This window comes from Belliella aquatica, assembly GCF_014637795.1.
GTDB classification, from domain to species: Bacteria; Bacteroidota; Bacteroidia; order Cytophagales; family Cyclobacteriaceae; genus Belliella; species Belliella aquatica.
Genome location: NZ_BMFD01000018.1, coordinates 1 through 57671 on the forward strand (window position 1 = coordinate 1; position 57671 = coordinate 57671).

Genomic DNA, 57671 nt, shown 5'->3' on the forward strand with positions numbered 1-57671 from the left:
ACACCCGGGAGAGTAGGTCGCCGCCACATTATTCAGACCCTTTGGTTCAAGCCAAAGGGTCTTTTTGCGTTTAATACCTTTGAAAATAATAGATAAAAGACTTGAGACAAGAGATAGGAGACAAAAGATACAAGACTTGGCTTCTCTGTGAATGATGCTTTTACTCTTAAAACCTATTAAACTAAACACCCAATCACTCAATCACTTAATTAACGCTTAACCTTTAAACTTTACAATTTTCCAACTTCCCAACAACTAGACTCTTTTTAAGCCAACTTTAAATCCTTTTCCTTTATTCCAATTCAATTCTTTTTATATTTGCATCCAAACTTAGACCATGCATAAAAAACTCATTCTTGATCAAAAACAGATTGAAATCATTCTTAAAAGATTTTGTCATCAATTGATTGAAAATCATGATGTTTTTGAAAATACAGTTTTGTTGGGACTGCAGCCTAGAGGTCCGCTTGTTTTAGATAAGTTAGCCTTGCTTTTAGAAGAGATATCAGGTGTGAAAGTTCCTTATGGTTACTTAGACGCCACTTTTCATAGAGATGACTTTAGAAGGCGCGATTTGCCTTTAAAAGCAAATGAAACAAAAATCAATTTTTTGATTGAAGGTAAAAATGTAATCCTTGTCGATGATGTGCTTTACAAAGGTAGGTCTGTGAGAGCAGCTATGGACGCTATGATCGCATTTGGGAGGCCAGCCAAAGTAGAGTTGATGGTTCTAGTAGATAGGAAATTTACCAGAGATTATCCGATTATGCCTGACTATTGTGGTTTGAAAGTAAATACACTTGAAAGCCAATACGTGATGGTAGAATGGGCTGATAATGGCTTTGAAAATGATGCGATTTGGATAACTGAAAAAGCTTGAAATAAGATATGTCACAACTGAGTACGAAGCATCTTTTAGGAATTAAGGATATCAATTCAGAAGATATTCAATTGATCTTTGAAACAGCAGATAATTTTAAGGAAGTCCTTAATCGTCCCATAAAGAAAGTGCCTTCACTTCGTGATATCACGATTGCCAATATATTTTTTGAAAACTCCACGAGAACCAAATTGTCTTTTGAATTAGCTGAAAAAAGATTATCAGCTGATGTAGTTAATTTTTCTTCAAGTAACAGTTCTGTTAAAAAGGGAGAAACACTAATCGATACGGTTAATAATATCCTATCAATGAAAGTAGATATGGTGGTGATGCGACACAGTAGTCCAGGTGCACCTCATTTTTTATCAAGGAATATCAAAGCAAATATCGTCAACGCTGGAGATGGAACACATGAACATCCGACTCAAGCTCTTCTTGATGCATTTTCTATAAGAGAAAAGTTGGGAGATGTCGCTGGGAAAAAAGTAGCTATTATTGGAGATATATTGCACTCTAGGGTCGCACTTTCTAATATTTTTTGTTTACAAAAACTAGGAGCGGAAGTGATGGTTTGTGGTCCAATTACATTAATTCCAAAACATATAGCAAGTCTCGGAGTAAAGGTGGAATATGATGTACAAAAGGCTTTAGCATGGTGTGATGTGGCCAATGTGCTTAGGATACAATTAGAGAGGCAACAAATCAAATATTTCCCTTCTTTGAGAGAATATTCGCTTTACTATGGTGTAAACAAAAAGATGCTTGATAGATTGGATAAGGAAATTGTAATTATGCATCCAGGACCAATTAATAGAGGGGTGGAGTTAAATTCTGACGTTGCAGATAGCGAACACTCAATTATTCTCAATCAGGTAGAAAATGGTGTGGCGATCAGAATGGCGGTACTTTACCTTTTAGCAGGAGCAAGGTAGTTTGTATTAGCTATTTGAATTTATCTTTATCCGCTTTCACACCAGTAGCCAAATAAAGTGGTGTGTTTTAAAGCAATTGATGCACTGATAACTAATCGACGATTAACTGATAACCTTTGTCCGCATCATTATTCTGAATTGACTGGGGATCATCATATCAGATTTCACTCTATCTCAGCAAACCAAAATTTCTTCTCTATCTCCATACCTTCTTCATCTTTAAAATGATAAGATTTGCTGACGGTCTGTTTTTTGCTGACATTGATCGGTTTTTGGAAGATAGGACCATCATAACAAAAAGTATGGAACTCACCGTTTTCACCACAAGGGTCTATTGTGTTAGGTAAGTTTTTTAAAAAGTCCAAATTAAAAATACTCCCAACCCATTTTTGTTCTATCAAATCAGCATCCGCAGCACAGATCATTGTTTGGAAACCTGCTGCTATAAAGTTTCTGGCATTTTCCGCGGTGTCTATTTTCCAAAGTGGAAAAATAGCTTTAAAATCTAATTTTGAAAGTTGCTGCTCTCTATACATTTTGAGATCCTCTAAAAAAATATCTCCATAGGCAATCGTCTCTATATCTTCTTTTTTGAGTGTGTCCAAGTATGTTTTCATAGCTTTTTCATACTCCTCGTTATTGCCGCTAGATGGATAATAGATTTTGTCAAGTGGCAATCCAATCGATTCGGCTTGCTTTTCTATAAATATTTCATGAATTCCATGCATTCCTACTCTTCGGCTTTCTTTCCCGAAGGTGGTATGCAATCTAGTTACTTCATATCGGGGATCATTCATAAGTTTCCAGAGGGCAAAAGCACTGTCTTTGCCCCCTGACCAACTGATGGAAATTTTGATTTTTTTCATTTACCTTTTAAATAGAAAACCTGATGGTCCTACCCCGGTTGCGATAGTTTTGACTTCAGTTCCACTTTGATTGATGACTATGGCTGTTCCAGAACCTTGGAAACCATTGTTCTCAGAAACGTAGATATTTTTATCAAAATCATCAAATCCAATTCCATAAAAACCATTCCCTTCATATAGGGAAGCATTTAAGACTTGACCTGATGTGATTGAGATTTTGGCTACAGCATCATTATAGTCAGGCCATCCTGTAGAGGTAATGACATAGGCCTCTCCATTTTCACCCAATGTCAACTTCGAAGTTGGGTTTGGAATGTTTATTTCTGTTGTATTCGTGATGCTGTAATCAGTTTTATTGATTTCATGAAAAAAAACAGCACTTGAATTTCTAGCAAATAAGAACAGTTTACCACCATTTTCTAAAAATCTAACAGGTGTGCCAGTGACTTCAATACTTCTACCAACTGTATCCACGCCAATTCTCATTACATCTATTGTCCGTGCTGCTGAACATGCAATCAGTAAATCATTGTTGATTTGATGAAAGCTTTCTGGACGGCTGGAAGTTTTTGCCTTTTTTGCAATCTCTCCGCCTAAGGTGTTATTGACGATGGCGATGAACGAATTAGGACTAGCGAAGTTAGCATCATAAGGACCCCAATCTGAGATGTAGATTTTGCTATTTGCTATGGTAGCCGATCTTGGAATATTCAATTCATCACCTTCGACTGACCCTAAACTTTGGAAAGTATTTTTGTTGACAATTTCTACTTTACCTGTGTTTGAGACAATGTAGAATTTATCTTCATTTTCAATAAGGCTTTGAACTAATCCTGCGAAAGGCCTATTGTTTACCTTTTCAAAGATATTCTGTTGAACATCTCCCGTATTGAAATTGTAATGGCTAATGTCCCCATCACGAGAAGAAAAATTTCCTTCATTGATGATCAGTAATCCTTTTTCATATTCACCTAAAGGAGCTTCGTTACTATTGCTGTCACAAGAGTAAATGAATAATGAAAGGGCCAACAAATAGCCTAATAATCTTAAATTTTTCATAGTGTTAAATTGATATTAATTAGATAATTTCTTCCGGGCATTGCTCTCAACCTGAGAACTTGATAATCATTGTTTGTAATGTTGTTTACTTGAAATCCTATTGAAGCTTTTATTTTTGGGATGAATTCTAATCTTTTACTAAACCCTAAATCCAAAAGTCCATAAGGGGCGACTGAAGAAATGTTGTCAGTGTTGATATATCTCTCTCCAATCCAATGTCCATTTACAAAAGCAGAATTTGATTTGTATGTGAAGCGTAAATTTCCCTGAGCCTTATGTTTGGGTGTATAAGGAAGTTGATTTCCCTGAGAACGGTCATTTTCAGATAAATTATTTAGAATCGTCGCTAGGGTGTAATTGTAACTTCCATTGAATTCCAGCTGCGTTTGATTCAATGATTTTTTAATCGTTACAAAGTATTCTAAACCTTGATTTCGGACTTCACGGATATTTTCTGGACTCCAAAAACTCCCTCTTGGCAGCCAAATGATCCAATTGTCAACCCACATGCTGTAAAGATTGAACTGATTGCTGATCATGAAATCATTACTTTCGAAAACATGGATCAAACCAATTTCGGCACTGATACTTTTTTCAGATTCTAGGTCTGGATTTCCACCGGGAACCCAAAATCGATCATTGAGTGTGGGGATTTTAAAACTCTTTGAAATAGAAGTGTGTGTGCTGAATTTGTTCTTGTCATTTGTAAAAAATGTCCATTCCGATCCAATGCTCGGTGTGAATGGAGCAAAATCTCCATTGAAAATCATTTGTCTTAAGTTCACAGAAAATGCGAGGTTGGAAACTGGAAGGTAATTGATGGATTGATAGAGTTCTATTCTATCCTCTGTTGCTTCATAGCTGCTGAGATTCCCAATTACATGATTGAATCGTGCTCCTGTTTTTGACTTCAACTTTTCGGAAATAGTCCAGTCAATGTCTGATGATAGGAGAAATTGTGAAGTTTTATTGACACTTTGATTGAAATTCAATTCATCTAAAACTATCCCCGCTTTAATATTCCAAATCGCTGCAGCGGTGAATTTATTATAATCAACTACTGCTCGGAAGTTATAATCCTTTTGTACATCGGAATCATTTGATCCCATCACAGGCTGAATTTGTCGGTCTGTTTGATTCCACCAAATTGATGTGCTGAATTGCTGATTTGAACCAAGATTCCAAGCCAAATCTTGCATGGTTCCAAACTGTTCAACTTCCGCATTTCTCTGTCTTTCCTCAGGACTGCCAGCACTTGCTAAATTGTTGAACTTGAAATTATTTTTGGAGAAATTTCTGTACACGCGACTTCTGCTCGAGAAATTTTGATTTGAATATCCATATTCTACTTGCTGATTCCATCTGCCAAAACTCCCAAAAGTGCTCAGGATTTTGGTTTGATGACCTTTGTTGAAAGTATTTTTATTGTTGAGGTGGATAGCTCCTCCTATAGCGTCAGAGCCATAAAGTGCACCGCTGCTGCCATAATGAATCGTTGCTTCATCAAAACCTCCAACCGGTAAAATCGAAAAGTCTGCTTGTCCAAGCGAAGGACTATTGATTGGGATTCCATTCCAAAAAACAGCATTGTGACCAGCGGATGTTCCGCGCATGGTGAGAGAAGCCAACATCCCCGGGCCATATTGCCTTAGAAACAGTCCACTTCGCTGTTGAAGTAATTCTGCGAGTGACTGTCCATGAAAATCATTCAGGTTTCTTGCATCAACTTTCTGAAGCGTCTGCCCATAGCTGTATTTTTCAAGTGGAGCTGAATAAACTTCGACCAACTTCAGTTCCACGGTATCTTGTGGAATTAGCAAAGTTTTATCAACTTCATTTGAAAATGAAGTGAGAAATAAGAAACTAAGAATCAACAATGCCTTTCGAATTAAATAATGTAAAATCGATTATTTAATTCAAAGTCATCCGTGGAATAAAATTGAGAGAAGGGAACAATGATGATAGAACGAAGCATCTTCAAAAAGATATTTAAGAAGAGTGAATATAATCGTTCTGAAACATTTCCTTTTCATCTCAGCCTTTCACCCGAAAGCTTTGAATTTGATAAGAATAGGCAGGTCTCCTGGCTTCCTTGAATTTACCGGCCTTCTCGTGCGCCGCGGCGTACAATGGCAATGCAGGTGGTAAATTACTGTTCTAAATAGTTTTAGAACGAGGTTACAGTTGCGGGGACAGCTTCGGTATTTAACCGAATTCCCTTTTAATCTCGACGGCCTGATAAAGGATCGAGAACCAAATCTTGATGCAAACATAAGCAATCCTCTTGCAGAAACTCAAATTTTCTTTGGAATATTTATTTGCTGCCATGAATCAGAGTAGGATTGAGAAGTTTTATTTAATATCACAGCTTTTTATTTCAAATTGATTAAAAACAAATCTCATTTGTATCTTTGAGGCGTTTAAAAAATATTTGATCAATTTTATGAAGCGCTTTTCCCAAATTTTATATAGTGTTCTTTTTTTATATTTTATTCTATCCTGTGGTAGTAAAATTCAAGAAAATGAAATTTCAGACTCTGTTTTGCAAAATTCATACGCATCAGGTTTTCAAATATTTAAAGGCAATGGGTATTGGGTTTTGGAAGTTTCTCAAGCTTTTCCGGGAGAGCACCAACCTTACAGATATTTGGTATTAGAAAGTCCTGATGAACCAATTCCTGATGGGACATTTGATGCAACAATTACATTGCCTGTAGAAAAAGTGGTCCTTACTTCCACAACCCATATTCCACATTTGGATTTGTTGGATTGTACAGATAGGTTGGTTGGATTCCCAAATTTAGATTTAATTTCTTCCGCACCAACTAGAGAAAGGATAAACAAAAACTTGGTAAAAGACCTTGGTGCTGGAGCTCAATCCAACATTGAATTAATGATAGATTTAGAGGCTGATTGGGTGATGATTTCGACTTTGGGAGAAGATCTGAAAAATTTAGATTTACTCAAAAGTGCGGGAATTGCTGCTGTAATCAACGGAGAATATGTAGAGCAGCACCCACTTGGCAGAGCAGAATGGATCAAGTTTACAGGGGTCTTGTTAGGCAAATACGAGGAGGCAAAAGCTGAATTTGAGACGATCGAAGCAAATTATTCAGAAGCTTTGCGTTTGGTTTCCAATGTTTCTACGGAGCAAAAGCCTACAGTGATGGCTGGAGTGATGTATAAAGATGTGTGGTACGTGCCAGGCAGTGATTCTTGGGGTGCCCAACTCTTAAATGCTGCTGGAGGAGCGTATATTTTCGAGGAGCAAAAAGGAATAGGTAGCGCTCAACTTGATTATGAATATGTCCTCGATAAAGCTCAGAATGCTGATTTTTGGCTTGGAGCATCTGATTTTGTTACATTGGAAGCTATGAAAAGAGCCGATAGGAGATATGCGGATTTTGAAGCTTTTCAAAGGGGAAATGTATATTCCTACACATCAAAAAAAGGAGAAACAGGAGGAATTGAATATTTCGAATTGGGTTATATGCGACCTGATTTGATATTAAAAGACATTGTTAAAATTCTCCATCCAGCATTACTACCCGAGTATTCTCTATACTTTTACTCAAAACTGAATGAAAAATAATCCTAGACATCTTATTCTTTTCATCTTTGGAGGAGTCCTTTGTGTCTTATTTTTCCTGATTAACCTGAGTGTTGGGTCGGTGAATATTCCCGTGTCTGAAATCGCTGGAAGTTTTTTTGGTGAAGCGTTTAGCAAGAAGTCATGGGAGATTATTGTGAGTGGTTATCGCATCCCAAAGGCATTTACAGCGATTTTAGCTGGTTTAGCTTTATCAATTAGTGGCCTAGAAATGCAAACCTTTTTTAGAAATCCGCTAGCAGGACCTTTTGTACTTGGAATAAGTTCTGGAGCTGGTTTGGGTGTTGCTTTGCTGGTTATGGCAGGTTCAGCTTTTGGATTGAGCTTCTTTTCTGGTGGATTTGGAATGTGGGCTGTTGTGTTTGCTGCATCTTCAGGGGCTATTCTGGTGCTTTTACTTATGAGCTTGACCGCATGGAGAGTGAAGGATAGCATGACGCTTCTGATTGTGGGATTAATGTTTGGAAGTTTGGCAGGAGCTGTTATTTCAGTCTTGGCTTATTTTAGCGATGCGGAGCAATTGAAGGTTTTTACAGTTTGGTCTATGGGTAGCCTTGGGGGGACTCAAGCCGGACAGTTAGAATTATTTTTCCTAGCTTGTGTTTTGGGCATTATTCCAGTTTTGATTTTCATCAAGTCTTACAATGCCATGCTTTTAGGTGAAGCCTACGCAAAAAGTATGGGAGTGAATATCCATCGCTTGCGTTGGGCGATGATCATTAGTACTGGAATCTTAGCAGGTTCTGCCACTGCTTTTTGTGGTCCAATTGCTTTTATAGGAATTACCGTTCCTCACATGGCAAGACTGGTTTTCAAAAGTGGAGATCATAAAATTCTTTTTCCAGCAGCAGCTTTAATTGGTGCCATTGTACTTCTCTTTTGCGATGCAATTAGTCAGCTTCCCGGATCAGCACAGACTCTTCCAATCAATGCAGTCACTTCCTTGATAGGTGCTCCGATAGTAATTTGGTTAATTTTAAGAAGAAATTTCAGTAAAGAATTTTAATCAGAAGAGCATGGAAACAAAGGTGATTTTGAAAGGAGAAGGTTTAGCGCTGGGTTATAAAAAGCAAGGCAAAGAATCAATCATTGCCGAAGAGATTTCATTTAGTCTTGAAAAAGGCAAATTAACCTGTTTGTTAGGTCCTAATGGAGTGGGGAAGTCCACCTTGATCAAAACCATCATGGGACAAATCCCAGTTTTAAAAGGGGAAATCATTTTGTCAGGAAAAGCCATTTCAGATTATAATTCAAAACTATTGGCGAAAAAGATAGCTGTTGTTTTAACTGACAAAGTAGCACTGGGGAATTTGACAGTTTATCAATTGGTTTCGTTGGGCAGAATTCCACACACCTCTTGGCTTGGAAATCTCTCGATTCAAGATCATGAAGTGGTAGAAAGGGCACTTGCGGCAACAAACACGAATTATTTGAAAGACAAACTATTATCAGAGCTCAGTGATGGACAATTGCAAAAAGTGATGATTGCCAGAGCGCTTGTTCAAGATGGTGAAGTCTTGATTTTGGATGAACCTACGGCTCATTTAGACTTGATCAATCGATTTGAAATCATGCATTTGCTTAGGAGGATTGCTCAAGATGAGGGAAAGGCGGTGTTGGTAGTGACCCATGATTTGGATATTGCAATTGAAACTGCGGATGAATTTTGGTTGATGCAGTGTGGCTTGCCTTTGATTTGTGGTAGTCCTGAAGACCTGATTGTGAATAAAAAGATTGACCTACTACTTCCAAATGATAGTTTGAAGTTTGATATTTCAACAGGGAAGGTTCAGGAATCAAAAGAATATACTTACCCTAAGATTCTTGGGGAGGATAAATTGACTCGTTGGCTTAAGCTTTTCATCAGAAAGAATAAGTTGGAATTGCCCGCTGATTTGATTTCCCTAGGTATTACTGAAACGCCTTTTTTAATTTCCTTGAACTCCGAAAATGAGGATTTTGAATTCACTTCTTTTAATTCATTTTTAAATTATTTTTCAAAATCCTAATTTCAATTTTGGATCATATTTTACCAGTTTTACGTTTTTTCACACTTCTTTCACAAATTATGCAGGTTGCTCCCAATCTTATTAGCTAGGATTTGATTTCTGTTTACATTCATTTATAATTTTTGAACAATCAAAATCAGATAAATGATGAAAAAAGGATTGAAAAATTTAGCATATTTTGTAACTGGGCTCGTTATTTTGATTTTAGTCGCGGTAGTTTATGTCAGTATTGCATTGCCAAATGTTGGAGATCCGCCGGCTGATTTCAAAGTAGAGAATACCGATGAGAAAGTAGCGCATGGGAAGTATCTTGCAAATCATGTGATGGTTTGTGTAGATTGTCATTCTATGAGAGATTTTACTCTTTTCTCAGGACCTATCGTCCCGGGGACCGAAAGTACAGGAGGTGAGGTTTTTGATCAAAAAATGGGTTTCCCTGGAACATTTATCTCAGCCAATATCACTCCAGCAGGAATAGGTGATTGGACTGATGGAGAGCTTTTGAGATTAATTTCGACGGGTGTAAGAAAAGATGGTTCGGCAATATTTCCAATCATGCCTTACAAAAACTACGGGCAACTGGATATCGAAGACTTGGAAGCTATCATTGCCTATATCAGGACGCTTGACCCAGTAAAAACAGATCACCCAAAATCAAAAGCCGATTTTCCTTTTAGTTTGATTTTGAGAACTATGCCTAAAAAAGCAAATTTCACTAAAAAGCCTGATCCTAATGATCAAATTGCTTACGGAGGCTATTTGGTCAAAGCTGCAGCGTGTGCTGATTGCCACACCAAGTTTGAAAACGGGAGTTATATTGGTGAGAAATTAGCTGGTGGTCGTGAAATGGAAATGCCTGGTGGGATTTTGGTTACATCAAACCTAACACCACATGAAAGTGGTCTTAAAAATTGGACTGAAGATATGTTTATTCAACGGTTCAAAAGGTATAGTTCAGAAAGTTACATTCCGGAGAAATTAGCTCCTGAGGATTTTCAAACAATCATGCCTTGGGTCATGTACTCAGGGATGGAAGAGTCTGATCTGAAAGCGATCTACAGTTATTTACAATCTCTAGATCCAGTTGAGAATTATATTGAGAAATTCAAACCAAATAGTTAAGTAAGAGCCCTCTGATTTGGAGGTTTTTTTTAATAAAAAGCATCTTCAAATTGTCTAAAATTAACATTCCCATTCTTATCTTGATATACTCCAACGATATCAAATCGAATATCCTTATGCCAATCATTTTCATGAATATAGTGGTCTGCTGCTTTGATGATTAGCCTCCTTTTGGTGTAGTCAACAAATTCTTCTGCAAAACCAAAACCAACACCACTTCTGAACTTTACTTCTACAAAAACAAGAATCCCTCTGTATTCGAAGATCAAATCAATTTCCGAATGACTATATCGGTAATTTGCTTCTTTGAAATCATAGCCCTTACCCGTCAGCCAATCCTTGGCCAACTCTTCTGCACGCTTTCCTTTTTCATTATGCTCTGCCATCACAATATTTGTTTAATTTTGAAAAATCAATTTAAAATCATTGACTCTGCCAAGTAATTGTCAGAACTGAAATTTAACTATTGGCGTTTGTCAAAGAAATTAACAATAACTGTGAATCAAATTATAAATAAAAAAGTAAAATTTCTAGATCTTGGCCGAAAGGATTATAAGGAGACCTGGGATTTTCAGGAAGAAATTTTCGCAAAAACTGTTGCTTTGAAGATTGAAAACCGAAAGGTAGGAGATGGAGAGCAGCAAATAACAGAGAATCATCTTTTTTTTGTGGAACATCCTCACGTTTATACCTTGGGTAAAAGTGGAGAATTGACTCATCTATTATTAGATGAAAAAGGGCTTCAGGAAAAAGAGGCTACATTTTATAAGATCAATCGGGGTGGAGATATCACTTATCATGGTCCTGGTCAACTTGTTGGTTATCCAATTTTGGATTTGGATAATTTTTTCACAGATATTCATAAGTATTTGAGACTTTTGGAGGAGGCGATTATCCTTACGCTCAAGGAATATGGAATTGAAGCGGGTAGGATAGAAGGGCTGACGGGTGTATGGCTCGATCACATCAAACAGGAGAATCCGAGAAAAATATGTGCCCTTGGTGTAAAGTCTAGTCGCTGGGTGACTATGCATGGATTCGCTTTCAATGTCAATGCAGACTTAGATTATTTCAAAAATATTGTTCCCTGTGGAATTGCTGATAAAGCTGTCACATCTATGCATTTGGAATTGGGAAGACCTGTTGATGAAAATGAAGTAAAGCATAAAGTAAAAGCGCATATTGGCCATTTATTCGAAATGGAATTTGTTGAGGATTAAGGATATTGAGATAAAAATTAGGATGAAAAAAGATATTGATTTTCACCCAGTTACGGGCGTAAAATTGGCCATTGCAAAAGAAATGGTTAATAGAAATGAGGAGTGGTCAGTGTATATTATCAATTTAAACTTGATAGAGTTACATACAGTAATGATCACTTCTAAAGGCTATGGGAATATAAATGGAGAGGAAAAGAAGACTTCTGTCCTTAGGCATATGATCCAAGAATTGGGCGCTGAGTCAGTCGCTAAAGTAGAACCCATTGATCCTGCTGTATTTGTAATGAACAATGAATTTTGGGTTAGTTATTATATTTTGGATCAGATTTTCGATAAAAAGTTTATCTTTACTGAAGGTAGCATGGACCCTTCGAATGTACGTATGATTCCCGAGCTTGGTCTCGAAGGTGTTTTGCATAGATAAAAACAAAATGACTGATTTTTTTAGTGAATTGAGTGATATCCTGTTTTTGGATATTGAGACAGCTTCTGTCGAATCGAGCTTTGATGCACTTCCGGAGAGGCTTCAGGATGAGTGGATCAAAAAAGAAAAACTAATTAACAAATCTGAGGAAGAATATAAAGCAGGAAGTCTTTTCTTCGAAAAAGCTGGTATTTATGCAGAGTTTGGTAAAGTAATCTGTGTAGGTGTTGGTTATTTTAAATTTGATAAAGAGACTAAGACTTTACGATTCCGAACCAAGAGCTATGCGGCGGAATCTGAATATGATTCGCTATTGGATTTTGCGGAATTGTTACAGAAGAAAGCTTGGATTTTGTGCGCCCACAACGGGAAAGAGTTTGATTTCCCTTACCTCGCTAGAAGAATTTTGATTAATAGAATTCCTTTGCCAGAGCCACTTCAGATGGCTGGAAAGAAGCCTTGGGAAATTGGGCACCTAGATACTTTGGAGCTATGGAAATTTGGCGATTATAAGCATTACACACGTTTGGAGCTATTGGCAGCTGTTTTTGACATCCCAACTTCCAAAGAAGGAATTGATGGCTCTCAGGTGAATGACGCCTATTATAATCAAAATGATTTGCAAGCTATTCGCGAATATTGTTTGAGAGATGTGTTGGTGACTGCACAGATTTATTTGGCTTTTCAAGGCTTGCCACCTGAGATTGAGTTTGAGATTATCAATTTGGATCTTGAGCAGGAGTAATTTGATATTTATTTTTTCATCACTCTGTCTTCAAATAAGATCCATGATATTTCAAAATAGATATCATGTTATTTCAAAATTTATTCTGTGTTATTTCAAAATTGATGTTGTGCTATTTCAAAATTTAATCTGTTAAATCTCAAAGTTTGGAGTCTATTAATGTGATAATGCTCCCCAGGATTTTTTAAGATTGAGGATAGTCAATTTTGGGCCATACGAGGTGTGTATTCAAAATTGTTGTTCTGTAATCACAAGATTTAAGCTATGTTAATTCAAAATAAATAGCATGTAAATTCAAAATTGAAGTAATGTAATTTCAAAATTGTACTTGTGTTATTTCAAAATAGGTGTTAATTTTGAAATAAAAAATAATGCTGATTAACAGGAGGATATATGATGCAGTAAAGGCAATGATACCAAAGTATCCTATCATTGCTTTGACTGGTCCAAGGCAGTCGGGCAAGACCACTTTATTGAAAGATTTGTTTCAAGGGTATCGGTATATAAGTCTAGAGAATCCTGACTATAGAAATTTTGCTGAGAAAGATCCAAATGGGTTTTTGGAAGAATACGATCATCAGGTGATTTTTGATGAAGTTCAAAGAGTGCCTGCGCTCTTTTCCTATCTACAAACCAAAGTGGACGAGCATCCTGACAGGATGGGATCATATGTGTTGTCGGGTTCCCAGAATTTCCATCTGATGCAAAATATTACGCAGAGTTTGGCAGGGAGAGTTGCTATTTTTAAGCTTTTCCCTTTAGATCATCTAGAGCTAAGTTCAGCTGGTTTGTTGCAAGATGAATTCTTGGATAATTTGGTCAAAGGCTACTATCCAGCTATTTATCATAGAGACATTCCGACAAAGATATTTTATTCGAACTACATACAAACCTACATCAATCGGGATGTGAGTGAATTGATTGCGATCAGGGAAATGCGGTTGTTTCAGAATTTTCTGTCGCTTTGTGCAGCTCGTGCAGGACAGTTACTGAATTTGAATGCTTTGGCAAATGAATGTGGGATAACTCAGCCTACTGCCAAAGCCTGGCTTTCCGCACTGGAACAAAGTTTCATTACTTTTCAGATCTATCCATATTATAAGAATTTTAGCAAGAGAGTTTTGAAAACCCCGAAGCTGTATTTTTATGACACAGGATTGCTTTGCCATTTGCTAAAAATTTCTTCTGCTGAAAAACTGTTGATTCATCCTTTTAAAGGAGCCTTATTTGAAAATATGATGATTGCGGAATATGTAAAGCAAATGCATCATGCAAATAATGTAGAAGATATATGGTTTTGGAGAGATTCTGGAGGCAATGAAGTTGATCTGCTTGTGGACAAGGGACTAGATTATAGCATTGTGGAATTCAAGGCCTCTAAAACCGTCACAACCGACATGTTTGATGGTCTTAATAAATTTGAGCAGATTTCAAAAATTGAAGGACTTCAAAAAATCTTGGTTTATGGAGGGAATGAAAACCAAAAGCGATCTGCAGGTGATCTTGTATCATGGAGGGATTTCCCGAAGTTTTAATCTTAAGATCAAGTCATCTAATCAAATTGACGACTTGTTCTTTTGTTTTTCTTCCTTTTGAACCTTTTTAGCAATAATCTTATTCTTATCTTTGGGTATCGTAAGTGAAAAAGTTTTGAATAGCCGCCCGAAAGTTAAAAGTTTTTACCCTTACTTTTCAAGTGGAAGCTTCTTGAAGCCCTCCAAGAAATCAAAATCACTCCTTTTTCAAATCAATTGTATACTTTGTTCGGAAATACTTAATTCCGAGCTGTATAATCATTAAATTAAGAAAAATATTAAAAACTCATTTTTATGGGAAGAAAATCAAATAATCAAGCCGGTAAAGGCAAAGCTAAAGGCGGGAAAGTAATGGATGCCGCTCAGTTAGCAAGAAAAGTATTGAACTTTTTAGATAATCATTTTGGAGAAGAATTTAACTCCAAGCAAATTGTTAAAAAATTAGAAATCCGAGATTCAGTTGTGAAAGGTGGTGTAGAGCCTATTCTTCATAAGCTAGCTGCTGGTGGTTCGATTTCAAAATCACCTCGGAATTATTTTTCATCAAATAAGGAACCTGAATTTATTGAAGGTGTAGTAGATTTTGTGAATCCCCGATTCGCATATATCGTTGCGGATGCTAAACATAACATTGAAGAGGATATCTTGATCAAAGAAGCGGATTTAAAGAATGCGCTTGATGGAGACCGAGTAAGAGTGATGGTTTACCCTTTGAAGGGTAATACTGGAAGAATGGAAGGAAAAGTACTCGAACTTTTAGAAAGAAGTCGAGACGAGTTTGTTGGGAGAGTTGAGATTTCTCCTCGCTTTGCCTTTGTAGTTCCTGATTTTAAGAAAATGCATCATGACATCTTTGTCCACAAGGGTGATCTTGGTGGTGCGGAGCACAATCAGAAGGTGGTCGTCAAGATGACTGAATGGAGAGAAGGAGACAAAAACCCAACAGGTAAAGTGACTCGAGTTTTGGGAAAAGCTGGAGAACATGAAGTGGAGATACATTCCATCATGGCTGAGTTTGGGTTGCCATTCGAATACCCTGAAGATGTCACAAAAGAAGCAGAAGCGATTTCTGATGAGATTTCCCAAAAAGAAATTAGCAATAGAAAGGACTTTAGAGGAATTACTACATTCACTATTGACCCAGCAGATGCGAAGGATTTCGACGATGCTATTTCTTATAGGGTATTGGACAATGGCAATTTTGAAATAGGTGTTCATATCGCAGATGTGACCCATTATGTGAAGCCAAAAACAGGTCTTGAAAAAGAAGCTTATGACAGAGCGACATCTGTTTATCTGGTAGATAGAACTATTCCGATGCTTCCAGAGCGGTTAAGTAATGGACTTTGTTCCTTGCGTCCCAATGAAGATAAACTTACATTTTCATGTGTCTTCGAGATGGATGAAAATGCAGATGTAGTGAAGCATTGGATAGGCAGAACCGTTATTCATTCCGATAGGAGATTTGCTTACGAGCAAGCTCAGGAAAACATCGATAATCAAAGTGGTGATTTCTTTGAAGAGTTGACTTTTTTAAATGAAATGGCTAAGAAACTTCGTAGAAGAAGATTTGAGAAAGGAGCTGTGAACTTTGAGACGGTGGAAGTGAAATTCCAACTGGATGAAAAGGGAACTCCCCTTGGGTTATTTGTAAAGGAGCGGAAGGATATTCACAAAATGATTGAAGAATTCATGCTTTTGGCGAATAGGACAGTGGCAGAATTTATCTTTGATAAAAACAAAGGTGCGGATACTTTTGTATATAGAGTTCACGATCATCCTGATTTGGAGCGTTTGGAAACATTTTCAAATTTTGCAAAGAAGTTTGGACACGAAATAAAAGTGGGTGAGGGAAATAGAATTTCAAAAGCATTGAATCAATTGATGGATGAAATTCAAGGGAAGCCCGAGCAAAATGTATTGGAGCAACTTGCTATTAGAAGTATGGCGAAAGCGATCTACACAATAGAGCCGCGGGGTCACTTTGGATTGGCATTTAAGCACTATACGCATTTCACATCACCCATCAGAAGGTATCCTGATATGATGGTTCACAGGTTGTTGCAGCATTATCTGGATGGAGGAAAATCTCCAGAATCAGAGACTTGGGAAGACAAGTGCTTGCACTCCTCAGACAGAGAGAAGCGAGCATCAAATGCAGAGCGTGCCTCTATCAAGTACAAGCAAGTGGAATTTATGGCACTTGCAGAAGATAAGGATTATGATGGGATTGTTGTTGGAGTCACAGAGTGGGGAGTTTTTGTGGAAATCACAGAAACCAAGTGTGAGGGAATGATCAGAGTTCAAGATATGAATGACGATTATTATGAGTTCGACGAAAAAAACATGCGCTTGATTGGAACAAAAAACAAAAAAATGATCACTTTAGGTGATAAAGTGAGTGTCAGAGTAGTCGCTACTGACATAGATAGAAGAACTATAGATTTGGAATTTGCAGGTAATGAATCAAACAACAACTCCCGTAAGCGTAAGTAAGCTTTTACAAGATTTAGAAAATCATATCCAAGGATTCCAATATGGGAATTCTCCGGTTGAATTGTATGAACCGATAAGTTACATTATGAGTCTTGGAGGAAAGAGAATTCGCCCTTTGATGACGCTAATGGCTTATTCACTTTACAAAAAGGATTATGAATCTATTTTGACTCCCGCCTCGGCAGTGGAGGTGTTTCATAATTTTACCTTGATGCATGATGATATCATGGACGATGCGCCGCTAAGAAGAGGAAAAGCTACCGTTCACGAGAAATGGAATGCGAACACAGCTATACTTTCAGGAGATGTGATGTTGGTGAAGGCTTATGAAATGTTGGTCAATGTGTCTCCGGAAAAGCTTCCCGAAGCACTTCGGTTATTCAATCAAACAGCTGCTGAAGTTTGCGAAGGACAGCAGCATGATATGAATTTTGAAACAATAGCAACGGTCGAAGAGGAAGATTATATCGATATGATCAGACAAAAGACAGCTGTCCTATTGGGTTTTGCTTTGCAATTTGGAGCGCTTTTGGCAGATGCCCCTCAAGAAGAGGCGGAGAAGTTGTATGATTTTGGAGTCAATATTGGCATTGGATTCCAACTTAAGGATGATTTGCTGGATGTCTATGCGGATCAAGCAAAGTTCGGAAAACAAGTAGGTGGAGATATTATTGCGAACAAGAAGACGTTTTTACTGATCAAAGCTAAAGAGCTTGCTGAAGGTGAGCTGAAATCCCAATTAGAAGACTGGCTAGCAAAAGTCGATTTTGATAAGCAAGAAAAGGTGAAGGCAGTAACCACAATTTACGACCAAATCGGAATCAAAGCATTAACAGAAGCTAAAATGCATGATTATTTCCAAAAAGGATTTGATCAGTTTAATTCACTTGATGTGCCGATGAAGTCAAGCTTTAGCGCATTACTCGAATTAACCGAAGAGTTGGTTCACAGAGAAAAATAAATAGAATTACATGATAGAATTATCAACGACGGTGGTCCTTATAGTGATCACCGTTTTGGCTTCATATTGGGGTTTCAAAAACCCATCGATACTCAATAGGTGGATGTTTACCCCTTACTTGATCAAAAATAAGAATCAATATGATAGATTCGTACTTTCTGGATTTATCCACAAGGACAGCATGCACTTGCTTTTCAATATGTTCACCTTTTATTTCTTTGGTGGTGCGGTAGAGCAGTTTTTATTGTACCGCTTAGGTTTCATTCCAGGTACGATTGTATTTGTATTATTCTATGTAGCTGCAATTGTGATCGCTGATATTCCAACATTCCTGAAGCATCAAAATCATAGTTTCTACAGAGCATTGGGAGCAAGTGGAGGAGTGGCTGCAACAGTTTTTGCTAGTATCATTTTGATGCCGCTTTCGGATATTTGTCTGTTTGGTATTATTTGCTTACCTGGCTTTGCATTAGGAATACTATTTTTGATTTATTCTGTGGTACAAGCCAAAAAAGGAGATGATGGAGTAAATCATGATGCGCATCTATATGGTGCATTGATCGGGATTGTGTTTATATTAATAATTAGCCCAAGCAGTGCATTCAATTTTATCAATGAAATAAAAAGCTTCAGGTTATTTTAACCTGAAGCTTTAATTTTTAGCGGAAATAATTCCAATTATTTATTTTTCTGAATCTGTCTGATGTTCTTATCAGTCACAGATTTCAGCATTCCAACCCAATTTTCTCCTTTTTCTTCTGCAAATACATCCGGACCAGGGATTCCTACACGCATTCCAACTGTCGTGGTGGCAGTTCCCCCTTGACCTTCTGATTTGAAATAGACATCAAGCGCGTTGATGTCATTGGTGAATTTTGCGAGTTTATTGATACAGTTTCTTATTTCTGATTGAATTTCTTGACTGACGTCTAAGTTTGGAGATTGAACATCAATCTTCACACCTTTATAATTTTCTGTGTAGTTCATGGTTTTGCTTGTTTTAATTTCTATACGAATTTATAGAATATTATACGGAAATAAGGTGCGACTAGTCACAAAAAAGCCACTCAATTTGAGTGGCTTTTTGATTTATTTTTTATTGAGTTCTGTCTTCATTTCTTCAATGTTGAGAATCTTCGAAATTTGATTGCTTTCGATATCTCTGAATTTAGTCAATTGAATATTGATCTGTCTCGTAATCTCAGCTCTAACTTCCTCAGCACCATCTGTTGGTTTGTAAGAACCTGTTCCGGCGATTACATTCAAATGGGCTAGTTTGTTGTTGAGTCGGATTGGATAGTTCAAAGGATCTTGACCACTTTTGTTTTGAGTTTGATACAGTTCTTTTTCTATATCAGAAATTTGTTGAATGATAGGGTCGATTCTTCTTTTTTGCTTTCCATCCTTTTCTACGATGCTATTCAATTCATCGCGATATTTTCTGATCATGATGATAGTTTCGTGAGTTTCTGTAAGCTTATCTCTTACTGCTAACAAGAAGTCAAATTGCTCTTGGAGATCAGCTTGAGTAGAAGGATACCTCTTGTCTGCAAGTACTTTAAAGTCTTGATCTTGAGCTTGTCCATCTACAATCATTCTCACTGTATAATCTCCAGGGACAATTTTAGGGCCAGTAAGCGGCCCTGACCACATGATCATCCCATCAAAGCCTCTTGCATTAGGGATTCTTAAATTCCAATTGAATTCATTAGAACCTAATTTATATCTTAAAGTGTCCTTTTCAATTCCTTTTGAAGAAAATTCGCGAATAAGGTTTTTTTGTTTGTCATAGAATTCAATTCTTAATTCCTCTTTAGGCTCTTCTTTCAAATGATAATAAACCAACACTCCTCCAGGTCTATTTGTCCCAGCTGTCAAAGAAGGTCTTCTTGTTCCGTCTAGGGAATAAGAATCTTGTGGCTTAAATAGATGGAAAGGTTTGTTAGCAATGTCATTTGACATTTGATGAAGAACAGTCAAATCATCAATAATCCAAAAGCTTCTACCTTGAGTGGCAGCAATCAGGTTATTTTCCTTTATAGTTAAATCAGTGATTGGAACTATTGGCAAATTGAGTTGAAGTGGCTGCCAATTGGCACCGTCATTAAATGAAATATACATTCCAGTTTCTGTACCTGCGTAGAGAATTCCTTTTTTAACAGGATCTGCTCTTACCACTCTAGTGAAATGTTCTGAATCTATTCCATTGACAATTTTTATCCATGTCTTTCCATAATCTGTTGTTTTGTACAGATAAGGGGCAAAGTCTCCATTTTTGTAAGAAGTAGCGGCAAAATATACGCCTCCAGCTTCAAAGGGATGACCTTCCATTGAATTGATTTGGGTCCATTCTGGTAAATTTGGTGGAGTTACATTCTCCCAAGTTTTCCCATCATCTTTAGAAACATGTACTAAGCCATCATCTGATCCAGTCCAAATCACACCTTTTTGAAGTGGATTTTCTGCAGCTGAGAAAATAGTACTGTAATATTCTACCGAGGTATTGTCTTTTGTAATCGGTCCACCTGATGGTCCAAGTTTCTCTTTTGCGTTTCTTGTTAGATCACCACTGATTGTTTCCCAAGATTGGCCGCCATTTGTAGAACGATGGAGTTGATTTGATCCTGTATAAAGAATATTCGAATCATGAATCGAGAAGAAAATAGGAAAATTCCATTGGAATCTATATTTCATTCCTTCAGCACCATGCCCCATTGGGTTGTCAGGGTATACATTTACGTTTCTTCTAGCTTGAGAACTGTGATCCAGACGCTGAAGCAATCCGCCATAATTTCCACCAAATACCACATCAGGATTGTTTGGATCTACGGCAAGCCATCCACTCTCGGAGCCTGCACTTACTTCCCAATCTGATTCTGAAATCGATGATCCTTCATTTCTATGGGCAATGCGCATGGTGCTGTTGTCTTGCTGTGCACCATAGATTCTGTAAGGAAAGTGATTGTCAGTCGTCACCCTATAAAATTGGGCTGTCGGTTGATTCATATAAGTAGACCAATTTGATCCTCCATCATGAGACACCTGAGCTCCTCCATCATCTGCGATGACCATTCTCTGATTATTGCTTGGGTCAATCCACAAATCATGATGATCGCCATGCGGTGCTCTACCACTTTTGAAGGTTTTGCCTCCATCTGTTGATTTATGATAATTTACGTTGACTACATACACGATGTCTTCATCCTGCGTATCGGCATAAATCCTGGTGTAATACCAAGCTCTTTGTCTTAAGTTTCTGTCTTCGTTTGTTTTTTCCCAAGTAGCGCCACCATCATCTGATCTGAATACACCACCTTCAAGATTTTCAACAATTGCCCAAACTCGATTTGAATTTTTAGGAGATACGGTGACCCCCATGATTCCCAACAGTCCTTCTGGCAATCCAGGGTTTCTTGAAATTTCAGTCCAGTTTTTACCTCCATCGGTAGTCTTAAACATTTTGGAACCTGGGCCTCCGCTTTCAAGGCTGTAAGGAGTTCGCTTCATTTCCCATGTTGTAGCATAGAGTGTCTCAGGATCATTTGGATCAATGATCAAATCTATTGCACCTGAAACCTCATTGACATAAAGAATTTTCTCCCAATTGTATCCTCCATCTGTAGATTTATAAACGCCTCTATCTGGAGTTGGCTTAAAAATATCTCCTAAAACTGCCGCGTAAATCACATCTGCATTTTTAGGGTGAATTCTAATTCTTGGGATAAATCTTGAATCTTTTAATCCTGTTTGTTCCCAAGATTTCCCTGAGTCTTTACTTTTCCAGACTCCATAACCATAGGAGACGTTCCCTCGAACGGTTTTTTCTCCACCACCAACATATACTACACTCGTATCACTTGGAGCTACTGCTACTGCCCCTATAGACCCGCCAAAGTAGCCATCAGAAACCGATTTCCAAGATTTTCCTGAATCGTCAGTTCTCCATACTCCACCTCCTGTGGCTCCGAAATAGTAGGTGTCTGGCGCACCAGCAATTCCTTCTACGGCCGCGGATCGACCTCCTCTGTGAGGCCCAACGAGTCTCCACTGTACAGCCTCATATATTTTTTCATCATAAGTTTGTGCTGAGATTTCCTGACTGGGGAGTAAGATTAGCCAAAGGAAAACACCTAACATAGAAATATAAATTTTTCTCATAGAATAAAGGGTTTTAATAATAGCTTAATATAAGATATTACCAAATATCATCTTATTGAAAAATGATTAATGGTGTTTTATTGATATGAAAAAGCCAGTCAAACATAATTTTTGACTGGCTTTGTTATTTCAATGATAAAATCTTTTAATCTGCTTTATTATACTGTTTTTTCAAATGAGGGACTCCTTCTTCCATCCATTCTGGCGCTGCCTTTCCCATTAGATGGTGATCAAAATATTTCTTCATTCTTCTCTGAAAATCTTTCTGATTTGCTTCATTTGCTAGGTGATGTCCTTCATTTGGGTACGAGAGGAAAATCACCTCTTTGCCCAATCTTCTTGCTGCATTGAAAAGCTCTAAGCCTTGTGACCAATCCACAGCTCCATCAGCAGTTCCATGCAAAATCATGAATGGCGTTTTGATATTTGGTACATGGTACATGGGATTTTCTCTCTGATAGATTTCTCTGTGCGTCCATGGAGTGACACCATTGCCCATTCTAACTTGTCCTATTTCCATGATTCCGTGATGCACCGTTCCAGAGCTTCCGTAAATATTATTATAGAAACTCTCCAAGTTAGTAGGCGGTGCACCGGTGACAACGCACTTGAACATGTCGGTTTGAGTTAAGATAAATGAAGTTTGATAACCACCCCAGCTATGCCCTTGCAATCCAATATTGTCCTTATCAGCATATCCAAGGTTGATAAGTTCCTTTGCAGCAGAAGTGATGACATCTAAAGAGCTTGTACCAGGTTTTCCTTCTTCGAAAATAATATCAGGCATAAAAATCAAATAACCATTACTAGCATAGGTAGAGAAATGTGGTCGATCATCATACACAGGCATGGAGTATTGATGATGTCTATCTGACATTTTTTCATAGAAATAGAAAATTGTTGGGTAGGCTTTTCCCTCTTCATAATCAGCGGGGAATGTCAATGTTCCTTGGAGTTTATTTCCTCGGCTATCTGTAAAGTCAACCAATTTTCTTTTTCCCCATGCATACTCACTTTGTTGTGGGTTAGCAGTGGTGATTTTCTTTTGATTTGTAAACTTAAGGTCAGCGAGGTAATAATCCGGAAAATCAACAAAAGTCTGCTTTGTGAAGAATGTTTTGTTTGCATTCTTGGCTTTCATAGGCCTACCATAACTTACGTCATCATAAACGAGCAACTTTGGCTGAGAACCTATCATCAGTTCGTAAAACCCTTCTTTTTTGGTCCACTCTCCGTAAGCTGTCAGGAGTAAAGGCTTTTTGGTGTCTATCCAATCTTCTTCAGGATCCATGCTAATATGTCGGAATCTGATTTCTTGATCATCACCAATTTTTGTGATGTTCTCAGCTTTAGAACCATCTAATGCCAACATCCACAAATCGTACTTATGATTGATGATTACATTCTTACCATCTTTCGTCCAACCTGCCACGCCGAAAGGTGGGTTTTCATGAGGATAAGGATGTTCCATATCCATGAAAATAACAGATGCTTTTTGTGAAACATTGGTTCGCGTATCCGTATCTACATTGTATAAGATAAGAGCGGTATCTTTTTGATATAAATAATACTTTCCGTCCGGTGAATCTCCCAAAGTTCTGGTTACAAGATCTTCAAACTTCTTTCTTTCTCCCGTGGTAATGTCCACTCGGTACATATCAGCTGGAGAGATTCCCCAGTTTACATCACTGATATATGGACTATCATCTCTGCCAATTCTATATTTTGGATGTCTAGAATCACCTACATATTTCAGTTCATCATCTGCTAACCTTACAAATTTCCCAGAATTGATATGGTATACAGCGCTATAAGTAAAATTCTTGTCTCTATTGGCTCTTACGATCTGAACTGACTGAATGTAATCATCTTTCCAATGCCAAACGTCCACGTTTGCAATGGTGTCCTTGCTCAATTTCTCTTTAATCTCTTGTTCTTTGATTCCGAGAGATACAGCTAGGCCGTCATGACTGAAAGCTATTCTGCTTTTATCGCTGATCACAAAATCTGATGGAAATCCCGCAGTACCATTGGTAAGGATCTGCTTCTTTGCCGTTTTATTCAAGTCTGAGAAAACGATCAGTGAATTATCTTGCTGAAGGAGCGAGTCTACTTTATTGCCTTTGAAAACAGCAATTTGATTTCCTTTATTTGGCCAATCTACTTTTTTGGCTTGGCTGTCATCCCAAGTTAAGCTTTGATACATAGCCTTGTCACTGTCTAAAATTGTGGTAGACATGTTGCTTAAGTCAAGGAGAAAAACACCATTACCAACTTGATCTTCGGCATCAATCACGTAAGCGAGATGTGTACTTTTTTGATTGAAGCCGTACTCTACGACATTACCCAATGTAGTAGCCTGATTTTTATTCAAATCATATAAAACCAAATCGGCTCCTCGAACTTCGGATTTTGCATTTTCTGCCTTTTCTTTGTGGACAACCCAAAATTTCCCGTCATTGGAAAATTCCATTCTTCTGGCTCTTTCTACTTGAAATTGATGGCTTGAATTTAGGGCTTTGAGATTTGCTGTTTGAACTACGGGCTTTTTTGCCTTTTTCAATTTTTCTGTCTCAGCTTTGTTGGGTTTGGTATAATAAGCGAAAAATTTACTGTTTTCAGAAAATGTTGGAGAGGAGCCATAAGGAATCACTTGAAGGTCTTCAGGCTGAAGTGATTTCAAATGTAATGTATCATCACCACCATTTGGACGAAGTGCATAAGCAAACCAATTTCCATCAGGAGATGGAGTAGGGGATATGATTCTTGACCACTTGGAATAATCTTCCAATTGTAACGTTTTCTTTTGAGCAATTACATTTCCAATACATAGAAGGAAAATGAATGTCAATGCGATTTTTTTTAATTTCATATAGGAGCTATTTTATTGAGTTTGTCATTTAGCTAATTCTAGCTCAATAAGCTCTAAAAAATCTAGCTTCTTTCCAAGTTAAAGCTGTTTTTCTTGATGGGCGGAGGACTTCAAAAAAATGAAATGTTGACTTTCTCAAAAAAATCGGACAAAAAAAATAGGGTTTTTTTTCAAAAACCCTATTTAGTTACAATATGGAGAAAACTTAAGCTGTAGCCGGAACTACATGTACATAAGATTTACCATCGAATTTTCTTTTGAATTCAACTTTCCCATCTGCCGTTGCAAAAAGTGTATGATCTTTACCCAATCCTACATTTTCTCCTGGATGATGTTTTGTTCCTCTTTGTCTTACGATGATGTTACCAGCAATAACTGCTTCACCACCGAATTTTTTAACACCTAGCCTCTTGCTATGTGATTCTCTACCGTTTCTAGAACTACCGACACCTTTCTTGTGAGCCATGATTTTTGATGTTTATGATTCCTAATAGGATATCTTATAATACAATATTTTCAATCAATACTTTAGTGAAATCTTGTCTGTGACCGTTTTTCTTTTTGTAACCTTTTCTTCTTTTCTTTTTGAAGACGATTACTTTGTCACCTTTTACATGATCAAGGATTTTACCTGATACTTTTGCTCCTGCGATTATTGGAGCACCAATTGACACTGTTCCGTTGTCTTCCGCCAACAGTACTTGGTCAAATTCCACGGAAGCGCCAGCTTCGCCTTGCAACTTTGGTGCATAAACGAACCGATCTTTTGTTACTTTGAACTGCTTTCCTGCGATGTTAACTATTGCGTACATAGATTTTCGTTGGATACTTTTTATTAAATTGAGGTGCAAATATAGTAACTCGGTTCGATACAAAAAAATTTGATGCAAAATATGAAACCTATTAGAGGATCTTTTTTTCTATTAATGCCAATTATTGTCCATATAGTTCTTGACAAAATGTTTTGACCTTAGGTAAGGCTTTGTTTTCATTTCACAAGATTGAAATAATTTTACATTCACGTTTTGATGTTTTCATAGAGATTGCGTTTTCGTCTTTCCAAAATGGAATTTGATGTGAACAAGTCTAGAATTTCGCAAGCATCTCATTGATACCATCATTGATACCATTTAAAGTCTAAAAACAACCAAGAGTTAAGATGGGATTTATAAATAGAATCAAGCTCTTTTTACTTGCAAAGTGCTGTTTATTAATGTTTTTGTAACTTTTATTTACGGATACATTTGAATGATCAATATTTGACTATTGGTCAAAAAATTACATCTTTTTCAATGAAAAATATTTTTTCATTTTTTTTCAAAAACTTTGAGATGGGCAATAGCTCTGATTTAGTTTAATATTAAGTTTTAAAAAAATAAATTAAATATCAATTAATCAATATGTTATGCAATATTGACCATTGGTTAAAAAACTAAGCAAATAGAAAGTTTACAAGTTTTATTTTTCAAAATTGTTAATCATATTTGTTCAGAGGCAGCGAAGATTACTGCACCTCCAAAGCCCTAGCCTTCGAAGTATTCTATTTTAAGTCTTTGTAATTAAAGACTTTCATTTATTTAACTATTCATAGCAATGCAACATTACGAACCAATTCTTGAGGAAAACAAAAACCGTTTTGTTTTATTTCCAATTCAGCACAATGATATCTGGCAGTATTACAAGAAAGCAGAGGCAAGTTTTTGGACTGCTGAAGAAATAGATCTTAGCCAAGATTTAAGTGATTGGAAAAACTTGAATGATGGGGAAAGACATTTTATTTCACACGTATTGGCCTTCTTTGCAGCTAGTGATGGTATTGTCAATGAAAACCTTGCAGAGCATTTCGTTGCAGAGGTACAATATACTGAAGCGAAGTTCTTTTATGGTTTCCAGATTGCTATGGAAAACATCCATTCTGAGACTTACAGTTTATTGATTGACACTTACATAAAAGATAATCAAGAAAGAGACAAATTGCTCAATGCCATCGAACACATTGATTGTGTAAAGAAAAAGGCAGAATGGGCCTTGCGTTGGATTGATAATGGATCTTTTCAAGAAAGATTGATCGCATTTGCAGCTGTGGAGGGAATTTTCTTTTCAGGTTCTTTCTGTTCTATCTTTTGGTTAAAGAAGAGAGGTCTAATGCCAGGATTGACTTTCTCGAACGAGTTGATTTCAAGAGATGAGGGATTACATTGTGATTTTGCTTGTCATCTCTATACAGAACATGTCAAGAATCAGCTTCCAAAAGAAACCGTTACTAAAATCATTATGGATGCTGTTGAAATAGAGAAGGAATTCGTGACTGATGCTTTGCCAGTTCGTTTGATTGGAATGAACTCAGCTTTAATGTGTCAATACATCGAGTTTGTTGCAGACAGGTTATTGATGGAGTTAGGTTGTGCAAAAGTTTGGAATAGCACTAATCCATTTGACTTCATGGATATGATTTCTCTTCAAGGAAAGACAAACTTCTTCGAAAAGAGAGTTGGTGACTACCAAAAAGCTGGTGTAATGAAATCAAATGAAATCAATGAATCTCCAAAATTCTCAATTGGAGAGGATTTTTAATAAATATTTTTCAAAGCCCCTAACCCAAGGATAATATGTTAGTAATAAAAAGAGATGGAAGAAGAGAATCAGTTCGCTTCGATAAAATCACATCAAGAATAGAGAACCTATGTTATGGTCTTGATGATCGATATATTCAGCCTATTGAGGTTGCTAAAAAGGTTATCGATGGTCTGTATGATGGTGTGACCACCACAGAATTGGACAACCTTGCTGCAGAGATTTGTGCCTCTTTGACAGTAAGACATCCGGAATATGCAACCCTAGCAGCAAGGATTGCAGTTTCTAATCTTCATAAAACTACAAGTCAGTCTTTTTCAAATACAATGAAAAGACTTTATACATACATCAATCCGAAAACTGAAGAAAATGCAGCATTGATTGCTTCTGATGTTTATGGAATTGTAAAAAAGCATGCTGCTAAACTAGACGAAGCGATTGATTACAACAGAGATTTCGCTTACGATTACTTTGGATTCAAAACGCTTGAAAGAAGTTATCTTATTCGTCTAGACGGAAAAGTCGTAGAACGCCCTCAGCACATGTTAATGCGTGTAGCTATTGGTATTCACAAAGAAGATATCGATGCGGCGATTGAGACCTACAATTTACTTTCTGAGAAATGGTTTACACATGCCACTCCTACACTTTTTAATGCAGGTACACCAAAACCACAACTTTCATCATGCTTCTTGTTGACGATGAAGGATGACAGTATTGATGGGATTTATGACACGTTGAAGCAGACGGCTAAGATTTCGCAGTCGGCGGGAGGTATTGGATTGTCGATTCATAATGTAAGAGCTAAAGGTTCTTATATCAAAGGTACGAATGGTGTTTCCAATGGAATTGTACCAATGCTCAGAAACTTTGACATGACGGCTCGCTATGTAGATCAAGGTGGAGGAAAAAGAAAAGGAAGCTTCGCTATTTATTTGGAGCCGTGGCATGCGGATGTAAAAGATTTCCTTGAGTTAAAAAGAAATCATGGTAAGGAAGAGATGCGTGCTAGAGATTTGTTCTACGCGATGTGGATTCCAGATTTATTCATGAGACGAGTTGAGCAGAACGAATCATGGTCCCTATTCTGTCCAAATGAAGCCCCTGGCTTGGCAGATTGTCACAGTGAGGAGTTTGATAAATTATATGAAAAGTACGAAAGAGAAGGTCGTGCAAGAGAGACAATAAAAGCTCAGGAGCTTTGGTTCGAGATTCTTGAATCTCAAATCGAAACTGGTACGCCTTATATGCTGTACAAAGATGCTGCAAATAAGAAATCAAATCAGCAGAATTTGGGTACCATCAAGTCTTCAAACCTATGTACAGAAATCATCGAGTATACTTCACCAGATGAAGTAGCTGTTTGTAATTTGGCGAGTATAGCGCTTCCAAAATTCGTGGTAGAAGGTAAGGACGGAGTCAAGAAATTTGATCACCAAAAGCTTTATGAAATCACCAAAGTAGCGACAAGAAACCTAAATAAGGTGATTGATGTCAACTACTATCCTGTAGAAGAAGCCAAAAGATCTAACTTTAGACACAGACCTATTGGACTTGGAGTTCAAGGTTTAGCAGATGCCTTTATACTATTGAGGATGCCATTTGAGTCTGAAGAAGCAAAAAGGCTCAATGAGGATATTGCAGAGACGATGTACTTTGCAGCTATGGAAACCTCCATGGAAATTGCAAAAGTAGAAGGTACTTACGAGACTTATGCCGGTTCTCCAGTTTCCAAAGGGCAATTCCAATTTGACCATTGGGGTGTCACTCCAAAATCGAATAGATGGGCTTGGGATGACCTGAAGGAAAAGGTAAAAAAATATGGTGTGAGAAATTCTCTTTTGATTGCGCCTATGCCAACAGCATCGACTTCTCAGATTTTAGGAAACAACGAGTGTTTTGAGCCATATACCTCAAATATTTATACCAGAAGAACGCTTTCTGGAGAATTTATCGTCGTAAACAAGCATCTCATGAGAGATTTGATCAATCTTGGGATGTGGAATGACAACATGAAAAATAGGCTTATCGCCGCAAACGGTTCTGTTCAAAATATCCCAGGTATTCCACAGAATATCAAAGATCTTTATAAAACCGTTTGGGAGATTTCTCAGAAGACAATCATTGATATGGCTGCTGAAAGAGGTGCTTATATCTGTCAATCGCAAAGTATGAATGTATTCTTACAGGATCCAAACTTTGGTAAATTGACATCAATGCATTTCTATGCTTGGAAAAAGGGTCTGAAGACAGGTATGTATTACTTGAGATCTCAAGCTGCTACCAGTGCGATCCAATTCACAGTTGATAAAGCTGCATTAGTTGATACACCAACAAATCAAGTATCAATAGAAACAAGTGCCGCTCAACAAAAACAAGACGCAATTGCATGTTCAATTGATAATCCAGATGACTGCGAAATGTGCGGGAGTTAAGATAATTTTAGAGTTCGTTTGAGTAAAAAAAGCGGCTGATTTTGTCAGCCGCTTTTTTTTTATAGAATTAAACTTTTCATGTATGAAGCATTTTTTTCTGCCGCTTCCATTGGACTGATGTCGACGTATCTTTCCTGCTCAACAATAAAATATTTCATCCCATTATCTCTGCCATTTTTCAGCATAGTTGAGAAATCTAAGATTCCCGTCCCAATGACGGTTGATCCATCAGCTTCTGATCTATCTACACTACCATCTTTATCTTTCACATGACCAAGAGGGAATCTATTCGGGTACTTTTCTAGCCATTTTAAGGGATCATGTCCTGCTGAGTAAACCCAATAAAGATCCAGCTCGAAATCTACAAGTTCAGGGTCAGTATTGTCCATTAAATATTCCTGTGGAATCTGTCCCTCTAGCTCTTCGAATGTATAGCCATGATTGTGATATGCGAAACGGATCCCATTTTGCTTGCAAATTTCGCCCTGCTTATTGAAGTCATCTGCCAATCTTTTGAAATCATCCATGGACTTTTGAGGACCAACATAAGGATTGATTAAGTATTTCATACCTATTTCTCCAGCTTCTGCAGCTTGCCTTTCTAGATCTTCAAAAGTGTTGGTGTGGGAAGAAATAAAATCTAGTCCATTATCATCCATCAATGTCTTGAACTCTGTGTTTTTCATTCCCCAAAAAATCCCCTTGCCAATATTGAATCCCTCGATTTGATTGTATCCATAAGTTGCTAAGGATTTAATAGTTCCTATATGATCTTCGAACATGTTTTCTTTGACTGACCAAAGTTGTATTCCAAATGAAGCTAAAGTGCCTTCTGCTGGACTTATCAGTGTTTCTTGCGAACCTTGTTCCTCTTTCTTAGGGCTGCAAAATTGTAAAGGTAAAAGTGCACCCATTCCCATAGCAGCACTTAATTTGAGAAATTTTCTTCTATCTTTCATAGTGATTCAAATTAAAAAGAGAAGCCCTGATAGACTTCTCTTTGAATTTTACTGGATTATATTGCAAACACTTTATCTCCTTTTTTGTAATCAATACAAGCATCAAACCTTCCAGGAACTTCTACAAATCTTAATTGCTGTGTAGCACCAATTTCAGATGTGAAATAGCCTAGTATGGTAAGGTCCTTTAGCATACCAATCACCTTTGGTTCTTTGTCTTCGCTAGTGCTTGCTTTCTTATTCATTTCATTGAGAAAAGCTGTTCTTTCTTCTAAAGTTGCATCCATAAAGTCCTTACTATTTGCAGCTTTAAAGTCTTTTTTCAAAGCATTCAAGCCCGAAATAAATGCAGACTGTTCATCACCATTATAAGTGTCTTTGACCATCATCACCATAAACTCACCAATACCAACTGCTTTTGCTCCTGGCGTATCGGTAGTTGGGATTATTGCTTCCCCAATTTCATCAAGGAATGCGATCTGCTCAGGACTGAAATCTAAACCTACGATTTGATCTTCAGGAGTACAGCCTGTAAAGATTACATTGGCTCCAACCATCGCTCCTCCCATCATCAAGGCGAAGCTTTTTATTGCGTCTCTTCTATTCATTGCCATAATAATTTCTTTTAAAGATTATAGATTCCCTTTTTTAAGTTCTTCCACAGCAAATGCAGCTGCTCTTGCAGTTAATGCCATGTAAGTTAAAGATGGATTTTGTGCTGCAGCAGATGTCATACAGGCTCCATCAGTAACGAACACATTTTTGGCATCCCAAACTTGGTTATTACCATTTAGAACTGATGTTTTTGGATCTCTACCCATTCTTGCTGTACCCATCTCGTGGATACCTTGACCAAATGTGTATCCTGCATCGAAGGTGCTTACGTTTTTAAGTCCGGAAGCCTCTAGCATTTCAGCGGCGTCATTCATCATGTCCACCCGCATTTTCTTTTCATTTTCCTTGATTTCAGCATCCATTTCTAATGCTGGGAGTCCCCATTTATCCACTACAGTTTTACTCAACTTGATTGTGTTTTCATGGTATGGAAGGATTTCTCCAAATGCGGTGATTCCCATATTCCAAGGTCCTGGCTCGCTCAAAGCTTCTTTAAGTGGAGCACCAAAATTCATTTCAGCAACATTCCTACTCCAGCCTGATCTACTTGCAGATCCTTGATATCCAAAGCCTCTTAAATAATCTCTCTTATCATCTCCAATATTTCTGAATCTTGGGATGTAAATTCCATTTGGACGTCTTCCAAAATAGTATTTGTCTTCGTATCCTTCCATCGTGCCATTTGCACCTAATCTGAAATGGTGATCCATTACATTGTGACCAAGTTCGCCAGAGCTACTTCCAAGTCCCTCAGGCCAGATGTCGGTTGCGGTGCGCATGAGTATAGATGTCGATCCAAATGCTGATGCACATAGGAAAACGATCTTGGAAGTAAATTCAATCACTTCTTTTGTTTCACTATCAATCACCTCTACACCTGTAGCTTTTTTGGTGTCTTTGTCATAGAGCAATCTGCTTACAATGGAATAGGGCCTCAAGGTGAGGTTACCTGTTTTGACAGCTGCAGGAAGGGTAGAAGATTGTGTGCTGAAGTATCCACCAAATGGACAGCCTAACCAACATTTATTTCTGTATTGACAATTGCTTCTTGCTTGGATAGGCTCTGTAATGTTTGCCACACGACCGATGGTCATGTGTCTTGCACTGCCATATTTTTCTTTGATGCGAGCTGCAACGTCTTTCTCCACACAATTCAATTCCATCGGCTTTTGGAATTCGCCATCTGGTAAATGTGGAATCCCATCTTTAGAACCTGATATACCAGCAAACTTTTCTACATAGCTATACCAAGGTGCAATGTCTTCATACCTAATCGGCCAATCTACTGCGATTCCTTCTTTTAGATTTGCTTCAAAATCCAAATTAGCTAGCCTATAACTTTGCCTTCCCCAAAGTAAAGATCGTCCTCCAACTGTATTTCCTCTAAACCAAGTAAATGGTTTTTTCTCAACATAAGGAGAATCTGATTCGTGTGCCCACCAATCAAGATTAACTTCGTTAAGGACATAATCTCTTTTTAAATTTGGATGATTTTCGATCATCTCTATTGTTCTTCTTCCTCTGTGAGGGATTTCCCAAGGTGCTTTAGTCGCAGTTTCATAATCTTTGATATGCTCTACATTTTTCCCTCTCTCCAACAAAAGGACTTTTAGACCTTTTTCCGTTAATTCTTTCGCTGCCCAACCTCCACTAATACCGGATCCGACAACAATTGCGTCATATTGATTTGCCATAATTATTTTATTTACGCTACTATATTATTTTCAAACATCACAAATTTGGATTGCTTCTTCTAAGGAGGCCAGTTTTTCAGCTGCTTTGGGCATGAATTCCTGACAAACATAACCTTTGAAACCTGTCGAAACGATAGCTTTCACCACCGCTGGATAATTGATTTCTTGGCTGTCATTAATTTCATTTCTACCAGGATTACCGGCTGTATGATAATGAGCAATATATTGATGGTTGTTTTTGATCGTACGGATCAAATCCCCTTCGTCAATCTGCATATGATAAATATCATAAAGCAATTTGAAATTTTCACTTCCGAGTCTTTTGCATAATTCTACTCCCCAAGCAGTCTTATCACACATGTAATCTGGATGATCTACTCTGCTATTGAGCAATTCCATCACCAAGGTGACGTTGTGCTTCTCGGCTAGTCCAATAATCTTTTTTAGTCCTTCCACACTATTTTGAAGTCCTGTTTCATCATCCATACCATCTCTATTGCCACTAAAACAAATTAGATTTTTGTAACCAGCTTTGGCGACTAGAGGAATAATTTTGGTGTAATTTTTCACTAATTGACCGTGGTAAGCTGTATTATTGAAGCCTTTTTCGAGACTGACTTCTGCGCCATTACACATAGAGCATTCCACCTCGTTGGCTTGAAGAATGTGCCAATCCTTGGGACCAACCAAATCAATTGCATTGAAGCCGATTTTCTTGATAGCTTTACACAATTCATCCAATGATAAATGTCCCATTGTCCATGCACATACTGCATGATTTACATTTCCTTTTAGGTTTGAATTTTTCATAGGGGCAGCATTCAGCTTGATGAATGGAAGCGCACTAGTTGCAAGTGTGCTCATCATCATCTTTTTTAAGCTAGTCCGTCTATTAATGTTATTCATTATGTTTTATGATAGATTTGATTGCTTTTTGGACTCATCTTTGAAAAAGATCAAGAAGAAGATCACTACAAATGCAGCGATGCCTGAAGGAATCATCCAGATCGACTGCCAATCGTGAGATCCGTCTGCTGCCAAATACAAATCAGAAACCTTTCCTGCTATAAAGAATCCGATTAACATGCCGACGCCATATGTTGCCAAAGTAATCAGTCCTTGGGCTGAAGACTTGAATTTATCACCTGCTTTTGAGTCTGTGTATATTTGGCCAGAGACAAAGAAAAAGTCATAACAAATTCCATGAAGAGCGATGCCAATTATCAAAAGGAATAGTCCATTTTCAGCATCGCCGAAGGCAAATAGAATATATCTCAATACCCAAGCGATCATTCCAAGAAGTAAAGTTTTCTTAAATCCGAATCTTTTGAAAAAGACAGGTAGCAGCAATAGGAATAATGCTTCTGATATCTGCCCAATTGTCATTTTTCCTGTAGGATCAGAAACACCAATTTCTGCTAAGAAAGGGTTTGCATTCTGATAATAAAAGGCAAGAGGAATACAAATCAAGATAGAGGAAATGAAGAATACAGCAAAGTTTCTTTCTTTCAAAAGTCCCAAAGCATCAAATCCCAATATTTCCGAAATCTTTAATTTTTGAGATCGATCAGCCTTTGGTGGTGTTTTAGGTAAAGTAAAAGAGAAAAATCCCAAAATCACGGAAGCAATGCCAGCCATCAAGAAAGTGTTTTTTAAAAACCCCGTGGCCATATTTTCGACAGTATCCCAAGTGAAAACATAGCTGATAGAAAGACCTGCTACGATCCATCCAATTGTTCCCCAAACTCTGATTGGTGAGAATTCTTTTTCAGGATCTTTCATTTGATTAAAAGAAACTGAATTTACTAAAGCCAGTGTCGGCATATAGAGAATCATGTATAAAAGCAGTACAGGATAGAAGGCTACGAAATCTGTAGATTGATACAAATAAAACATCAACACGCCTCCGATAATATGGAGTAATCCGAGTATTTTTTCTGCGTTAAAATAACGATCAGCGATCAGACCAATGATAAATGGAGCGATGATTGCACCAAATGATTGAGTTGAGAAAGCTGTGGCAATTTGAGTTCCAGTAGCATTTAGATTTGCTCCGAGAAATGTGCCTAAAGTGACAAACCATGATCCCCAAATAAAAAATTCTAGGAACATCATGAAAGAAAGGCGAAATCGAATTCCGTTACTCATTAATTTTGTTGGTTTTAGGGTTTACTAATAGGTTAAGCGTAATAGAATGAAATGGCAAACTATTAATTTTATGTCTAAAATTTAGGCTTTTTCTGTTAATTTTAAAATTTACTAAATCAATTCGCAATAAAAACATTATTTGCTTTGATGCAGCTACCACTTATAACCTTATTATTCATCCTGTCAATTATTGTATTTAGTGATTTTGATCGGGTAAATGATAAATTATCTTTAAGGGGTAATCAATTCAAATTTTTACTATATAAATGACTAAAAATAAACTCTTTATGCAAAATCAAAAAAAGCTTAGAATGGGAATGATTGGTGGAGGACCAGGATCTTTCATTGGAGCAATCCACAGAAACGCTGCTTTGTTGGATGGATTAATTGAAATTACTGCTGGTGCTTTCAGCAGCAGAGCAGACAAATCCTTGGAAACTGGGAAAGAATTGATGTTGGATGAAAACCGGGTTTATGCATCTTATGATGAAATGTTCGAAAAAGAACTTCAACTGCCTAAATCTGAAAGAATTGATATTGTCAGCATAGTTACGCCTAATCATGCCCATTTTGACCCTACTAAAAAAGCTTTGGAAATGGGTTTTCATGTGATTTTGGATAAACCGATGACTTTAAGCTACGAGGAAGCAAAAGAGCTCTATCAAGTGATCCAAAACGCGGAAGGAATATTTTGTCTAACACATACTTACACGGGATATCCTATGATCAAGCAGGCCAAGCAAATGATTGCTGATGGAGTGATCGGAGAAGTCAGAAAAGTATATGTCGAATATCCACAAGGTTGGCTTTGGAAGCTTTTGGAATCAGAGGATAACAAGCAAGCGCAATGGAGAACTGATCCAAGCAAAAGTGGTGCTTCAGGCTGTTTTGGAGATATAGGCACTCATGCTTTCAATCTTGCTGAATACGTATCGGGCCAAAAAGTTACAAAAATCTGCGCTGATTTAAGCGTTAAAGTTGAAGGAAGACAACTAGATGACGATGGGGCTGTTTTGATGCGGTTTGAGAATAATGCATCTGGAATCCTCACGGCCTCTCAGATAGATACTGGGGCTGAAAATAACCTGAAAATCAAAATTTATGGAGACAAAGGGGGAATAGAGTGGATGCAGGAAGATTGCAATTCTCTTATGGTAAGATGGCCTGACAAACCAGATGAGATTTACAGAGCAGGATCTCCTTTTCTTTCTTCTTTGGCACAAGAAAATACCAGAACTCCAGCAGGACATCCTGAGGGGTATATTGAAGCATTCGCAAATATTTACAGAAATTTTGCAAGATGTATTTATGCTAGGCAAAATGGCCAAGAACCCAAAAAAGAATGGCTTGACTTTCCAGGATCGGAAGATGGGATCAGAGGAATGGCTTTTGTGGATCATGTCTTGGCGAGTTCCGAATCAGAAATGAAGTGGGTACCATTCATTGTTGAAAAGTAGAAGAAACTGTATTTTCGGTATAAGATTAAAAATCTAAAGCCATATATTTAAAAACTTAAATGATTACCCGCAATGATACCAGTATTTAAATAATTCACTTATAATAATGCGGATAATTGTCAACAGTCAACGGACAATAGCTGATTGAAATGAAATCATAAAGTGTTATTAATGGATACTGAAGTAAAAGCGGATATATAAAAACTTAAATCCAAATCAAACCTATGAAAACTATAAAAGGACCAGCAATATTCTTGGCTCAATTTGCTGATGACAAAGCACCCTTCAACTCCCTAAAAAGCATCTGTGACTGGATGGCCTCTGTAGGTTATTATGGTGTGCAGATTCCATCTTGGGATCCTAGATTGATCGATTTGCAAAAAGCTGCTGAAAGTCAAACATACGCTGACGAGATCAAAGGGATCGTCAATGAAGCAGGCTTAGAAATTACAGAACTTTCTACGCACCTTCAAGGTCAGTTGGTAGCTGTTCAACCAGCTTACAATGAACTCTTTGACGGATTTGCACCAGCGAATTTGGCAGGAGACTTGAAAGGAAAAACAGAATGGGCTACACAGCAATTGAAATATGCAGCAAAAGCTTCCAAGAATCTTGGATTGACAGCTCATGCAACATTTTCTGGTGCCCTGATGTGGCATACCGTATACCCTTGGCCGCAGCGACCTGCTGGCTTGGTAGATACTGGATTCACTGAACTCGCAAAAAGATGGATGCCGATTTTAGATACTTTTGAAGAAAACGGGGTTGATCTATGCTACGAATTACATCCAGGAGAGGATCTGCATGATGGGGTTACTTTTGAGATGTTTTTGGAAAAAGTGAATCACCACAAGCGGGCGAATATTCTTTATGATCCAAGTCATTTTGTGTTACAGTGCTTGGATTATTTGCAATTCATTGATTTTTACCATGAAAGAATCAAGATGTTTCATGTCAAAGATGCGGAATTTAACCCAACAGGTAAGCAAGGTGTGTATGGAGGCTACCAAGGTTGGGTTGATCGAGCGGGAAGATTCCGCTCACTCGGAGATGGTCAGGTTGATTTTAGTGGTATATTTAGCAAACTTTCGCAGTATGACTTCGATGGTTGGGCAGTGCTAGAATGGGAATGTGCGATTAAGCATCCAGAACAAGGAGCAATCGAAGGCGCTCAATTTATTGCTGATCATATCATCAGAGTGACTGATAAGGCATTTGATGATTTTGCAGGAACGGGCGCAGATGAATCATTCAATAAAAAAATATTAGGAATTTAATAACCATCAATAAACAAACAAAAAATGAAATTAACTAAAACCTTTTCTATCGGCGTAATTGCGCTTTCTTCATTGGCTTACGCATGCGGTGGAGGAAATACTGAATCTACAGAAACATCCACTACTACTCAAGCACCTACTCAAGAAGTAAAAGTAAGCTTGGAAGACAAATATAAAGATGATCCGATTTTCGTAACAGGATCAGCGAAAGCAAAGGAAGCAGGATGTACTGCTTGTCACATGGTAGAGCGTAAAGTTGTAGGTCCTGCTTATGCTGATGTGGCTGAGAAATATGAAAACACACCTGAAAATATAGCGATGCTAACTGATCATGTAATCAATGGGAATGTAGGGAATTGGGGTGAAATCCAAATGCCATCACATCCACAACTAGAAAGAGCGGATGTGGAAGATATGATCAAGTATGTTTTACTTCTAAAAAGATAATCCATGAAAGTCCTGAAATATTCAATTTTCGCACTTTCAACCATTGCTTTTGCATGTGGTGGAGGTGAGGAAGTGAGAGAAGTAACAGTTGAAAATGAAGTGGTAGAAGTTGAGCCGGAGTGGATAAGCCTTTTTGACGGAGAGTCATTTGATGGCTGGAGGAAATATGGTGGAGGTGAAGTAGGTGCAGCTTGGAAAGTTCAAGATGGTGCTATCTACCTAGACGCTACCAACAAAGACGGCTGGCAGACTGGTGATGGTGGCGATATAGTAACTGAGGAAGAGTTTGATAATTTCCATCTCAAAGTAGAGTGGAAAATTGCCAAAGATGGCAATAGTGGGATTATCTTTTATGTTCACGAATCAGAAGAGTACCAATATCCTTGGATGACAGGTATGGAAATGCAAGTTTTAGACAATGACGGTCATCCTGATGCTAAAATCACCACCCACAGAGCCGGAGATTTGTATGATTTGATCGAATCTAGCGAAGAAATCGTCAAACCTATTGGTGAGTGGAATCTAGCAGAAATCATCTCTCAAGATGGAAATTTAGAACTCCATTTGAACGGAACGATGATCGTATCAACTACCCTTTGGACTCCAGAGTGGGAAGAAATGATTTCAAAAAGCAAGTTCAAGGATATGCCAGGTTTCGGTACATTCAAAACTGGAAAAATTGCGCTTCAAGATCACGGCGACGAAGTTTGGTTTAGAAACATCGAAATCAAAAAGCTATAAATCCAACTAGAATTTATAACCACAAAGGAGAGCACAAAGCAAACACAACGTACAAGATGTTTTAGCCTGAAGAGGTTAATTCCCTTGTGAATTTTGTGAAAGACTTAGTGACCTTTGTGGTTTATTTTTTTGAATAGATTTATTTTAAAGTAGGAGTGTGATTTTACTCATGAGTCAAAATCATCGCTTCCAGCCTATTGTAGCATTTTTCTGATAATGAAAGAAAATCGTTCATTGCTTTGTAAGGTTTTGGGTCAATTTGGGAAGAAAAATAGATATCGATTTTCCCTGGTCGGAGTAGGATAGATCCTCGTCGCATGATTTTATCAGCACCTATGATAGCCATAGGTAAAATATGAACCTCAGTATCCACAGCTATTCTAAAAGCACCTTTTTGAAAGGGCAGTAAGGTTTGGTTGGTGTCATTTCTCGTTCCTTCGGGTGCGACCGCGATTGAAATTCCCGTGTTTAAGATTTCCAATAGCCTTTGAACAGATACTTTTCTGGAATTCGTATCTTTTCGATCTACCCAAACTGCCAATCTTGAGGCGATAAATCCAAAAATCGGAATTTTTGACAATTCCTTTTTGCCAATAGCCCGCAACTCGTTAGGGATAGCCATGGGAATTACTAGAGCATCGATAAATGATCTATGATTGAAAATATAGATGTATGGTTGATTGGGGTCAATATGCTCTTTTCCATGCACCTTATATTTAATACCCACCAAAGTGGACCAGCCTTTTACCCAAACACGAATAAAGAAAAAGGCAAATTTCCCAGCTTTGGCAGAGATGGCATAAGGGATGACCACAAACCAGCCGAATATCAGCATGAAAACTGCAAAAAGAATTGCTGCATAAACCGTATAAATCCACTGAATGACTTTCATTGATCAGACGCTTTCTTTATTTTTGTGCAAGTTTAATCAATTTAATAACTCTTTGCTTGCAAATGACCCCTGAAAGCGTTTTCAGGGGTTTCTTTTTTCAAAAAATCGATGGCAATAGTTACATAAAGTTCTTAATTAGCAAATATTCAAAATATCGCTATTTTGAATATTTCATTTAGCATCATGATTTATCAAAGTGATGTTATCGGTGTAGAAGATCATTAAAACTTTTCACCTTCTCTATTCACTTTTTATCAAATTTCAGTACCTTTGCAGTCCGTTCGGTCGAGCGGGGCTCTGAAAACTGAAATTCAGGGTTTTATCCAAAACTAAAAACCTCAATTCGATGATCCTAGGATTGTTGAAAATCAGGATTATTTTACAATATGTCTAATCAAAAAGATTTTAACTGGGAAGATTTCGACACCAAAGGTTTTGGTGAAGGTTATTCTAAGGATAAAAGAGCCGAAATGGAAGCTCTTTATGCTGGAACTTTGAACGAGATCACCGAAAAAGAAGTCATCAAAGGTACTGTAGTAGGTATCAATGACAAAGATGTGATCATCAACATTGGTTTCAAATCTGACGGTTTGGTTCCAAGAACTGAATTCAGAGACCTTCCGGATCTTAAGATCGGCGACGAAGTTGAATTGTTCATCGAAGAGCAAGAAAACTCACTTGGTCAGTTGGTACTTTCTAGAAAGAAAGCTAGAATGGTTCGTGCATGGAGCGACATCGAAGCTGCATTGGAGCATGACAACGTGATCGAAGGTCTTGTGAAAAGAAGAACAAAAGGTGGTTTGATCGTAGATATCTACGGTGTAGAAGCATTCTTGCCAGGTTCTCAAATTGATGTGAAGCCTATCAGAGATTTTGACATCTATGTAGGTAAGAAAATGGAAGTGAAAGTGGTAAAAATCAACCACACTAACGATAACGTAGTAGTATCTCACAAAGTGTTGATCGAGAAAGATCTTGAGAAGCAAAAAGCTGAGATCTTGAACAACCTTGAGAAAGGTCAAGTACTAGAAGGTGTAATCAAGAACATGACAAACTTCGGTGTATTCATCGATTTGGGTGGTGTTGATGGTTTACTTCACATTACTGATATCTCTTGGGGAAGAATCAATCACCCAGAAGAAGTGCTTAATTTGGATGATAAAGTTCAGATTGTGGTTCTTGATTTTGATGATGACAAGAAGAGAATTTCTTTGGGTATGAAGCAATTGACTGCTCACCCTTGGGATGCACTTTCTGCTGAATTGGAAATTGGTTCTAAAGTACAAGGTAAGATTGTAAACGTAGCTGACTACGGTGCATTCTTAGAACTTGCTCCTGGAGTAGAAGGATTGATTCACGTTTCTGAAATGAGCTGGTCTCAGCACTTGAGAAACCCTGCTGACTTCGTGAAAGTTGGTGACGAAATCCAAGCAGTAGTATTAACTTTGGACAAAGATGACAGAAAAATGTCTCTTGGCATCAAGCAATTGACTGAAGATCCTTGGACTAAAGGTGACATGGCTGCGAAATATGCAGTAGGTACTAAGCACAAAGGTGTGGTAAGAAACTTGACTAACTTTGGCTTGTTCCTTGAATTGGAAGAAGGTATCGATGGTTTGGTTCACGTATCTGACCTTTCTTGGACTAAGAAAATCAAGCATCCATCTGAGTTTGTAAAAGTAGGTGACGAATTAGATGTTGCTGTTTTAGAACTTGATGTGGACAACAGAAGATTGGCACTAGGTCATAAGCAATTGGAAGAAAATCCTTGGGATACTTTCGAAAGCGTATTCCCAGTAGGTTCTGATCATAAGTGTACTGTAGTTTCTAAAAATGATAAAGGTGCAGTTCTAGAACTTCCTTACGGATTAGAAGGATTCGCTACTTCCAAAAACTTGGAAAAAGCAGATGGTTCTTCTGTAGAAGTAGGTGAAGCAATCGACTTCAAAGTAACTGAATTCTCTAAAGATGATAAGAGAATCGTACTTTCTCACACAGCTACATTCAGAGAAGAAGCAAAAGCTGCTCCTGCTCCTAAGAAAGCTAAGAAGAAAGAAGATGCTCCAGCTTCATCTGCTCCAGCTGAAAAATCTACTTTAGGTGATTTAGATGCTTTAGCAGAATTGAAAGAGAAAATGGAAGGTGGGAAAAAATAAGACTAAAAACGCAAGAATTTAGACTTGATTTACCTTATAGATATAAAGTGGCTGCCAAAAGGTGGCCACTTTTTTTGTGACTAGTTCAATCATTCTGCACATTGAAATATTGCAAAAGGGGATAATTGGTTGAAATATAAAGTTAACTAAAGGTGCTATTGTTTTGAATAGTTTTTATATTCGAGAATGAAAAAACTTCAAATGTATCTACTCGGCGCCTTAATTTTTTGCTCCTGCACGAGGCCTAAAGAAGTGAAACAAGAAATTACAACCTCATATTCTTTTGAGGTAATTGATTCATTGGATTTAAATATACTTGGTGATCCACTGATCATTGATATAAGTCCAAAAGCAGATCTTGTGGTCTTTTATGATTATGCCAACGAGGAGTTTATTATTGCTGATTTTCTTGGGAATATTGTTAATCGCTTTTCAAAAAAGGGAGACAATCCCGATTCCTTCGGATTTCTGATGGAACTTCCAGGATTCATTAATGATAACCAACTGGCACTAGCTGGAATGAAAGGGATATTTATCTATGATTTGGAAGGTAACATGATCAAAAAGTTAGCACATCCTGAATCTTTGGGAGGTGCTGGTTTTATGACTTTTTCCGGAAAGGGGATCGAGACAGTACTGATTGATGGAAAACAATATCTACTTAGTAAATCTGTTCGGACACGGGATACTTTCGCGGGTGAACAAAAGTTTTATGACAATTTCAGAGCAATAGAACTAATTGATATTGAGGCAGAGGAATTTATTGAAATCGTACCATTTGAGCAAAACAGTCAGTTTTTAGATGGAAATGGCTATTTTGAAAGTGATTATGCACCAGCATTTGAAGCCAAGGACGAGAAACTTTATATCGCACTGGGTGCAGAGCAGCGACTGAATATTTACAGCCTAAGTTCAGAAGGAGCAAAGTTGGATACAATTGTCAAGCTAACTATTCCTGGTTTTGAAAAACTACCAATTACCTCACGGTCGGAGTTTTCAAAAGGCACAATTACGATTAATGGAGGTACTCCAGCCATTAGAAATATTCACATTGTAGATGGAAAAATTCTGATTCAGTACTATTGTGGTATTCCAGAAGATAGGATGGATGAATTAGAGGTGCTTTGGAATTCTGGAGATGAAGAAGAATCTGAAAGGCTATATGATCAAGTTGAAAATGAAGTGATTCAAGGAGTTTTGATCTTAGATCAAAATACGCTCGAAGTCATCGGAAACCTTGAATATCCTAATAAGGTAAATAAGAGTGGTTTTGCTTCTGGTGGTGGTTATCTATGGATGGAAAAAGCTCCAAATGATGAAGAGGAAGAGGATTTCTTAAGAATTTATAAAGTCAAATTGGCTGAAAAATGACCAGATTTATTCAGCAGATTTAAATGATTAGTATTTGTATTTTTTACATTGGAAATTTTGAAGTTATACTTAACGGCATGCTTTGGGTTCATGAAAATTCTAGTTTTTGTATTAGTTTTTGATCCATTTTATACTGGAAAATTGAATAACTAATTGTTTTTTATTATTCCAATTGTTATTATTAGATTTAAATATATTGATGATGAAAAAAATAGCTTTAATAGTATTTGGATTGCTAGGATATGTTTCTCTAGAAGCACAGGGCCAGGTTAATTCGGGTAGGTCTCAGATTAGAAGATCTAATGAAATGGACTTCTCTGTTTTTGATAGAGATATAAAAGGTTCTCCATTCCTATTTGATAAAATGCGTCCTGGTAAAGTACACTTGAAATCTGGGACAGCTAGTACTTTTCCTAAAATGGATATCAATATCACAGATAACGAGGTACATGTTAGACAAAATGGCAAAGTAGCTGTTTTAGATAATGACCAAATTGAAAAAATAGAATTTCAGTCGGATGAAGGGAATGTTTTGGTTTATTATCCTATCAGCTATTTAAATAAGATACGATACTTTGAATTATTACATCAACGGGATGGAGAAGGGATGTTATTTATTTATCATGAAAAGTATTTTTCTTCCACCAATAATAAAATAGAAGTTATTTCTGTGACCGATGAAGGAGATGAATTTAAATATAAAAATGATCTTTACTGGTATGCTGATGAAAGTATTTCTAGGATAAAATCAGGTAAATCTGGATTAAAATTAATTTTTGGGGTTGATTGGAAAAAAGCGAAGTCAGTTGTTGATAAAAATGATATCGCTCTTAAAGAGCCCGCAGATTGGTTACAATTAATATCTTTAATGGATAATTAGAATTTAATTATCACATTTTGAAATTATATTCCTCCGTCATTCGGAGGTTTTTTATCCATGGATGGAAAAAGCTCCAAATGATGAAGGAGAAGAGGATTTCTTAAGAGTTTATAAAGTGAAATTGGTTGAAAAACAGTAAAATTTATTCTCCAGATTTAAACGAGAATTACCTGTTTTTTTCACATCGTGGAATTGAACGTCGAGTTTACAGAAAGCTTTTCAAGCTATGAAACTCTATTTTTTGGATTAATCTTTGATTTGTTCGTTATGAAAAATTAAGAAAAACTAATTGTTTTTCAGTATTCCAACTGTTAATATTGAATTTAAATTATATGCTTATGAAAAAGATAGTATTAGTATTATTTGGACTACTAGGATATGCTTCTGTAGAAGCACAGGGCTTGGTTAATTCTGGAGGTACTGTCAATTCTGGTAGGTCTCAGATTAGAAGATCTAATGATATGGATTTCTCTGTTTTTGATAGAGATATAAAAGGTTCTCCATACCTATTTGATAAAATGCGTCCAGGTAAAGTTTTTGAGAAATCAGGAGCAGCCAGTACTTTTCCTGAAATGGATATCAATATCGCAGATAACGAGGTTCATGTGAGACAAAGTGGTAGGCTAACTGTTTTGGATAATAACCAAATTGAGAAAATTGAATTTCAATCGGAAGAAGGTGATGTTTTGGTTTATTACCCGATCAGTTATTTGAATAAAATAAGATATTTTGAATTGTTGCATGATCAAGATTCAAAGGGGAAACTATTTATTTACCACGAAAAATATTTTACTTCTACTGATAGTAAAACTGAAATGATATCGGTTACAGATGAGGGCGATAGATTTAAATATAAAAATGATCTTTTCTGGTTGTCGGATGAAAATATTACTAGGTTAAAACCGGGTAATTCAGGGTTGAAAGCTGTGTTTGGTGAAAATTGGAAAAAAGCCAAGTCTGTAGCTGACAAAAACAATATCGCTCTTAAAGAGCCTGCACACTGGTTACAAATATTATCCTTGATGGAGGATTAAAATTAAATTAATTTATTAAAAATTTCTATACCTCCGTTATTCGGATGTTTTTTTGTCTATGCAGGGAAAAGATCCATATGAAGAGGAAGAGGATTTCTTAAGAATTTATAAAGTCAAATTCGCTGAAAAATGATCAGATTTAGAATAGTAGTACTCGTATTTGGAGCATTGATCTTTGCTTGCTCAGAGCGAGATAAAGATTCTCAAAATGTAGCTGATTCCAACGAGTGGGAACTTGTGATTTTGGATTCTATTCAGGTGGATTATTTGGGTAATGTAGATGGAGGGGATTTCAGAAATGAGAAAGGGGTGCTATTTAGCTTCCAAGGGAATAAATTGATTGAGTTTAATTCGAGTGGGGAAATCATAAATGAATCCTCCTATCCAACTGATGGGCCAGGTAAAGTTCAATATCCGACACAATTGCGATATACTAAGGATAACAGACTTTTTGCAGCAAGTTTTGTGGGTTGGCTATATGAATTAAACGAGGATCTTTCTTTGAAACAAGAGATAAAACTTTCATTTCTTAGTGAGGCAAAGGATGGGGGAGGCCTTCTTAGAAATTTGGATCACTGGAATGATTTGTTGATTAGTTATTATCCAGGTAGGGACGGAGCAAACCCTTACGATCCGCATTTTTTCCGAGATCACTTTCTCTTGGAAAAAATTGATCCACGCACAGGAGGATCTAAGCCAATAATTAAAATCTCTAGTACTTCCAGATATTCTTCAGATAAATACTTTGAGAGACCATGGGTTCAGTTTGGAGTTTCCGGGGATATACTTCATTTAACCTTAAGTAATGAATCATTGATTCATACTTACGATTTAAGTAAAGGAGGAGAGTATTTGAATACTCTTGATTTTCAGCCCTCTAAATTTATAGATAATGGTGAGCACTCAGAAGAATATCAACGTATTTCTGGCAGAAGAATGCTTGATGGGGGAATCAGACAACTATTCGTGACAGATAAAGGTATAGTTATTACATATACTGAAGGGATAGATGAAGATACATTCATACAGAATGAACTGAATAATCCAAAAAACTTTCCCAAATACAAAGACTTTCAAAATCAGATCTTGAAAATTGTTTCGCAAGACACTATACTTTCAAATGAAATCATCATTCCATATAAAATCGGAAGAATTTTGAATATTGAATCGCTAGATAAGCCCTTCTATGCTGTAAGAGATGATGATTTTATCGGGGAAGAGCATGATTTTATCACCTTTTACAAACTTCAGTTGGTCAGAAAGTAAAAAATCGTTTTTTAAAAATATAAGAAAGAGCTTGCATTAAAATTTGAAGTCAATTCATATATTCTTTTATCCAAAATTGAAGACAAAGCATTGACAATCGCTGCATCGACAGGGCCCTGAGCTGACTCGCCAACGCCTCGTGGTTTTTGCTTCAGGTCGGTTTATTATATGCACTTCGACTTTAGGAATATCGTTTATCCACATGATAGGGTAGGGGTTCCTTCTTTACTTGTGACACCATTTGCATCATATTCCACCCCTTGCATGATCGTCCAACTCAGAATGATGTGAGTCGAGCAGGAACTGTAAATTAATTGTTTCTTGAAAAAACAAAAGCACCCCCAAAAGAAGGTGCTTCTTGAAATTGGAGGTCGAGAGCGGATTCGAACCGCTGTACAAGGTTTTGCAGACCTCTGCCTAGCCACTCGGCCACCCGACCCTTTTTTTAATTGGAATGCAAATGTAGAGATTATCTGATTTATTACAAAACTCCAATGGAAAATAATCAAGATTCCGTACATGTTTTTATTAGGGATTTTCCTAATCATTTATTTGAGGCAAATATGTTATATTTATAAAGATTCTAAATTATTTTTGAAGCCTATTTTAATATTATAAAAAATTGAACAACAGTAACTTACAATAAATGTAGACCTGTTTACAACTTTATGTCATCTGTAGAACTCAAGTTTGAAATGTAGAATTGGGGTAGTACATTTGCACTGTTTATAAGAAAAACGTGAATTAAACTGTTTAATAAGTATTAAATATGTCGATCAAACGCTCATTATTAAGTGTTCCTTTAAGATTAAGCACATTGGCGCTAATGTTCTTCCTTATGTTGGGAGCACAAGCCTTTGCAGCTAATCCAGATGTTTCTGACAGTGAAGAGGCAATTTCAGCAGGTAAATCTGTTTTTAGTGCCAACTGTAAGTCTTGTCACAAGCTAGATCAAAAATACACAGGTCCAGCGCTGAGAGGCGTTACTGATCGTAGATCTATCGAATGGGCAAAAAGTTTCATTAAAAACTCTCAGGCTCTTATTGCCTCAGGAGATGCTCAAGCTAATGCTTTGTACAAAGAGTTCAACAACTTAGCAATGCCAGCTCACGAGTTTTTGAGTGATACAGAACTTGACAATCTTCTTTCTTACATCGAATATGGAGATAAAGAAGCTGCGGTTGTTGATGGAGGTGGTGATGCTGGAACAGCGCAAGCTGCTGGTGGATCAGGCGTGCCAAGTGAATACCTTACAATCATCCTTGCGGTTTTGGTTGTGGTTCTTCTACTTATTCTAATTGTATTAGGTTTGATTATTTCAGTATTAACTAAATACTTGAATAGTCAAAAATTAGAAGAAGAAGACTCTGAATTTATCAATCAAAAGTTTGACGTTAAAAAGGTATTGCGAAGTGACGCTTTTGTAGTCATCGTAACTGCTTTGGTCATAGCTTTAGTTGCCAAGACTGCTATTGACGGCTTGTATACTATTGGAGTTCAACAAGGATATCAGCCAAAACAGCCAATTGCGTTCTCTCACCAATTACACGCAGGTCAGTATGAAATCGAATGTCAGTATTGCCATACTGGCGTAGAGATTGGTAAATCTGCTAACATTCCTTCTGCTAACATATGTATGAATTGTCATACGCATATTCAGAATGTTGGAGGTAAAGAGGGTATTTCTACTGAAATCCAAAAAATTTACAACGCTGTAGATAACAATCAGCCGATAGAATGGGTAAGAATCCATAACCTCCCTGACCTGGCCTACTTTAATCACTCTCAACACGTCGCTGTAGGTGGACTTGAGTGTCAGACTTGTCATGGTCCTATCGAGGAGATGGAAGTTGTTTATCAGCACAGTTCTTTAACAATGGGCTGGTGTATCGATTGTCACAGACAAACAGATATTAAATCAGCTGGTAATGAATATTACGATAAATTAGTGCAGCTCCATTCAGACAGCAAAAATTCTCTTAAAGTGAAGGATATTGGCGGTCTTGAATGTGCTAAGTGTCACTATTAATTTAAATCAAATCAGAACATACTTTTCTTGAATATACAATGAAAGAAAATAATAAGACATACTGGAAAGGATTAGAGCAATTAACAAATGACCCGGAATTTGTTAAAAATGCTGATAAAGAATTCCCTGAATATTTACCATCTAACAATGGTGAAGATGGAGGTCCTTCTAGAAGAGATTTCTTGAAATTAATGGGTTTCAGTTTAGCTGCGGCGTCTTTGGCTGCTTGTGAGGCACCTGTTAGAAAAGCAATTCCTTATGTCAACAAACCAGTTGACATCAATCCATCGATTCCTAACTACTATGCATCAACCTTCTCCTCAGGGGGAGATTATGCATCTATTGTAGTAAAAACAAGAGAAGGTCGTCCAATCAAAATTGATGGGAATGAACTTTCTCCTATTAATGGAAAAGGCGTGAGTGCTATCGTGGAGGCTTCAGTGCTTTCCTTATACGATAAGCAAAGATTAGCTGCTCCTTATGTCAATGGTGAAAAATCGGATTGGGCAACTATTGATGCTCAAGTAAAGTCACAATTGGCAACTGCTGGAACAGTTAAAATCGTTACGAACACTATTAATTCTCCATCTACTGAAAAAGCATTATCACAATTTGCTGAAGCTTTCGGTGGTGCGGAAGTGATTACATATGATGCGATTTCAAGCTATGGAATCACAAAAGCGGCTGAAACCTCTTATGGAGAAGCCATTCTTCCAACTTATAAATTTGATAAATCAAAGGTTATTGTAAGTTTTGGTGCTGATTTCTTGGGAACTTGGATCTCTCCAATCGAATTTGCGAGACAATATGCAAAAGGAAGAAAGATCTCTAAGGAGAAGCCAGAGATGTCAAGACACTTCCAGTTTGAGTCAAACCTTTCATTGACTGGATCAAATGCAGATTATAGAACACCAATCAAAGCGTCTGCTAGTGGATTGGCCGTTCTTTCATTATATAACGCAATTGCTAAAAAAGCCGGAGCAGCGAGTTACAATGCAGCAGCAGTTGAAGTTGCACATTTAGATAAAGCGGCTAACGAACTTTGGGCAAATAGAGGTGCTTCAATCGTAGTGTCTGGATCAAATGATCCAAACGTACAGATTGTAATCAACGCAATTAATGATCTTCTAGGAAACAACGGCGTCACTGTTGATTTCTCAACACCTTCATTCTTTAGAAAAGGTGATGATGCAAAGATGCATCAGTTTGTTTCTGATTTGAATGCTGGTAGAGTAGGAGGAGTTGTATTCTACAACTGTAATCCAGCTTATGATTATGCAAGAGGTGCGGAATTAGCAGCAGGAATTGCAAAAGCAAAAGTTTCAGTTGCTACAAATATGACCATGGATGAGACAGCTTCTTTGGTACAGTATGTAGCTCCTGATCATCATTATTTGGAATCTTGGAATGATTTCAATCCAAGAAAAGGAGAATACTCTTTGGCTCAGCCGACGATTTCCCCATTATTCGATACAAGACAAGCGCAGGAATCATTCTTGGTTTGGGCTGGTGTTGAGACAAATTACTACGATTTTATACAGGAAAATTGGAATTCTACTCTTTTTGCATCTCAATCAGAGATGACAGATTTCCAGCAATATTGGGATCAAGCTCTATTCAATGGAGTTGTTTCAATTGAATCTGTATCAAATGCATTAGTAGCTATTGGTGATGCTTCCAGTGCAGCTGCAGCAATCTCAAGAACATATAAAGCTGATAATGCAGCTACTGAATTGGTAGTTTATTCTAAAATTGGTATTGGTAATGGTGCTTTCGCTAACAACCCTTGGTTGCAAGAAATGTCAGATCCAATCTCAAAAGCAACTTGGGATAACTATTTGACAGTTTCTCAAAAATGGGCAAATGAAAATGGCTTTAAGATGTTCGAAGGAGCAACACAGAAAGCCAAATTAACGATAGGTGATAAGTCTGTTATTGTTCCTGTCTTGGTTCAACCTGGTCAGGCAATTGGGACAGTAGGTCTTGCCTTAGGTTACGGTAGAACAAATGCTGGTAGAGTAGCAAATGGAGTAGGTGTGAATGCTTATGAATTGCTAGACAACTCCAAAGGATTTGTAAACTTCGATATTACCGAAGGGGTCAGCATTGAATTGTTAGCTGATACATATAAAATAGCACAGACGCAAACGCACCAGACTTACATGGGCAGAAACTTCGTAGTACAGGAATCAATTCTTCCTAAGTACAAAGAAGATGCTTATGCAGGTAGATACCAACCAAAAATTTATAAAGAAGGTGAGTTTGTAAAACCATCTAAAATTTCTTTGTGGAAAGGTCATCAATACAGCCAACATCATTGGGGTCTTGCTATTGACATGAACTCTTGTATTGGTTGTGGAGCTTGTACTGTTGCTTGTCAAGTTGAAAACAACGTTGCGGTAGTAGGTAAGCAAGAGGTCTTGAATAGAAGAGAGATGGCTTGGATAAGAATTGATAGATACTACAGTTCTGATGCCGAGGTTGGCGACAATGAAGGATTGGAAATCGCTTCTGAAAATCCAGAAGTAGTATTCCAGCCAATGATGTGTCAGCACTGTAATAATGCTCCTTGTGAGACTGTTTGTCCAGTAGCTGCAACAACGCACTCTTCTGAGGGTCTAAATCAAATGACATATAACAGATGTATTGGTACAAGATATTGTGCAAACAACTGTCCGTATAAAGTAAGAAGATTCAACTGGTTCAAATATCATGATAATAAAGATTTCTCTACTGTAAACGTCGCTCAAAACGATGATATGGGTAAGATGGTCTTGAATCCTGATGTAACTGTTAGATCCAGAGGGGTCATCGAAAAATGCTCTATGTGTGTGCAAAGAATCCAGTCTGGAAAATTGACTGCCAAAAGAGAAGGTAGAAAAGTTCAGGATGGTGAAATCACTACAGCTTGTGCTTCAGCTTGTCCTACAGATGCAATTGTATTTGGAGACATGAATGATACAAGTAGCAAAATTTATTCTACTCTTAAAATAAAAGAAGAAACACTTTCTGCTACTAAAGAGGTGAATGAAGAAAGAGCATACCACGTGTTAGAGGAGGTAAATGTCAATCCTAACGTTTGGTACTTTACGAAAATCAGAAATAAGGATAAATCAGAAGCGTAATAAATAATTTTATAAGATATGCAGGTAACTTCATCCGTACGCGAACCGCTAATTACTGGCGGTAAAACCTTAAAAGACGTCACACATGACGTATCAAGACAGGTAGAAGGAAAACCAACTTTGGGTTGGATTCTTGGCCTCTTGGTTGCAGTAGGTGTCCTATTATTAGGAAGTCTCGCGCTAGTAGCTACCCTTTGGGAAGGTATTGGTATGTGGGGTCTTAATAAAACAGTCGGCTGGGCATGGGATATCACCAACTTCGTATGGTGGGTTGGTATCGGTCACGCTGGTACTTTGATTTCCGCAGTATTGCTTTTGTTTAGACAAAAATGGAGAATGGCGATCAACAGAGCTGCTGAAGCAATGACGATTTTTGCTGTTATTTGTGCTGCGATGTTCCCAGTAATTCACATGGGTAGACCGTGGTTAGGAGCTTATTGGGCACTTCCATTGCCAAATACTTTTGGTTCACTTTGGGTGAATTTCAACTCCCCTCTTCTTTGGGACGTATTTGCAATTTCCACTTATTTCTCAGTATCCTTAGTATTCTGGTATATTGGTCTGATCCCTGATTTTGCTACAATTAGAGATAGAGCTACAGGATTGAGAAGGACAATATATGGAGCACTTTCATTCGGATGGGATGGAGCTGCTAAAACTTGGAGCAGATATGAATCTGTCGCTTTGATTTTAGCAGGTCTTGCTACTCCTTTGGTATTGTCAGTACACACTATCGTATCCTTTGACTTTGCGACTTCAGTAATTCCTGGATGGCATACGACTATCTTCCCTCCATACTTTGTGGCAGGTGCGATTTTCTCAGGTTTTGCCATGGTATTGACTTTAATGATCATTACAAGAAAGCTCTTCAAATTGGAAGATTACATAACAATTGGACACATTGAATTGATGAATATTGTTATCATCATTACAGGTTCTATTGTAGGTATTGCTTATATCACAGAGTTTTTCATTGCTTGGTATTCGGGTGTAGCTGCAGAACAGTATGCATTTATGAACAGAGCATTTGGTCCGTATGCATGGGCTTACTGGTCTATGATGACATGTAATGTGATTTCTCCTCAGTTATTCTGGTTTAAAAAAATTAGAACTTCAATTGTAGCGACTTTTGCACTATCAATTGTGGTAAACATAGGAATGTGGTTTGAAAGATTTGTAATCATTGTTACTTCTCTTCACAGAGATTATCTTCCATCTTCATGGGCGATGTTCTATCCAACGATTTCAGATGTTGGAGTTTATCTCTTCACATTTGGTTTGTTCTTTACGCTCTTCTTATTGTTTGCAAAATTCTTCCCAGTAATCAACATGGCAGAGGTTAAATCAATCGTTAAGTCTTCTTCAGAAAAAGTAAATAAGTAATCATGGAAAGAGATAAGAATTTTGTCCTCGGTGTATTTGAAGATGAGGATGTATTGTTAGACGCCGTATCCAAAGTAAGAGAGAGCGGTGTTAAAATTCATGAAGTTTACTCCCCTTTTCCTGTTCACGGAATTGATGATGTACTAGGTTACAAAAGAAGTAGACTTCCTATTGCAGCATTTCTTTTTGGAATCTTAGGAACTACTTTGGCTTTGACCATGCAATTTTATATGATGAAAATTGACTGGCCAATGATTATCGGTGGTAAAGATCATGCAGGTCTTCCTAACTTTATACCAGTAACATTCGAGTTGACTGTTTTATTGGCAGCATTCGGTATGGTTGGTGTGTTTATGATTTCTTCAAACTTGAAGCCATGGGCTCAGCCTAGGATCTTTGATTTGAGAATTACAGATGATAAGCACGTGATGGCAATTGATTTAGCTACCAATGCTTCGATAGGAGAGGCGCAGATAGGAGAGATTTTGAAATCTTCAGGAGCTTCAGAAGTGAATAATAAAAGTTTTGAATAGTAACTCAGACAATATGAAATTGATAAAATCCATATATGTTATCGCTGTAGTAGGAGTTGCCTTTGGGCTCGCTTCTTGTGGCGCTTCTGGAGATAACCCGGGATACGAATATGCTCCGCAAATGTATAACTCTGTTCCTTACGAAGGTTTGACACAGATTGTAAATGAAGATGAAGGTCAATGGTTGTCTACGAGAGAAGACGGAAAAGGCGAATTCTTCAATACAAATGTGAATAATCCTAGTAAAATGAACATGAGAGAGCCTGTTGCCAATACTGTTCCTAGAACTAAAGACGGCATGCTTCCTTATAGATTAAAAGCATTTGAGCTCGAAAAAGCGGCAGAAATCCAAAATCCTGTTGAACTAACTGATCAAGTTTTGGCAGAAGGACAGCAATTGTATATTCAATTCTGTACGGCATGTCACGGAGCTAATGGCGAAGGTGATGGTCTTGCAGGTCAGGTTATTGGTGGTGTCGCCAATCTTAAAGGCGGTGCTTATGTAAATCTTCCTGAAGGACACATTTTCCATGTTATCATGAAAGGTAAAGGAAGAATGGGTGCACACGGGTCTCAAATTCCTCAAGAAAGAATTTGGAAAATTGTTCACTATGTTAAACAAGAAATTCAGAAACAATAATCATGGCGCACGTTTCAAATTATAACTTAGATCAAAAATTTGATTTTACTACTTCTATCAAAAAGTCCCTTTTTATAGGTCTTGGTATTGGTGCTGTATTGTTAATCGCAGGAATTCTTACTGGTATTTTTGGAGGTGGTGACCATGGTGCTGCAGAAGAAGCAGGAGGTCATGCCTTTCATTGGTATGAAAGATTATATGCAAACCTTTGGATCAACAACGTTTATTTCACTGGTATAGCAATTATTGGTGTGTTTTTCTTTGCAATTCAATATGCTGCGCAAGCAGGTTGGTCAACAGGTATCTTAAGAGTAATGTTGTCCTTAGGGAATTGGTTGCCATTTGCTGCCATCTTGATGATTGTAACTTTCTTTGTTGCAAATCATGATTTATTCCACTGGACACATAGTTACCTGTATGATTCGAATGATTTAGAACATTATGATAAAATCATTGATGGTAAAGGATCATTCTTCTATTGGCCAATGGAAAAAGGAACATTTCCAATTTTCTACATCGTTAGAATGTTTGCATTCTTTGGTATTTGGATTTTCTTCTTCAATAAATTGAAAAATTTATCCTTTGCTGAGGATAATTTAACAGGATCACACAACTGGTCTAATATCAGAAAATGGTCAGCCATATTCCTTATTTTATTTGGGATTACTTCCTCAATATCAGCTTGGGATTGGGTGATGTCTATTGACACACACTGGTTTTCTACTATGTTTGGTTGGTATGTATTTGCATCATGGTTTGTTGCTGGCTTATCAGCAATTACCTTGATTACTGTTTTCTTGAAGGAGAAAGGCTACTTAGAAATGGTTAATGAAAACCATATTCATGACTTAGGGAAATTCGTTTTTGCATTTTCCATATTCTGGACTTACATCTGGTTTTCTCAATTCTTGTTGATCTATTATGCAAACATTCCTGAGGAGTCTGTATACTTTGTAGAGAGGTTGTCAAGTGATGTGTATAGCCCGTACATATTTGTAAATCTAGCTTTAAACTTTGTGTTGCCTTTCCTTGTTTTAATGACACGTGATGCAAAAAGACATACAATATTCTTGAAAGTTGTTTGTTCTTTAATAATTCTCGGACATTGGTTTGATTTCTTCCTAATGGTTCAGCCCGGAACTCTCGGTCACAACGGTGGCTTTGGTTTAATGGAAATAGGTATGCTATTAGTATTCGCTTCTTTATTTGGTTTTGTAGCTTTAAAAGGACTTACGAAAGGTAATTTGGTTGCGAAAAATCATCCTATGTTGGAAGAGAGTTATCATCATCACATTTAATATTTATCCGAAAAAATTATAATTATGTACGGATTTCTTATTGCAGTAGGTGTTTTGTTTTTACTATCCATTATATGGATGGTTTACAGAATCCAAACTTTAGTCTCAGTTGTCAAAGGATCAGACAAAAAGATTGCTTCGAGTAGTAACAAAGTGAATGCTATCTTATTTATAGTATTCCTTCTTGCTGGTGGTGCTTTAATGTTTTGGTATTCTATCAAAGAATTTGACAATTACACGCTACCACTTGCTTCTGAGCATGGTGCTGTAACTGACAATTTATTCTGGATCACTATGGCAGTGACGGGAGTAGTTTTTATCATTACTCACATTCTTTTGTTCTGGTTTCCATATAAATACCAGTATGATGAAAAACGCACAGCTACATTCTATCCTGATAACAATAAACTTGAGGTTATTTGGACAATAGTTCCGGCTTTTGTTCTCGCGCTTTTAGTGATTGGTGGATGGAAAGCATGGTCTGATATCACTGCCCCAGCTCCAGAAAATTCAGAAGTAGTAGAGTTAATGGGTTATCAATTTGCTTGGGAGGTTAGGTATCCAGGTATGGATAATGTATTGGGTAATTATGATTACAGATTAATCAATGAAGTCAACAACATGTCTGGAGTTGATTTTTCTGACAAAAATGCCTTAGATGATTTCTCTTCACCGGTTGTTTACATTCCTAAAGGTGAACCAGTTTTATTTAAAATTAGAGCCAGAGATGTTCTACATTCTGTTTTTGCTCCTCACATGCGTTTGAAAATGGATGCTGTACCAGGTATGCCTACTAGGTTCTGGTTTACCCCTACATTGACGACTGAGGAAATGAGAGTAGAATTAGGTAACGATGAGTTTGATTATGAAATCGCTTGTACGGAAATCTGTGGTCGTGGACACTTTTCTATGAAAAAGATAATTAAAGTGGTTACTCCAGAAGAATTTAAAAAGTGGAAAGCAGAACAAAAACCATATATAGTTAACAACCCAGCTCTTGTGGAGAATTTATCTGTAGAACTTAAAGAATTGGCTGACATCACAATCAGCGAACACAAGTAATTAAATTATATTGATTATGGCAACAGCTAGCGTAGCGTCACATAGTGCACATGATCATGATCATGATCATGAACACAAAGAGAATTTCATAACGAAATACATCTTCACCATTGACCATAAAATGATCGGTAAGCAGTTTCTGGTTACTGGTATATTTTGGGCTCTGATTGGTGGATTTCTTTCGATTCTCTTCAGATTGCAATTGGGTTTCCCTGATATGGATCTTACTTTCCTGAAGCCTCTTTTAGGTGGATGGATTGACGATGGAGGGAAACTAGATCCGAATTTTTACCTTGCATTAGTGACGATGCACGGTACGATCATGGTGTTTTTCGTTTTGACAGCAGGATTGAGTGGAACGTTTTCTAATTTCTTGATTCCGCTTCAGATTGGCGCTAGAGACATGGCCTCGGGTTTCATGAATATGTTATCATACTGGTTCTTCTTTATATCTGGTGTGATCATGTTTATTTCACTATTCCTTGAAAATGGTCCAGCTGGTGGTGGATGGGTTGTATATCCTCCTTTGTCAGCTTTGGAACAAGCTATTCCAGGTTCAGGAATGGGAATGACTTTATGGTTGATCGCCATGACTTTCTTCATCGCATCATCTTTGTTAGGAGGTATTAATTATATTTCTACAGTAATTAACTTGAGAACAAAAGGGATGTCTTTTTCAAGACTTCCTCTTACAATATGGGCTTTCTTCTTGACTGCGGTAATCGGTTTATTATCATTCCCAGTTTTATTTGCAGCCGCTTTATTA

General features: G+C 37.3%; 47 protein-coding genes, 1 tRNA gene and 1 riboswitch (1 of these 49 running past the window's edge). Of the genes, 32 read left to right on the forward strand and 16 right to left on the reverse strand.

All coding sequences use genetic code 11. The features are described from left to right. Nucleotides 1-337 precede the first annotated feature (337 nt). Nucleotides 338-880, forward strand: a complete 543-nt coding sequence (gene pyrR / locus IEV57_RS17050; protein ID WP_188444256.1) for a bifunctional pyr operon transcriptional regulator/uracil phosphoribosyltransferase PyrR — start codon at nt 338-340, stop codon at nt 878-880. An 8-nt stretch (nt 881-888) separates the two neighbouring features. Then, nucleotides 889-1812 (forward strand): aspartate carbamoyltransferase catalytic subunit, encoded by a 924-nt coding sequence (locus IEV57_RS17055; protein ID WP_188444257.1) that lies wholly within the window; start codon nt 889-891, stop codon nt 1810-1812. A 164-nt stretch (nt 1813-1976) separates the two neighbouring features. On the opposite strand, the gene IEV57_RS17060 is transcribed toward IEV57_RS17055, so the two are convergent. Genes IEV57_RS17060 through IEV57_RS17070 form a run of 3 tightly spaced genes read right to left on the reverse strand, consistent with a single transcriptional unit; the run spans nt 1977 to nt 5557 of the window. After that, a complete protein-coding gene (locus IEV57_RS17060) occupies nt 1977-2678 on the reverse strand; it encodes a Dph6-related ATP pyrophosphatase (RefSeq protein ID WP_188444258.1) in 702 nt (233 codons plus the stop codon). Continuing rightward, complete coding sequence (locus IEV57_RS17065; RefSeq protein ID WP_188444259.1) at nt 2679-3737, reverse strand: YncE family protein; 1059 nt, start codon at nt 3735-3737, stop codon at nt 2679-2681. Then, nucleotides 3734-5557 carry a TonB-dependent receptor gene (locus IEV57_RS17070; protein ID WP_229744554.1) on the reverse strand — a complete coding sequence of 608 codons (1824 nt, stop codon included), beginning with the start codon at nt 5555-5557 and terminating at the stop codon, nt 3734-3736. Before IEV57_RS17070 ends, IEV57_RS17065 begins: the two co-directional genes overlap by 4 nt. A 236-nt stretch (nt 5558-5793) precedes the next feature. Beyond that, nucleotides 5794-6010: riboswitch (cobalamin riboswitch) on the reverse strand. Nucleotides 6011-6279: 269 nt separating this feature from the next. On the opposite strand from IEV57_RS17070, the gene IEV57_RS17075 reads away from it, so the two are divergent. The 4 genes from IEV57_RS17075 (at nt 6280) to IEV57_RS17090 (ending at nt 10478) form a co-directional block, all read left to right on the forward strand. Further along, the gene (locus tag IEV57_RS17075) at nt 6280-7329 is read left to right on the forward strand and encodes an ABC transporter substrate-binding protein (protein WP_229744555.1); all 1050 of its coding nucleotides are present in this window, start codon (nt 6280-6282) and stop codon (nt 7327-7329) included. Further along, entirely contained in the window at nt 7319-8353 is a 1035-nt protein-coding gene (locus IEV57_RS17080) for an iron chelate uptake ABC transporter family permease subunit (RefSeq protein ID WP_188444262.1), read from the forward strand. The genes IEV57_RS17075 and IEV57_RS17080 overlap by 11 nt, the downstream gene beginning before the upstream one ends. Nucleotides 8354-8363: 10 nt before the next feature. Continuing rightward, a complete protein-coding gene (locus IEV57_RS17085) occupies nt 8364-9356 on the forward strand; it encodes an ABC transporter ATP-binding protein (RefSeq protein WP_188444263.1) in 993 nt (330 codons plus the stop codon). Nucleotides 9357-9503: 147 nt separating this feature from the next. Continuing rightward, complete coding sequence (locus IEV57_RS17090; RefSeq protein WP_188444311.1) at nt 9504-10478, forward strand: c-type cytochrome; 975 nt, start codon at nt 9504-9506, stop codon at nt 10476-10478. A gap of 29 nt (nt 10479-10507) precedes the next feature. Here IEV57_RS17090 and IEV57_RS17095 read toward each other — a convergent pair whose 3' ends face one another. Then, complete coding sequence (locus tag IEV57_RS17095; protein ID WP_188444264.1) at nt 10508-10864, reverse strand: YraN family protein; 357 nt, start codon at nt 10862-10864, stop codon at nt 10508-10510. A gap of 111 nt (nt 10865-10975) precedes the next feature. Here IEV57_RS17095 and lipB point away from each other — a divergent pair, with 111 nt between their 5' ends. The 7 genes from lipB (at nt 10976) to IEV57_RS17130 (ending at nt 18502) form a co-directional block, all read left to right on the forward strand. Beyond that, on the forward strand, nt 10976-11698 hold the full coding sequence (lipB, locus tag IEV57_RS17100; RefSeq protein WP_188444265.1) for a lipoyl(octanoyl) transferase LipB: 723 nt from the start codon (nt 10976-10978) through the stop codon (nt 11696-11698). 22 nt (nt 11699-11720) lie between these two features. Beyond that, entirely contained in the window at nt 11721-12122 is a 402-nt protein-coding gene (locus IEV57_RS17105; RefSeq protein WP_188444266.1) for a hypothetical protein, read from the forward strand. Between the two features lie 7 nt (nt 12123-12129). Beyond that, nucleotides 12130-12867: a 3'-5' exonuclease gene (locus tag IEV57_RS17110; RefSeq protein ID WP_188444267.1), complete on the forward strand. Its 738-nt coding sequence runs from the start codon at nt 12130-12132 to the stop codon at nt 12865-12867. Nucleotides 12868-13238: 371 nt separating this feature from the next. After that, nucleotides 13239-14402, forward strand: a complete 1164-nt coding sequence (locus tag IEV57_RS17115; protein WP_188444268.1) for an ATP-binding protein — start codon at nt 13239-13241, stop codon at nt 14400-14402. A gap of 294 nt (nt 14403-14696) precedes the next feature. After that, nucleotides 14697-16898, forward strand: coding sequence for a ribonuclease R (rnr, locus tag IEV57_RS17120; protein WP_188444269.1), 2202 nt, complete (start codon nt 14697-14699; stop codon nt 16896-16898). Further along, nucleotides 16864-17859, forward strand: coding sequence for a polyprenyl synthetase family protein (locus IEV57_RS17125; protein ID WP_188444270.1), 996 nt, complete (start codon nt 16864-16866; stop codon nt 17857-17859). Before rnr ends, IEV57_RS17125 begins: the two co-directional genes overlap by 35 nt. A 13-nt stretch (nt 17860-17872) precedes the next feature. Beyond that, nucleotides 17873-18502: a rhomboid family intramembrane serine protease gene (locus IEV57_RS17130; RefSeq protein ID WP_188444312.1), complete on the forward strand. Its 630-nt coding sequence runs from the start codon at nt 17873-17875 to the stop codon at nt 18500-18502. Nucleotides 18503-18537: 35 nt separating this feature from the next. Here IEV57_RS17130 and IEV57_RS17135 read toward each other — a convergent pair whose 3' ends face one another. The 5 genes from IEV57_RS17135 to rplU all read right to left on the reverse strand — a co-directional run bounded on the left by IEV57_RS17135 (nt 18538) and on the right by rplU (nt 25701). Next, entirely contained in the window at nt 18538-18846 is a 309-nt protein-coding gene (locus tag IEV57_RS17135) for an HPF/RaiA family ribosome-associated protein (RefSeq protein ID WP_188444271.1), read from the reverse strand. 102 nt (nt 18847-18948) lie between these two features. Next, nucleotides 18949-22017, reverse strand: coding sequence for a WD40/YVTN/BNR-like repeat-containing protein (locus IEV57_RS17140; protein ID WP_188444272.1), 3069 nt, complete (start codon nt 22015-22017; stop codon nt 18949-18951). Between the two features lie 145 nt (nt 22018-22162). Continuing rightward, on the reverse strand, nt 22163-24889 hold the full coding sequence (locus IEV57_RS17145; RefSeq protein WP_188444273.1) for a S9 family peptidase: 2727 nt from the start codon (nt 24887-24889) through the stop codon (nt 22163-22165). A 205-nt stretch (nt 24890-25094) separates the two neighbouring features. After that, nucleotides 25095-25355: a 50S ribosomal protein L27 gene (gene rpmA / locus IEV57_RS17150; RefSeq protein ID WP_188444274.1), complete on the reverse strand. Its 261-nt coding sequence runs from the start codon at nt 25353-25355 to the stop codon at nt 25095-25097. 34 nt (nt 25356-25389) lie between these two features. Then, complete coding sequence (rplU, locus tag IEV57_RS17155; RefSeq protein WP_014774235.1) at nt 25390-25701, reverse strand: 50S ribosomal protein L21; 312 nt, start codon at nt 25699-25701, stop codon at nt 25390-25392. A gap of 781 nt (nt 25702-26482) precedes the next feature. On the opposite strand from rplU, the gene IEV57_RS17160 reads away from it, so the two are divergent. After that, nucleotides 26483-27463 carry a ribonucleotide-diphosphate reductase subunit beta gene (locus IEV57_RS17160; RefSeq protein WP_188444275.1) on the forward strand — a complete coding sequence of 327 codons (981 nt, stop codon included), beginning with the start codon at nt 26483-26485 and terminating at the stop codon, nt 27461-27463. Between the two features lie 35 nt (nt 27464-27498). Then, a complete protein-coding gene (locus tag IEV57_RS17165; protein ID WP_188444276.1) occupies nt 27499-29898 on the forward strand; it encodes a ribonucleoside-diphosphate reductase subunit alpha in 2400 nt (799 codons plus the stop codon). A gap of 59 nt (nt 29899-29957) precedes the next feature. Here IEV57_RS17165 and IEV57_RS17170 read toward each other — a convergent pair whose 3' ends face one another. Genes IEV57_RS17170 through IEV57_RS17190 form a run of 5 tightly spaced genes read right to left on the reverse strand, consistent with a single transcriptional unit; the run spans nt 29958 to nt 35314 of the window. Beyond that, on the reverse strand, nt 29958-30857 hold the full coding sequence (locus tag IEV57_RS17170) for a sugar phosphate isomerase/epimerase family protein (RefSeq protein ID WP_188444277.1): 900 nt from the start codon (nt 30855-30857) through the stop codon (nt 29958-29960). Between the two features lie 56 nt (nt 30858-30913). Further along, nucleotides 30914-31471 (reverse strand): gluconate 2-dehydrogenase subunit 3 family protein, encoded by a 558-nt coding sequence (locus IEV57_RS17175; protein WP_188444278.1) that lies wholly within the window; start codon nt 31469-31471, stop codon nt 30914-30916. An 18-nt stretch (nt 31472-31489) separates the two neighbouring features. Then, nucleotides 31490-33166 (reverse strand): GMC oxidoreductase, encoded by a 1677-nt coding sequence (locus IEV57_RS17180; RefSeq protein WP_188444279.1) that lies wholly within the window; start codon nt 33164-33166, stop codon nt 31490-31492. A gap of 30 nt (nt 33167-33196) precedes the next feature. Continuing rightward, complete coding sequence (locus tag IEV57_RS17185; protein ID WP_188444280.1) at nt 33197-34072, reverse strand: hydroxypyruvate isomerase family protein; 876 nt, start codon at nt 34070-34072, stop codon at nt 33197-33199. 6 nt (nt 34073-34078) lie between these two features. Beyond that, the gene (locus tag IEV57_RS17190; RefSeq protein ID WP_188444281.1) at nt 34079-35314 is read right to left on the reverse strand and encodes a nucleoside permease; all 1236 of its coding nucleotides are present in this window, start codon (nt 35312-35314) and stop codon (nt 34079-34081) included. A gap of 287 nt (nt 35315-35601) precedes the next feature. Between IEV57_RS17190 and IEV57_RS17195 the strand changes: the two genes are divergently transcribed. The 4 genes from IEV57_RS17195 to IEV57_RS17210 all read left to right on the forward strand — a co-directional run bounded on the left by IEV57_RS17195 (nt 35602) and on the right by IEV57_RS17210 (nt 39236). Beyond that, the gene (locus IEV57_RS17195) at nt 35602-36771 is read left to right on the forward strand and encodes a Gfo/Idh/MocA family protein (RefSeq protein ID WP_188444282.1); all 1170 of its coding nucleotides are present in this window, start codon (nt 35602-35604) and stop codon (nt 36769-36771) included. A 224-nt stretch (nt 36772-36995) separates the two neighbouring features. Further along, nucleotides 36996-38048 carry a sugar phosphate isomerase/epimerase family protein gene (locus tag IEV57_RS17200; protein WP_188444283.1) on the forward strand — a complete coding sequence of 351 codons (1053 nt, stop codon included), beginning with the start codon at nt 36996-36998 and terminating at the stop codon, nt 38046-38048. A 24-nt stretch (nt 38049-38072) separates the two neighbouring features. Further along, nucleotides 38073-38495, forward strand: a complete 423-nt coding sequence (locus IEV57_RS17205; protein WP_188444284.1) for a c-type cytochrome — start codon at nt 38073-38075, stop codon at nt 38493-38495. Nucleotides 38496-38498: 3 nt separating this feature from the next. Then, nucleotides 38499-39236 carry a 3-keto-disaccharide hydrolase gene (locus tag IEV57_RS17210; protein WP_188444285.1) on the forward strand — a complete coding sequence of 246 codons (738 nt, stop codon included), beginning with the start codon at nt 38499-38501 and terminating at the stop codon, nt 39234-39236. Nucleotides 39237-39399: 163 nt separating this feature from the next. On the opposite strand, the gene IEV57_RS17215 is transcribed toward IEV57_RS17210, so the two are convergent. Then, complete coding sequence (locus IEV57_RS17215; protein WP_188444286.1) at nt 39400-40128, reverse strand: lysophospholipid acyltransferase family protein; 729 nt, start codon at nt 40126-40128, stop codon at nt 39400-39402. A gap of 386 nt (nt 40129-40514) precedes the next feature. On the opposite strand from IEV57_RS17215, the gene rpsA reads away from it, so the two are divergent. The 5 genes from rpsA to IEV57_RS17240 all read left to right on the forward strand — a co-directional run bounded on the left by rpsA (nt 40515) and on the right by IEV57_RS17240 (nt 46835). Beyond that, complete coding sequence (rpsA, locus tag IEV57_RS17220; protein ID WP_188444287.1) at nt 40515-42284, forward strand: 30S ribosomal protein S1; 1770 nt, start codon at nt 40515-40517, stop codon at nt 42282-42284. Nucleotides 42285-42470: 186 nt separating this feature from the next. Then, nucleotides 42471-43655 (forward strand): hypothetical protein, encoded by a 1185-nt coding sequence (locus IEV57_RS17225; RefSeq protein ID WP_188444288.1) that lies wholly within the window; start codon nt 42471-42473, stop codon nt 43653-43655. Nucleotides 43656-43854: 199 nt separating this feature from the next. Beyond that, on the forward strand, nt 43855-44535 hold the full coding sequence (locus tag IEV57_RS17230; RefSeq protein WP_188444289.1) for a hypothetical protein: 681 nt from the start codon (nt 43855-43857) through the stop codon (nt 44533-44535). A gap of 338 nt (nt 44536-44873) precedes the next feature. Next, a complete protein-coding gene (locus IEV57_RS17235; protein ID WP_188444290.1) occupies nt 44874-45569 on the forward strand; it encodes a hypothetical protein in 696 nt (231 codons plus the stop codon). Nucleotides 45570-45698: 129 nt separating this feature from the next. Beyond that, the gene (locus tag IEV57_RS17240) at nt 45699-46835 is read left to right on the forward strand and encodes a hypothetical protein (RefSeq protein ID WP_188444291.1); all 1137 of its coding nucleotides are present in this window, start codon (nt 45699-45701) and stop codon (nt 46833-46835) included. Between the two features lie 365 nt (nt 46836-47200). Here the strand turns inward: IEV57_RS17240 and IEV57_RS17245 are convergent. Beyond that, nucleotides 47201-47274 (reverse strand) — tRNA-Cys (locus IEV57_RS17245). 330 nt (nt 47275-47604) lie between these two features. Here IEV57_RS17245 and IEV57_RS17250 point away from each other — a divergent pair. The 8 genes in view from IEV57_RS17250 to IEV57_RS17285 are tightly spaced (at most 38 nt apart) and all read left to right on the forward strand, a layout consistent with a single transcriptional unit that may run on beyond the window. Beyond that, complete coding sequence (locus IEV57_RS17250) at nt 47605-48864, forward strand: c-type cytochrome (protein WP_188444292.1); 1260 nt, start codon at nt 47605-47607, stop codon at nt 48862-48864. 38 nt (nt 48865-48902) lie between these two features. Next, entirely contained in the window at nt 48903-51989 is a 3087-nt protein-coding gene (locus IEV57_RS17255) for a TAT-variant-translocated molybdopterin oxidoreductase (protein ID WP_188444293.1), read from the forward strand. Between the two features lie 18 nt (nt 51990-52007). Beyond that, nucleotides 52008-53372, forward strand: coding sequence for an NrfD/PsrC family molybdoenzyme membrane anchor subunit (nrfD, locus tag IEV57_RS17260; RefSeq protein ID WP_188444294.1), 1365 nt, complete (start codon nt 52008-52010; stop codon nt 53370-53372). Nucleotides 53373-53374: 2 nt separating this feature from the next. Next, on the forward strand, nt 53375-53905 hold the full coding sequence (locus IEV57_RS17265; protein WP_188444295.1) for a DUF3341 domain-containing protein: 531 nt from the start codon (nt 53375-53377) through the stop codon (nt 53903-53905). Between the two features lie 13 nt (nt 53906-53918). After that, nucleotides 53919-54545: a c-type cytochrome gene (locus IEV57_RS17270; protein WP_188444296.1), complete on the forward strand. Its 627-nt coding sequence runs from the start codon at nt 53919-53921 to the stop codon at nt 54543-54545. A 2-nt stretch (nt 54546-54547) separates the two neighbouring features. Next, complete coding sequence (locus tag IEV57_RS17275; protein WP_188444297.1) at nt 54548-55843, forward strand: quinol:cytochrome C oxidoreductase; 1296 nt, start codon at nt 54548-54550, stop codon at nt 55841-55843. Between the two features lie 24 nt (nt 55844-55867). After that, entirely contained in the window at nt 55868-56905 is a 1038-nt protein-coding gene (locus IEV57_RS17280; RefSeq protein ID WP_188444298.1) for a cytochrome c oxidase subunit II, read from the forward strand. Between the two features lie 16 nt (nt 56906-56921). After that, a protein-coding gene (locus IEV57_RS17285) for a cytochrome c oxidase subunit I (RefSeq protein ID WP_188444299.1) crosses the window boundary here: on the forward strand, nt 56922-57671 show its 5' portion. The gene runs 1140 nt beyond the window's last position; 750 of the gene's 1890 nt are visible here — the first part of the coding sequence; the start codon lies at nt 56922-56924; its stop codon lies beyond the right edge, outside the window.

Excerpts from the sequence above, each read along its gene's own strand:
- pyrR (WP_188444256.1), top strand. The coding sequence starts at position 338 with ATGCATAAAAAACTCATTCTTGATCAAAAACAGATTGAAATCATTCTT.
- IEV57_RS17055 (WP_188444257.1), top strand. The coding sequence starts at position 889 with ATGTCACAACTGAGTACGAAGCATCTTTTAGGAATTAAGGATATCAAT.
- IEV57_RS17060 (WP_188444258.1), bottom strand. The coding sequence starts at position 2,678 with ATGAAAAAAATCAAAATTTCCATCAGTTGGTCAGGGGGCAAAGACAGT.
- IEV57_RS17065 (WP_188444259.1), bottom strand. The coding sequence starts at position 3,737 with ATGAAAAATTTAAGATTATTAGGCTATTTGTTGGCCCTTTCATTATTC.
- IEV57_RS17080 (WP_188444262.1), top strand. The coding sequence starts at position 7,319 with ATGAAAAATAATCCTAGACATCTTATTCTTTTCATCTTTGGAGGAGTC.
- IEV57_RS17085 (WP_188444263.1), top strand. The coding sequence starts at position 8,364 with ATGGAAACAAAGGTGATTTTGAAAGGAGAAGGTTTAGCGCTGGGTTAT.
- IEV57_RS17090 (WP_188444311.1), top strand. The coding sequence starts at position 9,504 with ATGAAAAAAGGATTGAAAAATTTAGCATATTTTGTAACTGGGCTCGTT.
- IEV57_RS17095 (WP_188444264.1), bottom strand. The coding sequence starts at position 10,864 with ATGGCAGAGCATAATGAAAAAGGAAAGCGTGCAGAAGAGTTGGCCAAG.
- IEV57_RS17105 (WP_188444266.1), top strand. The coding sequence starts at position 11,721 with ATGAAAAAAGATATTGATTTTCACCCAGTTACGGGCGTAAAATTGGCC.
- IEV57_RS17110 (WP_188444267.1), top strand. The coding sequence starts at position 12,130 with ATGACTGATTTTTTTAGTGAATTGAGTGATATCCTGTTTTTGGATATT.
- IEV57_RS17115 (WP_188444268.1), top strand. The coding sequence starts at position 13,239 with ATGCTGATTAACAGGAGGATATATGATGCAGTAAAGGCAATGATACCA.
- rnr (WP_188444269.1), top strand. The coding sequence starts at position 14,697 with ATGGGAAGAAAATCAAATAATCAAGCCGGTAAAGGCAAAGCTAAAGGC.
- IEV57_RS17125 (WP_188444270.1), top strand. The coding sequence starts at position 16,864 with ATGAATCAAACAACAACTCCCGTAAGCGTAAGTAAGCTTTTACAAGAT.
- IEV57_RS17135 (WP_188444271.1), bottom strand. The coding sequence starts at position 18,846 with ATGAACTACACAGAAAATTATAAAGGTGTGAAGATTGATGTTCAATCT.
- IEV57_RS17140 (WP_188444272.1), bottom strand. The coding sequence starts at position 22,017 with ATGAGAAAAATTTATATTTCTATGTTAGGTGTTTTCCTTTGGCTAATC.
- IEV57_RS17145 (WP_188444273.1), bottom strand. The coding sequence starts at position 24,889 with ATGAAATTAAAAAAAATCGCATTGACATTCATTTTCCTTCTATGTATT.
- rpmA (WP_188444274.1), bottom strand. The coding sequence starts at position 25,355 with ATGGCTCACAAGAAAGGTGTCGGTAGTTCTAGAAACGGTAGAGAATCA.
- rplU (WP_014774235.1), bottom strand. The coding sequence starts at position 25,701 with ATGTACGCAATAGTTAACATCGCAGGAAAGCAGTTCAAAGTAACAAAA.
- IEV57_RS17160 (WP_188444275.1), top strand. The coding sequence starts at position 26,483 with ATGCAACATTACGAACCAATTCTTGAGGAAAACAAAAACCGTTTTGTT.
- IEV57_RS17165 (WP_188444276.1), top strand. The coding sequence starts at position 27,499 with ATGTTAGTAATAAAAAGAGATGGAAGAAGAGAATCAGTTCGCTTCGAT.
- IEV57_RS17170 (WP_188444277.1), bottom strand. The coding sequence starts at position 30,857 with ATGAAAGATAGAAGAAAATTTCTCAAATTAAGTGCTGCTATGGGAATG.
- IEV57_RS17175 (WP_188444278.1), bottom strand. The coding sequence starts at position 31,471 with ATGGCAATGAATAGAAGAGACGCAATAAAAAGCTTCGCCTTGATGATG.
- IEV57_RS17180 (WP_188444279.1), bottom strand. The coding sequence starts at position 33,166 with ATGGCAAATCAATATGACGCAATTGTTGTCGGATCCGGTATTAGTGGA.
- IEV57_RS17185 (WP_188444280.1), bottom strand. The coding sequence starts at position 34,072 with ATGAATAACATTAATAGACGGACTAGCTTAAAAAAGATGATGATGAGC.
- IEV57_RS17190 (WP_188444281.1), bottom strand. The coding sequence starts at position 35,314 with ATGAGTAACGGAATTCGATTTCGCCTTTCTTTCATGATGTTCCTAGAA.
- IEV57_RS17195 (WP_188444282.1), top strand. The coding sequence starts at position 35,602 with ATGCAAAATCAAAAAAAGCTTAGAATGGGAATGATTGGTGGAGGACCA.
- IEV57_RS17200 (WP_188444283.1), top strand. The coding sequence starts at position 36,996 with ATGAAAACTATAAAAGGACCAGCAATATTCTTGGCTCAATTTGCTGAT.
- IEV57_RS17205 (WP_188444284.1), top strand. The coding sequence starts at position 38,073 with ATGAAATTAACTAAAACCTTTTCTATCGGCGTAATTGCGCTTTCTTCA.
- IEV57_RS17210 (WP_188444285.1), top strand. The coding sequence starts at position 38,499 with ATGAAAGTCCTGAAATATTCAATTTTCGCACTTTCAACCATTGCTTTT.
- IEV57_RS17215 (WP_188444286.1), bottom strand. The coding sequence starts at position 40,128 with ATGAAAGTCATTCAGTGGATTTATACGGTTTATGCAGCAATTCTTTTT.
- rpsA (WP_188444287.1), top strand. The coding sequence starts at position 40,515 with ATGTCTAATCAAAAAGATTTTAACTGGGAAGATTTCGACACCAAAGGT.
- IEV57_RS17225 (WP_188444288.1), top strand. The coding sequence starts at position 42,471 with ATGAAAAAACTTCAAATGTATCTACTCGGCGCCTTAATTTTTTGCTCC.
- IEV57_RS17230 (WP_188444289.1), top strand. The coding sequence starts at position 43,855 with ATGATGAAAAAAATAGCTTTAATAGTATTTGGATTGCTAGGATATGTT.
- IEV57_RS17235 (WP_188444290.1), top strand. The coding sequence starts at position 44,874 with ATGAAAAAGATAGTATTAGTATTATTTGGACTACTAGGATATGCTTCT.
- IEV57_RS17240 (WP_188444291.1), top strand. The coding sequence starts at position 45,699 with ATGATCAGATTTAGAATAGTAGTACTCGTATTTGGAGCATTGATCTTT.
- IEV57_RS17250 (WP_188444292.1), top strand. The coding sequence starts at position 47,605 with ATGTCGATCAAACGCTCATTATTAAGTGTTCCTTTAAGATTAAGCACA.
- IEV57_RS17255 (WP_188444293.1), top strand. The coding sequence starts at position 48,903 with ATGAAAGAAAATAATAAGACATACTGGAAAGGATTAGAGCAATTAACA.
- nrfD (WP_188444294.1), top strand. The coding sequence starts at position 52,008 with ATGCAGGTAACTTCATCCGTACGCGAACCGCTAATTACTGGCGGTAAA.
- IEV57_RS17265 (WP_188444295.1), top strand. The coding sequence starts at position 53,375 with ATGGAAAGAGATAAGAATTTTGTCCTCGGTGTATTTGAAGATGAGGAT.
- IEV57_RS17270 (WP_188444296.1), top strand. The coding sequence starts at position 53,919 with ATGAAATTGATAAAATCCATATATGTTATCGCTGTAGTAGGAGTTGCC.
- IEV57_RS17275 (WP_188444297.1), top strand. The coding sequence starts at position 54,548 with ATGGCGCACGTTTCAAATTATAACTTAGATCAAAAATTTGATTTTACT.
- IEV57_RS17280 (WP_188444298.1), top strand. The coding sequence starts at position 55,868 with ATGTACGGATTTCTTATTGCAGTAGGTGTTTTGTTTTTACTATCCATT.